Here is a 57,205-nt window from a genome sequence, read left to right as displayed (position 1 = left end):
CATGGTCGAACTCGCCCTGGAGCGGCTGGCCGAGCAGAACGTCGTCGAACTCGACGAGGAGCGCAAGGCGGCGATGGTCAGCAACCTGCTGGTCGTCCTCTGCGGCGACCGCGGCACCCAGCCCGTGGTCAACACCGGTTCCCTCTACCAGTAGGAGAGACTGCCCGGTGGCCACCGAGCGAAAGAAGATCCTGCTCCGCCTGGACCCCGCCGTCCACGACGCCCTCGCCCGCTGGGCCGCGGACGAGCTGCGCAGCACCAACGCGCAGATCGAGTTCCTGCTGCGCCGGGCGCTCACCGACGGAGGCCGGATGCCGGGCGGGGCCGGCGGCCTCCCCCGGCGGGGCCGGCCCCCGAAGGACGACCCACCCTCCCCCTCCGACACGTGAGGAGCTAGCCGTGGACCTCCCCGACACCCTGCCGGGCAAGCTGTACCTGCTCGCGTACAACCCCGAGACCGGGCGCCCGGTCGCCCGCGCCGACCTCGACCTGCTGCTCCGCGCGGCGGCCCTGGCCGACCTGCTGCGGCGCGGCCTGGTGCAGGACGTGGACGGCAGGCCGAGCGCCACCGGCCGGGCGCCGCACGGACTGAACCCCCTCCTCGCCGACCTGCTGCGCCGGATCGCCGAGACCAGGCCGCACCCCTGGGCCTGGTGGATCCGGCTCCGCGGCCGTCCGGGCCACCCGGTGCGTTCCGTTCGCGACGACCTGGCGGCGGCGGGCTGGATCCGCGTCGAGGAGTACCGCATCCTGGGCCTCTTCCGCAGCGCGCGGATCACCGAACGGAACCCGCGGGTGCGCAAGGCACTGGCCGCAACCGTCTCGTCGGCCCTGCGCGGCCCGGTCTCCCGGATCGACCCGGCGGACGCCGCCCTGGTCGCGCTGGCCGACGCCGCCCAGCTGCGCACCGTCCTGACCCGCCAGCAGCGCCGCGAACACCGCGAGCGCCTGGCCCTCCTCACCGAGCAGACCGGCCCGGTCCCGCACGCCCTGCGCAGCGCCATCCGCTCACGCCGGGCGGCCGCAGCCAGCTGACCGGCCGTCGCGGATAACCTGATCACATGTCAGCATCAGTAGTCCCCGCCACCGGGCGCAACGCCGACGTCGTCCGCCGCTACCTCCGGGTGTTCGAGACGCGTGAGGTGGCCGAGTTCCAGGAGCTCGTAGCCGAGGATGTCCTGATCCACGGCGCCGGTCAGCACCTCCGGGGCCGGCAGTACCCCGAGGGGTCCGTCCTGACGCCGGGGCTGTCCCACTGCCGCCTCCGGGTGGACGACCTCTTCGAGGCCGGCGACCGCGTCACCGTGGCTTTCACCCTCACCTACACCCACGACCGCACCGGCCGCGACCTCACCATGACGGGCGTCAAGTCCTACCGTCTCCAGGACGGCCGGATCGTCGAGTTCTGGGGCGAGACGGACCTCTACGGCCTGCTGCGCCAGGCGGGACTCGTCCCGGAGGAGATCCCCGCCTTCTGACCGAGGAGACATCGGCGCAGGAGAAGTCGAGCCGGCCGACTTCTCGCGGATCTGACCTGCGTGCTCCTCAGCTCGCCGCGGCCCGGCTGCGCAGGGCCTTCTTCTTGGCGCGGTTGCCGCACTCGTCCATCGAGCACCAGCGGCGGTTGCCCGGGCGGGAGGTGTCGCTGAACAGGGCCGAGCACTCCGGGCAGGCGCAGTCGCGGACGCGGCCGATGGCGGCGGAGGAGACCAGGTCGAGGCTGTCGCGGGCCAGCAGGGCGAGGGTGGCGGCGACAGGGTCGTCCGCGTGCCAGTGCAGGCGGCCGGCGGGGTCGAGGCCGGGGGTCGGCACCGGCAGCGCGGCCCAGCGGTTGACCAGCTCGCGGTCCGGGGCCGGGCAGGAGCCGGGGCCCTGCGGGCTGCGGCCGGCCAGGACCAGCGTGTGCACCGCCTCGCGCAGCCGCCGGGCCTCGGCGAGCTGCCCGGCATCGGCGGCGCCGGCGGCCGAACCGCACGGACCGCACTGCCGCACCCAGGCGGCCAGCGCCGCCGGGTCGGTCAACTCCTCGGTGGCGTCGGGCATCCCGCGACGGCGCAGGGTACGGAGGTAGTCGAGGCACAACCGCCCCGCGCCCTGCCGGAAGCGGGGATTCTCAGTGGTTGCGGTCATGCCGGACAGCGTAACGCCGGAACCGGTTTAGCTGGTACGGTCCGGGAACCAGTTAAACCGGTTCCTTCCCTTCCGTGAGGTTCCCATGCCCGCACCCCGCGACCTCGACGCGCCACCGCATCAGACAGCCGCACGCGCGCAACCCGATCCCGCCGGACCCCCGTCGTGGCTGGTTCTGCTGCTCGCCGTCGCCTGCGGGCTCACCGTCGCCAACCTCTACTACGCGCAGCCGCTGCTCAGCACACTCCAGCGCGCCTTCCAGGTGGACGCCGTCACCGCCGGCGGGCTGATCACCGCCACCCAGATCGGCTACGCCACCGGTCTGCTGCTGCTCGTCCCGCTCGGCGACCGGATCGAGAACCGCCGGCTGATCACGATCCTGCTGACGCTGGCCACCTCCGCGCTGGTCGTGGCCGGCCTGGCCCCCAGCTTCGGCGTGCTGCTCGGCGCCCTGCTGACCGGCGGGGCGACGCTGGTGGTGGCGCAGATCCTCGTGCCGTTCGCCGCCGACCTGGCGCCCGACCACACCCGCGGACGCGTCGTCGGCCGGGTGATGACCGGCCTGCTCACCGGCATCCTGCTCTCCCGCACCCTGGGCAGCCTGCTCGCCGAGGCGGCCGGCTGGCGCTCGGTCTACCTGACCTCCGCCGCCCTGATGGCGATGCTGACCCTGGTGCTCCGCTCGGCACTGCCGCGCCGTCCGCCCACCGCCCGGCTGGGCTACCCGCAACTGCTGCGCTCGACGGCGCGCCTGGTGCGGATCCACCCCGCACTGCGCCGCCGGGCGCTGTACCAGGCCGCCATGTTCGGGGCGTTCAGCGCCTTCTGGACCACGATCTCGTACGTCCTGACCAGTGCGCCGTTCCACTTCAGCCAGCTGGGCGTCGGGCTGTTCGCGCTGGCCGGCGCCGGGGGTGCGGCGGTGGCGCCGCTCGCGGGGCGCTGGGCCGACCGGGGTCTGGCCCGGCCGATGACGGCGGCCGCGTTCGTCCTCGCGGCGCTGGCGTTCGCGCTGGCGGGGTTCGGCCGCACCAGCCTGGTGGCCCTCGGCCTGGCCGCGATCCTGCTGGACGTGGCCGCGCAGACCACCCTGATCCTCGGTCAGCAGGTGATCTACCAGCTGGATCCGCAGGCCCGCGCGCGACTCAACAGCGCCTTCATGGCGATCTTCTTCGTCGGTGGCGCGATCGGATCGCAGGCCGGCTCGTTCGCCTACCACTACGGCGGCTGGGTCGCCGTGGCGGCCTTCGGCGCCGCGCTGCCCGTCCTCGGCCTGCTGCTGTGGCTGACCGAACCCAGGAATAACTGACAGCCGATCCCGGGCTATGTCATCATCTGAAGACATCAAGCGATGACATAGCGGGCCGCCCCGAGACGGCCGGAGAGGCGGCACCCGTGGACATCGGAGCGCAGCAACCGACGTGGCGGGGCCGAGCCCTGGTCCCGGTCCTGGTCTTCCTCGGCACGGTGGTCGCCGTGATCAGCAGCCTGGGCGCACCGCTGGTCCCGACCATCGCCGCCGTCGACCACGTCTCGCTCTCCGACGCCCAGTGGTCGCTGACCATCACCCTGCTGGTCGGCGCCGTCGCCACCCCCACCATGGGACGCCTGGGCGACGGCCCGCACCGGCGGCAGGTGATCATCGGCGCCGCCGCCGCCGTACTGGCCGGCAGCGTGCTGGCCGCGCTGCCGCTCGGCTTCGGCTTCCTGGTGATCGGCCGCGGACTCCAGGGCGTCGGGCTCGGACTGACACCGCTGGCCATCGCCACCGCCCGCGACGCGCTCAGCGAGGAGCGCGCCCGCCCCGCCGTCGCACTGCTGTCGATCACCACGGTGGCCGGCGTCGGCCTCGGCTACCCGCTCACCGGGCTGATCGCGCAGTCCTTCGGCGTGCACGCCGGCTTCTGGTTCGGCTCCGCCATCAGCGCGCTCGCCCTGCTGGCCGCCGTCCTGGTGCTGCCCAGCACGGCGGGCCGCGCCCGGCACCCGCTGGACGTGCTCGGCGCAGTACTGCTCGGCGCGGCGATAGCCGGACTACTGCTCGTCCTCAGCGAGGGCGACGTGTGGGGCTGGAGCTCGCAGCGGCTGCTCGGGCTGGCCGCCGGCGCGATCGCCCTCGCGATCTGGTGGGTGCTGCACGAGCTGCGAACCTCGCATCCCCTGGTGGACCTGCGGCTGGCCCGCCACCGGGTGGTGCTGACGGCCGACGTGACCGGCCTGATCGCGGGCATCGCGATGTACCTGCTGATGTCGCTGGTGACCCGCTTCGTGCAGACCCCGGCCGTGGCCGGCTACGGCTTCGGCGCGTCCATCGTCGTCACCGGGCTGGTACTGCTGCCGTTCTCGGTGGCCAGCGTGCTGGCCAGCAAGCTGGTGCCGGTGCTGGCCCGGCGGACCTCCTCCGCCCTGGTGCTGCCGGTGGGCTGCGCCATCTCACTGCTCTCCATGCTGGCCTTCGCGTTCGCCCGGGACAGCCTGTGGGAGCTGTTCGCCACCATGGCGATCGCCGGACTCGGCGTCGGCTGCACGTTCGCCGTGATGCCCGGGCTGATCGTCAGCTCCGTGCCGGCGCACGAGACCGGCAGCGCGATCAGCTTCAACCAGGTGCTGCGCTACGTCGGTTACTCCACCGGCAGCGCGCTCAGCGCGGCGGTGCTGCAGGCGCACACCCCGGCCGGGCGCCTGCTGCCGACCGGCTCCGGCTACCAGAGCGCCGCCCTGCTGGGCTGCGCGGTGTGGGTGGTCACCGGCGCGGTTACGATCGTCCTGCTGCGCCGTGCGGCCGGCGCGGCGGGCACGACGCGTGTCCTGGCCGGCGGCCCGGACCTGGAGGAGGAGCTGCTGATGGAGGAGAGCATCGCCGACGCCGCGACGGGCGAGGACGGCGCACGCGCGGCCGACCTGGGCACCCGTTGAGCACCGAGGGCAAGGGCCCGGTCCGCCGGCGCGACGCCGGCCGCAGCCGCGAGCTGCTGCTGGACGCGGCCGCCGAGCTCTTCGGCGAGCGCGGCTACGACCGCACCACCACCCGCGAGATCGGCGAGCGCGCCGGGGTGGACCCTGCCCTGATCGCCCGCTACTACGGCGGCAAGACGCAGCTCTACATCGCCGTGATGCGCGCCGAGCAGGGCGACGCCGCCCCCGCCGACCTGCTCGCCCCCGGACGCCTGCGCGAGCTGCTGGACCGGCTCGCCCGACGCGGCCCCGGCCCGGTCTTCCGCGCCGCCGCCCTCCCCCACGACGACCCCGTGGTCCAGGACGCCGCCCGGGCCCAGCTGCACGACCGACTGGTCACCCCGCTGCGCGAGCACTTCACCCGCGAGGGTCTTGACCGCCCGCAGCTGCGCGCCGAGGTGGCGGTCGCCGCCTTCGTCGGCGTGGTGCTGGCCCGCAACGGCGGCGCCTTCGAGGAACTCGCGGCCGCCGAACCGGAGGAGCTGGTCGCCCTCGTCCACGAGCTGCTCCAGGGCACGCCGGGACGCTAGGGTCGGCCCATCGCGTTAGATAGCCATGGATCGCACAACGAAGAGTCCAGGGCTCTCGCAGCCCCTGGACTTCCGGGAGTTCGCTGCGACGCGGGGGCGTCACCTGGTCAGGACGGCGTACCTGCTGACAGGTGGCGACGCGTATCTCGCCGAGGACCTCGCCCAGGAGGCCCTCAGCCGGATCTTCGGGAAGTGGCGGCGGATATCCCGCCTGGAGAACCCGTCCGGATACGCACAGACCGTCCTGGTCAACACCTTCCTGACGCACCGGCGCCGGCGCAGCAGCTCCGAGCACGTCACCGACACCTTCGCCGAGGTGGCCGTCCGCGACCCCGACCCCGCGCTGCGGCTGACCCTGCTGCGCGCGCTCGGCGAACTGCCCCCGCAGGACCGGGCGGTGCTCGTGCTGCGGTTCTGGGAGGACCGCAGCGCCGAGGAGGTGGCCACCGCGCTGCACCTGAGCCCGAGCGGGGTCCGCTCGCGCAGTGCCCGGGCCCTGGAACGCCTACGGGCCGCGCTCGGCACCGAACTCGACGAACTCGACCACCACTGACGTGCGACGGGAGCCCTATCATGCCCTTTGACGACAACTTCTCTCAAGCACTGCGCGAAGCAGCCGAGTTGGCGCCCGAAATACCCATGGACACGCTGGTCGACGGCGCGCAGTCGCGCAGTCGCCGCCGCACCGTCCGACGGCGCACCGCGGTGGCCGCGAGCGCCGCCGGAGTGCTGCTCGCCGGTCTGGCTGTCACCCAACTACAGCCCAGTGGAAGCTCGTTGGCGACCAGCGACGGCCGCTCCAGCCAGATCACCGGGGCGTTCATGGACCGCACGTTCAAGTCCCTGCTGCCACCCGGCCGGGTCACCGAGGACCAGGGAGCCGGCATCGGCCAGGTGGACCCGCCCGGCGCCGGACCGCGGGCCACGCTCAAGTTCGACGACGGCCACGGCGCCGGCATGATCAACCTCTCCACCAACCGGGTCCCCGCACCGGTCGCCCGGGGCGCCCAGGACACCGAGTGCCCGGACCCGTTCACCAGCCCCGACGCCAACTGCGTGCGGACCGTCCGACCGGACGGCTCGATCCTGCTCGTCAACAAGCTCGCGCTTCGTCCCGGTGGCCCACTGACCTGGAACGTGACCTGGACCGGCACCGACGGCCGGCAGATACGGATCGACGAGTACAACTCGGTCACCGCCGCTCCCCCGACCACCCGGCCGGAGCCGCCGCTGAGCATCGAGCAGGTGACCGCCATCGAGACCAGCAGCGCCTGGGACCCCGTCTTCGAGCAGTTCGCCGCCCCGGCCAGCGGGGCACCCTCCCCCGGCACGCACGTCGCGCCACCCGCCGAGGTCATCGCCACCGCCGCCGCCCTGCTCCCGACCGGCGCCCAGCACAGCACCAGCACCGACGGGCAGACGTCGCCCGACACGGCCCACTTCACGGTCACCCTGGGCGGACACACCAGCGTGCTGCAGGTCACCGTCTACCCGAACTGGGACCAGGGCGGCAACGTCGCCCCCCACACCGTCTTCGAGGACAGCGCCAACGGTGGACCGCTGACCCGCACCCCGAACGGCACCGAGGTGCTCGCCCGCACGAGCGGAGCCGGCAGCACCCTCCACCTGATGGTCGACACCCTCCACCCGGACGGCACGCGAGTGACCGTCACCGAATGGAACGACCCCAAGGGCCACCAACCAGCAGGCGACCCACTGGCGTTGACACTCGACCAGCTGACCACCCTTGCCACCGGCAGCACTTGGCAGCAGTGAGGGCCGCTCGCTCAGGCGCCGAGCGCGTGCCCGATCGTCGCGTCCACGTGCCCCGGGATCTCCTCGTGACGATCACCGACGGTCGGCGTCCCGGTGGGCTCGAACATCAGGATGGCGGCGCCGGACGGCGCGTACGGCCGGTGCTCGGTCCCGCGGGGGACGGTGAACACCGCCCCCCGCGGCAGCCGGACCGTGCGCTCGCCGGCGGGCTCCCGCAGGGAGATGTGCAACTCCCCCTCCAGGACCAGGAAGAACTCGTCGGTGTCATCGTGGGCGTGCCAGAGGTGTTCGCCCTCGACCTTGGCGATCCGGACGTCGTAGTCGTTGACGCGCGTGACGATGCGGGGGCTCCACAGGGCGTCGAAGGAGGCCAGTGCGCTGCTCAGGAGGATCGGTTCGCTGCTCATGCGCCCATCCTCCGCCGTCTCGTCCGGCCGGCGTGAGTGCTAGGAATTGCACATGCCGAAAGAATCATCGCACGTCGCCTCGCAGGTAGCCTCGCAGGTGCACCGGGTCGTCGTGATCGTGGACGAGAACTCCAACCCCTTCGAACTCGGCTGCGCCACCGAGGTCTTCGGCCTGCGCCGACCCGAGATCGGCCGCGACCTCTACGACTTCCGGCTCTGCTCCCCCGAGCCCCGCACCCTGATGCGCGACGGCTTCTTCACCCTCACCGGAGTCGCCGAGCTGGAGGCGGCCGACACCGCCGACACCCTGATCGTCCCCAACCGCCCGGACGTCGACGTACCCCGCCGCCCGGCCGTCCTCGACGCCGTCCGGCGGGCGCACGCACGCGGCGCGCGCCTGGTCGGCTTCTGCAGCGGCGCCTTCACACTGGCCGAGGCGGGCGTCCTCGACGGGCGCCGGGCCACCGCGCACTGGCAGTGGGCGGACGCCTTCCGGGCCCGCTTCCCCGCCGTCCGACTCGAATCCGACGTGCTGTTCGTGGACGACGGCGACATCCTCACCGCAGCGGGCAGCGCGGCCGCCCTCGATCTCGGCCTCCACCTGGTCCGCCGCGACCACGGCGCGGAGATCGCCAACACGGTCAGCCGGCGCCTGGTCTTCGCCGCCCACCGGGACGGCGGACAACGCCAGTTCGTGGAACGCCCGATGCCCGACCTCCCCGACGAGTCCCTCGCCCCCGTCCTGGCCTGGGCCCAGGAACACCTCGACCAACCCCTCACCGTGGCCGACCTCGCCTCCCGCGCAGCCGTCAGCCCGGCCACCCTCCACCGCCGCTTCCGCGCCCAGCTCGACACCACCCCCCTGACCTGGCTCACCGCCCAACGTCTCACCCTGGCCCGCCGCCTGATCGAACGCGGCGAACCCAGCCTCACCCTGGTAGCCCGCCAAAGCGGCCTCGGCACCCCCACCAACCTCCGCACCCTCCTCCGCCGCGAAACCGGCATCACCCCCACCGCCTACCGCCACCGCTTCGGCCCGGCGGCGAACTAGCCGAGCCGACAATCACCCAGGTTGCACCCGGTGGTCCGGCACCACGCGCCCTTGGTGCAGCAACGGAGCACGCCGGAGTCGAGCCGCAGATGCGAGGGTGAAGGCAGAGAATCATCGCATCTGCCAGTGAAATTTGGATTTCACGCGGCACGTGCGAGTGTCGCGCGTGCCACTCGGGTACCACCTTCCCGGGCCACACAGCGCGGCCCGGGAAAGGAACGCCGATGCCCCGATCCGCCGCCACCCTGCTGCTGCACGGCCACCTGGACGAGCCGACCGAACTGACGGTGGACCAGCTCCGCGATCTCCCCGCGCATCGGGTGGAGGTGAGCTTCGACTGCCTGACGAGCGGTGAGCAGCGGCACGGCTTCGAGGGGCCGAAGCTCTGGGACGTGCTGCGGGCGGCCCGGCCGCAGATCGACTTCAGCGGGCGCAAGCAGCGCCTGCGCTACCTGCTCAGGATCACCGGGGCGGACGGCCACTGCGTGGTGCTGTCCTGGGCCGAGATCGACCCGGAGTTCGGCGGGCAGCAGGTGCTGCTCGCGACCAGCATCGACGGCGCGCCGCTGGACGAGAGCGGACCGCAGCTGGTGGTACCCGCCGACGCCTGCGGCGCGCGGTACGTCACCGGCATCACCCAGCTGTGGGTCGGGCCGGTGGAGGGCTGGTCCTAGCCGGCGGCAACTGCGGTCAGCCAGAACCCGTTGCCCGCTGTCGAGCCCCGTGAGAGCATCAGGGTTCAATTGGTCCGCCTCCTTTCGTTCACGCCTCGCAACGCGAATGAAAGGGTGCGGGCCGTTGCCATGTCCACAGCCTGAGAAATCCACCATGATCTGCGAACGGCAGGTACCGTTTGATGCACACACCAGAGCTGGCAGAATCCTTCATCGAGGATGCGGGCAACATCTTGGTTGCGCCTTCGATGGTGCAGGACAATGACCTGATCAGGGACTTCTTCGGCTCCACGATCACGCCGGAGGAGCTGGCTTCCGGTTCTCCCGACCTCGCGCAGAAGACCGTCTACCTGTGTGGCGATGTGTCCGGGATCAGCGGCAGCCACCTGCATGCGGCTGCCCGGGTCTTCGTTGTCCGGGAGCTGTCACACGGTTACCATGAGGGCGTCGACAAGCCTTGGACCCTCATCGACATCGGCCGAGTTCCCATCCGCGTACACGGCGCCGGCGTGTACTACCGCCGCTTTTTCGGTCTCGGCGCCGATCACTTCGGGCAGATCCGTGCGGAGCACGAGTTCCAGTCCCTGACGGAGTCCACCAAGCCTGGAACGGCTCATCGCAGCGGGATCTATCTGACGCCCGTCACACAAAACGGTGACGAACTGCACTTCCGCCTGCTTCGGTGCTCCACGAATCTCTCGGGGCCGACCGAGAGCTTTGGCCCGACCGACACGGGCATCGTCGACGCGTTGAACCGCGAGGCCGCCGGCGTCTTCCGGAACCAGGCACCGCTGAATCACGTCCTCGCGCAGATCTACCACAACACCCTTGCCACGGCCGAGCGCAAGCAGTCCAAGGCCAAGATCTCGGCCCATGCCGACAAGACCAAGGACATGCCCGCCAACGGCATCATGGCCTTCTGCACCTTCTATGACGGGCTCGACAAGCTGCAGCCCCTGGCCGAAGACGCCTTCGACTACGGTGTGAAGAGTGCCGGCGGGAAGGGTGCCAGCGGGCTGACCAAACTCCACTTCCGCCTCAAGGAGCGGACCGGGGAAACCGACGGACTCGCGCTCCCCCCGCAGTTCACCGTGACCCTCTACCCCGGCTCCGTGTTCTTCATGCCGCTGTCCACCAACCGCCTGTATTCGCACGAGATCCGACCCTCGACGTTGGACGCCGAGTTGCTCCCGACCCGCCTGGGATACGTGGTGCGCTGTTCGAGCACCGAAGCCGTTCACAAGGACGGTCACACATTCCTCAAAATGGCCGGAGATCTGGTGAAGCTGGGGCCACCCACACCGGACGGCATGGACGAGCTGCGCAGGCTGTACGCCGAGGAGAACAGGACCTCGTCCTTCATTGACTACGGCGACGAATTCCTCTTCAGCATGAACACGGGAGACTACGTTGCCCCTCGGCTCCAGGATCTCGGATGAGATCCTCTCGTTCACTCTGCCGACCGAGGAGAATCTCTTCGCGGAGCTGTCCGCGTCGGCTCGTCTGGAAGACGTGGGAAAAGGCCGGCGAGGCGCCGTGCTCACCAGGATCGACGAGGCGGGTGACGCTCCCCTCGTGCGTACCACCACCCGGTACAGCAGCCCGACGCAGCGTTTCGGGGCGGTGCACGAACGGCTGGCGCAACAGATCCAGGAACGTTTGGCACCTTCGGTCGACTTCAACAACGCTCTCATCGAGAGTTACACGAACGCTTACACGACCATGGGCAGCCATTCCGACCAAGCCCTCGATCTGGCCGACGAGTCGTTCATCGCCGTCTTCTCCTGCTACCAGCATCCCGAAGCGAGTCCGCCGAGGAAGCTGATCTTCGAGTCAAAGGGGACCGGTGGCGAGAGGTTCGAGATCCCCCTCGCCCACAACAGTATCGTGGCGTTTTCTGTCGACTCGAATCGGCGACTCAGGCACAAAATCGTCCTGGACCCGCCCGTCCGGACGACGGACAACCAGTGGTTGGGCGTGACCTTTCGAACGTCGAAAACCTTCGTTCGGTTTCGCGACGGACATGCCTACCTCCCGCAGGGTGCGCGCCTCACGTCGGCCGACGATGAGCAGAGGCGCGAGTTCTACCAACTGCGGCGCCGTGAGAACAACGAAACGGACTTCGCCTACCCCCTGCTGACGTGCACCATCAGCGAGAGCGATCTGATGCCGCCCGTCTGACCTCAGGACGAGCAGCGCAGACTGTCGGCCACGGTGTCGGCGAACTCCCGGGTCAGCGGGCTGAGGGCGTCCCACTGGCGGACGGCCCAGCCGGCGGCCAGCGGGGCCAGCATCGGGATCGGGATCAGGCGCAGCGGGCCGGGGACGGCAGTGGACCAGCCGGGCAGGGCCGGGACCACGGCGTGGCCGAGGCCCAGTTCGGCCAGCAGGATCGCGGTGTCCCAGTCGGCGACGCTCGTGGTGGAGGCCAACTCGATGGCATCACGGGCGAGTTGTTCGTCGAGGCGAGCACGGGAGATCGAGTTCGCGGGGAGCTGGATGAGCTGGATCTGCGCCAGGTCCGCCGCCTCGATGCTGGTCCTGGCCGCCAGCGGGTCGTCCGCGCGGACGGCGAGGACCCAGGGCAGTTCCATCACGGGCCGTTGCTCGATGCCGCGCGCGGGGGCTCCGATGGTGACCCAGGCGAGGTCGGCGGCGTTGGCGGCGAGCGCCTCGAAGCACCGGCGGCTGGAGTTCTCGGTGCGGAACTCCAGTGTGACGTTGGGGTGTTGACGCCGGAATCCGACGACGGCGTCCGCCATGAAATGGCGCACGGTGATCGCGCCGGTGGCGATCCGGACGGTGCCGGTGTCGCCCTGCTTCAGGTCGCGGAGTTGGCGCAGCGCGTGGTCGAGGTGGCCGATGCCCTGCGCGGCGGCCTGGTGCAGGATGCGGCCGGCCTGGGTGGGGGCGACGCCGCGCGGCTGCCGCTCCAGCAGAGTCAGCCCGAGTTCGGCTTCGAGTCGTTTGACGTGCTGGCTGACGGCCGACTGGGTGCGCGAGAGGTCGCGGGCCACGGCGCTCAGGTTGCCGCTCTCGCAGGCGGCGACGAAGACACGAAGATCGTCGAGAGTCATGGCACCAAACTAGAGCAGCACCCGAGGCAGCACCCAAGGTATGTCTTGGGTTGCTGGTAGGAAACCGGAGGATTGACTTGGATTTCCCTGCTGCACGACGATCGAGGGGTACCGAGGCGGCAACCCGTCCGGGGTCGCATCGGGGTTCCGGACACCGAGGCAGCCGCGGACGGGTGTCGACCCCAAAAAAACCTAAAGCGGATCAGCGGCCAGTTCGGCGCGGGCCTCGGTGAGCCAGTCGATCCAGGTGGCCTCCAGGCCGATCCCGGCGCGCAGCACCAGGTGGTGCAGGCGGTTCTCGCCGTCCGCCTTCCCGGCCGGGAAGTCACGCTCCTCGATCGCCGCGTAGTCGGCCAACTGTCGCCGGTGCAGCTCCAGATGGCGCTCCAGCTCGGCGTCGAGCCCGGCCGTGCCGACCACCGCGGCCGCCCGCAGGCGCAGCAGCAGCGCGTCGCGCACCGGCTTGGGGTCCTGGCGCTCGGCGACCCAGCCGGCCAGCTCCTCGCGGCCGGCCGGCAGCACCTCGTACTCCTTCTTCTGGCCCCGGGCGGGCGGTCCGGGAACCGCCCGGATCAGCCCGCCCTGCTCCAACTTCGCCAGCTCGCGGTAGATCTGCTGGTGGGTGGCGGACCAGAAGAAGCCGATCGACTTGTCGAACCGCCGCGTCAGTTCCAGCCCCGAGGAGGGTCGTTCGAGCAGGGCGGTGAGGATGGCGTGCGGGAGCGACATGAGAAGGATCCTAGGCCGCCCCCGGAACCTGAACAGCCGAAGCTCAGAGAGCAGCCGCCAGTTCGGTGCCCTGCCGGATGGCCCGCTTGGCGTCCAGTTCGGCGGCCACGTCGGCGCCGCCGATCAGGTGCGGCGTGCGTCCGGCGGCCAGCAGCGCCTCGTACAGGTCGCGCCGGGGCTCCTGGCCCGTGCACAGGACGACGGTGTCGACGGCCAGCACCTGCCGCTCGCCGTCCACGCTCAGGTGCAGGCCCTCGTCGTCGATGCGGTGGTAGGTGGCGCCCGCGACCATGGTGACGCCGCGGTGCTTGAGCTCGGTGCGGTGGATCCAGCCGGTGGTCTTGCCCAGGCCGGCGCCGACCTTGCTGGCCTTGCGCTGCAACAGGTGGACGGCACGCGGCGACGGGCTGCGCTCGGGCTTGCGCAGGCCGCCGGGGGTGCTGTGCTCGGGGTCGATGCCCCACTGCTGGTAGAAGACCGGCGGGTTGAGGCTGGCCGCGTCGCCCGGGTCGGTGAGGAACTCCGCGACGTCGAAGCCGATGCCGCCCGCGCCCAGGATGGCGACCCGCGGGCCGACCTCGGCCTTGTCGCGCAGCACGTCGAGGTAGCTGACCACGCTGGGGTGGTCCTCGCCCTCGATGCCGGGAGCCCGCGGGGTGACACCGGTGGCGAGCACGATCTCCTCGAATTCCGAGCTGGTCAGCAGCGAGGCGGTGACGGCGGTGCCGAGCCGGACGTCCACGCCGTACTGCTCCAGCTGGTAGCGGTAGTAGCGCAGCGTCTCGTCGAACTCCTCCTTGCCGGGGACCCTGCGGGCGACGTTCAGCTGCCCGCCGATCTCCTCGGCGGCGTCGAAGAGCGTGACGCTGTGGCCGCGTTCGGCGGCCGTGACCGCGAAGGCGAGTCCGGCGGGGCCCGCACCGACCACCGCGACGCGCTTGCGGCGCCGGGTCGGCGTCAGGAGGAGTTCGGTCTCGTGGCAGGCCCGCGGGTTGACCAGGCAGGAGGTGATCTGGCCGCTGAAGGTGTGGTCCAGGCAGGCCTGGTTGCAGCCGATGCAGGTGTTGATGCCGGCGGACCGACCGTCCGCGGACTTGGCGACGAAGTCGGGGTCGGCCAGCAGCGGACGGGCCAGCGAGACCAGGTCCGCGCAGCCGTCGGCGAGCAACTGCTCGGCCAGTTCGGGGGTGTTGATCCGGTTGCTGGTCACCAGCGGGATGCCGACCGCGCCCATCACCTTCTTGGTGACCCAGGCCCAGGCGCCGCGCGGGACCGAGGTCGCGATGGTCGGGATCCGCGCCTCGTGCCAGCCGATGCCGGTGTTGATGATGGTGGCGCCGGCGGCCTCGATCTCCCGGGCCAGCGTGACCACCTCCTCCAGGGTGGAGCCGCCGGGGATCAGGTCGAGCATGGAGAGGCGGTAGATCAGGATGAAGTCCGCGCCGACCCGCTCGCGCACCCGGCGGACGATCTCGACGGGGAAGCGGATCCGGTTGCGGTACTCGCCGCCCCAGCGGTCCTCGCGCCGGTTGGTGGGGGCGGCGATGAACTCGTTGATCAGGTAGCCCTCGGAGCCCATGATCTCCACGCCGTCGTAGCCGGCCTGCCGGGCGAGCTGCGCGGTCCGCGCGAAGTCCTCGATGGTCTGCTCGATCTCCTCCTCGGTCAGCTCGTGCGGGACGAACGGGCTGATCGGGGCCTGGATCGCGCTGGGCGCCACCAGCTCGGGGTGGTAGGCGTAGCGGCCGAAGTGCAGGATCTGCATCGCGATCCGGCCGCCCTCGCGGTGCACGGCGGCGGTGACGGTCGCGTGCTGCGCGACCTCCTCCTCGGTGGTCAGCTTGGCGCCGCCGGACCACGGCTTGCCCTGCTCGTTGGGGGCGATCCCGCCGGTGACGATGAGGCCCACCCCGCCGCGCGCCCGGGCGGCGTAGAACTCCGCCATCCGCTCGAAGCCCTGCGGGGCCTCCTCCAGGCCGACGTGCATCGAGCCCATCAGCACCCGGTTGGGAAGCGTGGTGAAGCCCAGGTCGAGCGGGCTCAACAGGTGGGGGTACTCGCTCATCAGGGGCTCCTCGGACGCGGACGCAGACGGTTACCCCACGGTAGGCCGCCGGGATGATCCTCTGCAACTAGTTGCATAAGAAATGCCGCTACCCAGCTGCCGCTCCCGGTCCACAGGGAATCCACAAGAACAGCCGCTATCGTCCCCCCCGGCCGGACATGAGGAGTGGTGACAGGTGCACGGACGGGCGCTGAACGGGCGTTACGAGCTGGTCGAGATACTCGGCGTCGGCGGGATGGCCACCGTGTGGCGGGGCCTGGACCACGTGCTCGGGCGCCAGGTCGCGGTGAAGGTACTGAACGGCGGACTGGCCGACGACCCGCGCTTCGCCGAACGGTTCCAGCGCGAGGCGCAGCACGCCGCGATGCTCACCCACCCGGGCATCGCGATGGTCTTCGACTCGGGCGTCGACCAGGGCTCGCCGTACATCGTCATGGAGCTGATCAACGGGCAGCCGCTCAGCCGGCTGACCACCGGGACCGCCGGCCTGCCGGTCGAACAGGCGGTGGCGATCGCCGCCGCGGTCTGCGAGGCGCTGGGCGTCGCGCACGAGGCCGGGCTGGTGCACCGGGACGTCAAACCCGCCAACATCATGATCACCGACGACGACGCCGTGAAGGTCGTCGACTTCGGCATCGCCCGGGCCGGCTCCTCCGGCAGCCAACTCACCCAGACCGCCACGGTGCTCGGCACCGCCGCCTACCTCTCCCCCGAGCAGGCCACCGCCAAGCCGCTGGACGGCCGGTCCGACCTCTACGCGCTGGGCTGCGTCCTGGTGGAGATGCTGACCGGGGAGCCGCCGTTCAGCGCGGAGACGGCGGTCGCCGTCGCCTTCAAGCACGTCTCCGAACCGCCCGCCCCGGTCACCGACCGGCGCCCGGAGGTCCCGCCCGCGCTGGACGCGGTGGTGCGGCGGCTGCTCGCCAAGGACCCGGACGATCGGCCCGCCGACGCGGCCGCCGCCAGAGTGGAGCTGCTCGCCGCACTGGCGGCCCCCACCCGGCAGCTCGATCTCACCCCCACCCCCACCCCCACCCCCGCCGCCGCATCCGCCCCCGCGCGCAGGCGCCGTTCGCGCCCGCTCGCGTACGGAGCCGTCGGGCTGGGCGCGGTCGTCGCGATCACCGCGATCACCGCGTTCGTGCTGGACCGGCCCGCCCCGCAGCCGAGCGCAGCACGTAGCGGCACGTCGGCGACCACCGTGTCCGCCGTGGACAGCACCGACAAGCAGAGCCCGGCCGTCGGCCTCCAGCAGCTGCGCGCCGAGGTCGGCCCGGCGCAGCTGCCCGCCGACCGCCGTCAGACGCTGCTCAAGTCCCTCGACAACGCCTCCGCCGCGCTGGCCCAGGGCCACCCGCTGCTCGCCGAGCCGCCGCTGCAGAATGCACAGGACGTGGTACGCGAACTCGTGAAGAAGCGGATCGGCGACGCGACCACCGAGCAGACCTGGCTGCGGCGGCTCGGCGTGCTGACCACCGCCGTGCACCGGGACGGCAGCCTGCCCGTCCAGCCCGCCGCTACCCCGAACGGGTGAGGGTGACCACCGCCGACCTGGGCGGATCCGCCGAAGCGTTCGGCCGGGGGCCGCACGTCACTACGCTCGAATCCGTGACGGCAGGCAGTACGGAAGCGACGGCGGGCGACAGCATGAAGGACCGCGGCGCGGTGAGGACCGACGACCGCCCCGACCCGGGACGACCGGCGCCGGAGCGCGGACCCGTGCACCGGCTGGTGCGGCTGCTGCGAGTGCTGCCCCGCCGCCTCCCACTCACCACGGGGTACGTCCTGGTGCTGACGCTGGTGGCCTGGTGGCTGGCCGGTCAGAGCCGGCGGGGCCGGGCCAGCTTCATCCGGCACAACAGCAGCAACGTGCACCACATGGAGGTCGGCAAGTGGTGGACGCTGTTCACCAGCGGCCTGGTGGTGGACGGGGTGCCCGCCTGGGTCGGCATCGCGGCGGTGGCCGCGGTGGTCGGGCTCGCCGAGTGGCGCTGGGGCGCGGCCCGGGCGGGCGCGGTCTTCGTCTTCGGGCACCTGGGCGCCACCCTGCTCACCGAGGGCTCGATGTGGGTGATGCTCGCCACCGGCATCCCGGGCGCGCTGTCGCACGCGCGTGACGTCGGCATCAGCTACGGCCTGGTGGCCACCGCCGGCTGCCTACTAGCGCTCGGCCCCCGCCCGGCGCGGCGCTACGGATTGCCCGCGCTCGCGCTGGCGCTGGCCGTCACCTGGGGGTTGGACCAGGGGCTGGCGGACGCCGGGCATCTCATCGCCCTGGGCCTGGGCGTGCTCGCCTCCCGCTCCACCCTGTTCCGTCCCGCGCCCGCACGGCGCTAGTGCCGCGTCAGGCAACCTTCGCCCCGTCGCGACGCCCGGCACGCACTCTCGCCGCACCGGACGAAAGCCCAAGTACGTCCAGTACGAGGACTTCCGCCCGGCACGCCGAGAGCACGCACCGGACGCCGCTCCTCGCCGGGCAAAGGTTGCCTGACGCGGCACTAGAGACCGGTGACCCGCAGCGTGAGGTTGAGGCGGCCGGAGGTCAGGCCGCAGTCGGGGTCGCCGGTTCCCGGGAGGACCCGCGGGACGCCGTGGTAGGCGAAGCGGGACGGGCCGCCGAAGACGAACAGGTCGCCCGAGGCGAGTTCGAGGTCGGTGTACGGCTTGTTGCGGTTCGTGGTGTTGCCGAAGCGGAACACGCAGCTGTCGCCGATGCTCAGTGAGACGACCGGCGCGCCGGACTTCTCGTCCTTGTCCTGGTGCATGCCCATCCGGGCCTGGTCGTCGTAGAAGTTGATCAGCGCGGTGTCGGGGGTGTAGCCGTCGCCGGCCGCCGGGTCCAGGTACGCGTCCACCAGGGCGCGTCGGCCCAGCTCGGCCAGCCAGTCGGGGAAGTCGGCCACTCGGGCGCCGTTCACGTCGCCGGCGGTCCGGGTGTAGCGGTAGGGCTGCCAGTGCCAGCCGAGGCACACCGTTCGCACCGACATCACCCCGCCGCCCGGCAGGGCGGTGTGCCGGATCGGCACCGGCCCGGTGGCCCAGGCACGGCAGGCCGCGACCAGCTCCCGCTGCCGTTCCGGGGACAGCCACCCGGGAACGTGCACCGCGCCGGGCGCGAGCACCAGCCGCGGGCGCGGGATGAGCGCGGACATCAGGACACCTCCGTCACGACGGTCACACCCGCAAGGGTAGGTCGGACCGTGCCCCGCACCCCTATATTGACCACACATCGTCAGGCATCGGCCGCCGGCCGTCCGTCGAAGCGCTGCCCAGCAGCAGGGCGTCGACGGCGGTCGCGGACGGGGACGGTACAAATGGCGGTGCACCCACCCCGTGAGCAAGACAGGAGGCTCAATGGCCCGCAGACCACGGCCGATCGATCCGACCGACGGTCCGTTGCCGGCGTTCGCGTACGACCTCCGGACCGTGCGCGAGGAGGCCGGGAACCCGACCTACCGCGCACTCGCCGGACTGGCCGGGTTCAGCGCCACGACGCTGAGCGACGCCGCCGGCGGTGTGCGGCAGCCGAGCCTTGAGGTGACGCTCGCTTACGTCGGCGCGTGCGGCGGCGACGTGACGCTCTGGGAGAGCCGCTGGCGCGAGCTCGACCGCCTGCTGGCGAGCGAGCGCGAGCAGCCCGCGGACGCACCCGAGGCCGAGGCCGAGCCCATACCCGAGGCCGAGCCGGCCGCGGCGATACCCGTAGCCGCACCGGTCACCGAGCCCGACCCCCAGCCGAAAGCCCAGGAGTCCGCGAACGGCGTCTTCCGGATCGAGTCGCCCGTCGGCAACGACGACGAGAAGCCCGCGGCCCGGACCGGACGCCGCCGCTGGGCGCCGTGGGCCGCGGTCGCCGCCGTGGTCCTCCTGGTGGCCTCCGCCCTGGTGATCGGACGGCTGCCCGGCAAGGCGCACCCGGCCCCGGCCCGGGCCACCAAGGCCGCCACCCCCGCCGTACCCTGCCCGGTGTCCACCCCGGCCCCCGGCGCCTTCAGCGGCTCCACCTACACGATCAAGACCAACGTCCGGGCCGGAGCCAACCTGAACGCGGCCGTGGTCCAGGAGGTACCGATCGGCTGCACGCTGTACTTCAGCGGCTACTGCCTCGGCGATGTCGCGGTGGACGCGTTCCAGGGCGACGCGGACATGCGCTGGCTGGAGCTGACCGGCGGCGGGGTGGTCGCCTCGGCGGTCATCCACGGCAACCCGCCCAGCAGCATGGCGCCGACCCCGTGCACCGACAGCGTCCCGACACCCACGACGCTCTCGCTCGCCGTGAACCCCGGGCAGGACGGCGATCCCGACACGGTCGACCTGCTCGCCACCGGGCCGCACCTGTGGATCGCGGGCTTCGCCGCCTACTACGCGTCCACGGGCGGCGGGTCGGACACCGCACCGCAGTGGCACCAGCTCGGCTTCACCGACAAGACCGTCCTGTCGGCGGAGTGGCGCTTCGGCCCGCTGCGCGGCGACCCGGCCAACCCGGGTCCGATCCCAGTGGTGGCGGTCTCCTGCATGGCCGGGCAGGCGCCGAACGACGTCATCGACGCCCGGCTGTTCCAGCCCACCGCGCCGACCGCCTCGCAGCCGACGACGCTGAGCCCGGCCGACCGGGTCAAGGCCGAGCAGACCGCCTGCGGCTACTTCCGCCCCTAGGAGGCCTAGGAGGCCGTCACTCTGCGCGGTCGAGCGACCACGCAACTCCCCGCTTTGTCCGAAGTTGATTGACCGATCCGCTCGAACCGTCCCGGACAACGTTCCCCGGGATACAACAGAAGCGCAGATCGGAGGCCCTGTCACGGGTTGTCCGGTCGTGGAGTCCGGTCGATCGACGGAGAGAGGGAAGCGCGGATGGAGTTCGGCATCCTCGGCCCACTGCTGGTCCGGGACGACGCCGGGAGGACCTGCGTCGTCCCGGCGGCCAAGCAGCGCGTCCTGCTGGCCGCTCTGCTGGTGCGGCCAGGGCAGCTGACGCCGGTGGAGCTGCTGGCCGAGGTGGTCTGGGACGGCCGACCGCCGCGCAGTGCGGCGGCGGCCCTGCGCAACTACGTGATGCGGCTGCGCCAGGCGCTGGGCGCGGCCGGGGAGCGGATCGAGACCCGGGCCGGCGGCTACCTGATCCGGGTCGAGCCCGGCGAGCTGGACGTCCAGCGCTTCGCGGCGCTGCGCGACCAGGGCGCCGCGGCGCTGCGCCGGGGCGCGTTCGAGCAGGCCGGCGCCCGGCTGGACGAGGCCCTCGGCCTCTGGCGCGGCGCCGCCCTGGTGGACGTGCCCTCGGACCTGCTGCAACGCGAGGAGGCCGAGCGGCTCGCCGAGCAGCGGCTGCACACCGTCGAGTCGAAGCTGGAGGCCGAGCTGCGGCTGGGCCGCCGGTCGGTGGTGCCGGAGCTGCGCGCGCTGACGGCCGCGCACCCGGGGCGCGAGCGCTTCTGGGCGCAGCTGATGACCGCGCTGTACCGCGACGGCCGCCAGTCGGAGGCGCTGACCGCCTACCAGCAGGTGCGCCGGATCCTGGCCGAGGAGATCGGCGTCGAGCCCGGCTCCGAACTGCGCGACGTCCACCAGCGGATCCTGTGCGCCGATCCCGTCCTTGACGAGCCGGTGGTCGAGGAGCCGCCGGCCGCCGCCGCCGAGCCTGATCGCTTCGCGGCGCCGCTGGTGACGCCGTTCCAGCTCCCACCGGACCTGGCCGACTTCACCGGCCGCGCCGCCGAGCTGGCCGAGCTGACGGCCCGGCTGACGGCGAGCGGCCGGACGGCCCCGTTCGTCGCGGTGCTCTCCGGACAGCCCGGGGTGGGCAAGAGCGCGCTCGCCGGGCACGTCGCGCACGCCGTCCGCGCCGGGTTCCCCGACGGCGTCCTCTTCGCCGACCTGCACGGCGCCGACGGCGTCCCGGCGCTGCCGTGCAGCGTGCTCGGCAGCTTCCTGCTCGCGCTCGGCGTCCCGCTCCAGGCGCTGCCGGCCGGCCTCGACGCGCGTACCGCGCTCTACCGGTCCGTGCTGGCCGAGCGGCGGGTGCTGGTGGTGCTGGACAACGCGTGGGACAGCGTCCAGGTCCGTCCGCTGCTGCCCGCCGACCCGGCCGGCGCCGCGCTGGTCACCAGCCGCACCCGGCTGGTCGACCTGGTCGGCGCGCAGCCCGTCGAGCTGGCGCTGCCGTGTGCCGACGAGGCGGTCGAGCTGTTCGGCCGGGCCCTCGGCGCATCTCGGGTCGCGGCCGAGCCCGCGGCGGCGGCCGAGCTGGCGGCCGCCTGCGGACGGCTGCCGCTGGCGCTGCGGATCTGCGCCGCCCGGCTGGTCGCCCGGCCGTCCTGGGAGATCCGCCATCTCGCCGACCGGCTGGCCGACGCGTACCGGCTCTTCGACGAGCTGCGGGTCGGCAGCCTCGACGTCCGGGCCGGCTTCGCGCTCAGCCACGACGCCCTCGCCCCGGCGGCCGCCCGCGCCTTCCGGCTGCTCTCCCTGCCGGACGGGCCGACGCTGGACGTGGAGGGCGCGGCCCGGGTGCTGGAGACCGGACCGGGATACTGCGAACAGCTGCTCGAAGAGCTGGTCGACGCCCACCTGCTGACCTCCACGGCGCCCGGACGGTACGGGTACGACAGCCTGCTGCGCGCGTTCGCGCGCGAGCAGAGCCTGCTCCTGGACGGCGAGCAGGACCGGGCCCGGGCCCTGGGCCGGGCGCTGCCGGTCCGGCTCGCCCTGGTGCCCAGTCAGCGGACCGGCGGTTGGTCACCGCTTCTGGCTGCTCGTTGACCCGCCCGTCGGAACCGTCCAGCTGCTGTCCCGGGCCCGCAGTGCTGCGCGCATCATTTCCCAACCTCGGCATTCCGCAGGTCATGGGCTTGTTCCGCGGCCGAATACCGACCCCTGTACGGCATTCGGGTCCGCGGTCAAGATCCCGTCGGTGACAGCGCGGGACGGTGGTCCCGTTGCGCTGTCTCCGCCATCGTGCCGGGTGCCGGTATCGCGGCCGTCTCAGCTCCGTATCGCGGGGTATCGGGCGCGTCACGGCACTTCACCGTCGGGGTCACTTCACCGTCAGGGTGCCCTTCATGAACGGGTGGATGGTGCAGTTGTACGGGTAGCTGCCCGCGGCGGCGGGGGCGGTGACGGTCGCGGACTTGCCGGGGTCGATGGGTCCAGTGTCGAAGGCCTTGGCGCCGGTGGCGGTGAAGGTGTGCGCGGTGGAGTCGTCGTTGGTGACGGTGATCGTGGTGCCGGGCGCGACGGTGAGGTTGGCGGGACTGAAGGCGAAGTTCTTGATGGTGACGGTCGAGCCGCCCGCAGCAGGGGAGGACGCGGGCTCGGAGGACGCGGACGCGGAGGGTGACGCCGGGGCCGGGGTGCTGCTGGAACTGGAGCAGCCCGCGAGACTCAGCAGCGCGAACGCGGCGCCGGCCGCCAGGATGCTGCGCCGAGGACGGATGAGGGTCAGGGACATCGGCTGCGGCCTTTCGGAGATCGCCCTGGCGGGGCCGGGACCGGGAGGGGGTATCCGGTACCGACCCCGCCAGGGAGTACGGAGGGTGCGTCGGACAGGGTGCGTCAGACGGTGAGCAGGCTCGGGCTGGCGGCCTTGTCGACGGGCAGGAAGTCGTCCGGGACGGGGTACTGGCCGAGCACGTAGTTGAGGATCGCGGCGTGCATCGCCTCGACCGGGGCGATGCTCGCCGCGGTCTGGATGCCGGCCGGGCTGGTGACGTTGTAGGTCGCGAAGAGGTACGTCTGCGCGGCCTGGTCCTCCAGCGACAGCGCCAGCTTGGCGACCGTGGTCACGTCGGTGGCGGCGCTCAGCGCCTGGAGCGTCTGGGCCTGGTTGGAGAGCGGCACGTCGGTGATCGCGGGCTTGCCCGCACCCGTGAGGACCGCGTTCCAGGCCTTGGCGTGGTCGGCGTGCTGGGCCATCGCGGTGGTGACGAAGTTCGCCACCGCCGGCGGCACCGTGCCGAGCTTGCCGGCCGTCGCCGCGTCCAGCGTCGCCTTGTAGGCGACAACCGCCTGGTTCTCCAGGGCGGTGGCCAGCGCGACGACCTGGAGGTCGCCGGTGTACTGGCCGCCCGAGGCCGAGGGCGAGCCCGACGGGGGCACCGACGAGTCGGACTTGGCGCCGCTGGAGCAGGCGGCCAGCACGAGGGCCGCGGTGGCACCGCCGGCGCCGAGCAGGAAGCGCCGGCGGCCGGCGTCGGCGGCCCGGCCGCTGCCGCGGCCGGCCCGGATCTCCTCGGCGAGGTCGCGTGCGCCGGCCCGCATCGCAGGCAGCGTCTCCTGGTGGGCCTGCTCCATCTCCCTGGTGAGTGAGGAGAGTTCGCGTTCGCTGATCGGCAGCTCCCAGCTGCCCCGGCGAGTGGTCACTGAACGGCCCCTTCGCTGATCGGCGACGCCGACGTGGTCTTGTAGAACGCGTCCGGGAATCCGACGCTGCCCGCGGCCGCGGGCAGCTTGGCCGGGTCGACCGGAATCGTGACCAGATCCGCCGCGTTGCCGGCCAGCAGCGCCTGGACGGCCAGCAGGACGGCCCGGTGCTGGGCCTCCACCGGGGCAACCGAGGCGAACAGCTTGCGCAGGTCGCCGTTGCTGACCTGGCCGACGTTGGCGGTGTAGGTCTGGGCGGCCACGTCCTCCAGCGAGATGGCCAGCTTGACCACGTCCGCCGGGGTCTTGATGGTCGGCAGCGCCTGGTCGACGATCGCCTTGTACTTCGGGTCGGGGTTGTTCTGCGCCTTGCCGCCGGCCTGGACCGCGGCGGCGTTGAACGCCTGCGCGTGCGCCTGGTGCTGCTGGGTGGTCTTGGTGATGAAGGCCACCACCGTCTTGTTGCCGTCCACGATGAACGGCAGCCCGGCGGCGGTCTGGTAGACGCTCACCGCCAGGTTCTCCAGCGACGCCGCGGTCTGCAGCGCCATGATGTCGTTCGCCACCGAGAAGACCGCCGAGCCGGAGGCCGAGGCCGAGCCCGAGGCCGAACTCGACGGCGAGGTCAGTGCGGAGGCCGAGGCCGACTCCGACGCGGACGGCGAGACCAGCCCGGAGGCCGACTCCGACGCGGACGCAGAGGGCGAGGCCGCCAGGGCGCGCGAGGTGCCCAGCAGCGCCGCCATCCCGGCCATGCCCGCCAAGGTGCCGCCGCGCTGCCACCAGCGGGCGGGGCGCGGCTGCGCGGACTGGGCGAAGTCCGCCAGCGCGCGGTGCGTGATCCGCACCGCGTCGCTGTTCAAATCCTCTGACTGCTCGGTCAGTTCTTCGAGCAATCGGGTGTCGATGCGCTCTCGGCCCATCGCTCCCCATCTCTTCCGGTGCCCGTCCTCTGTACGGGCATGTCTGCGCAGCATTCGGCGCCGGACACCCACCGGATGGCCCCGCTCACCCGTTTGTCCGTCAGGTTCATCCTCACGAGTGAAAGGCGGGGTTCTTGGCCGACGGCCATTCAGGGGGATAAGGTTAGCCTTACCTAACTTACTGGAGGGCCGGTATGCATCCCACGAACACCCGAGCGTTCGGGCCGACCGACGCCGAACAGGTGCGCAGCATCCTGCACGCCGCCACCTCGCTGACGGTGACCACGGATGCGGGTCGGCACGAGCTCTACGGCTCACGGCTGCTCACTTTCGGGCCCGGCCCCCGGCGCGGACTCGACCACGGCATGCGACTCGCGGTGCCGGCCGGCAGCCGGCTCGCCGACGAGGCGTCGGCCGCCGCCGCCGGCGTACCCGCCCTCCTCGAATGGACCGACGTCGCCCCGACCGCCGTGCGCGCCCGGATCCGCGGTCGACTGCGCCTGGCCGCCCGGCTCGGACGACCCGAGCCGGCCGCCTCGGACGACCTGACCAGCGTGCTGCTGGAGCCGAGCCACGCCCTGCTCGGCACCTCCTGCGGCGACTCCCCCGTCGACCTGCACGCCATCGCCCGGGCCGAGGCGGACCCGCTGGCCGCCCACGAGGCCGCGCTGCTGACCCACCTGACGGACGACCACGAGGACTACGTGGCCGCGCTCAGCCGCCTGGTGGACGCCCACCTGCTGGTCGGCGTCACCCGGGTGCTGCCGCTCGCGGTCGACCGCCACGGCCTCGTGCTGCGCCTCGAGTACCTGCACGCGCACCGCGACGTCCGGCTGCTCTTCGACGAGCCGCTGCTGGACGTCGAGCACGTGGGGCACCGGATCCACGCCCTGCTCACCGCAGCCAACCCGCGCACCCACCGGCCGCGGCTGCACACTCATCCCCGCTGACCGGGTCCGGGAGGCGGCTGGCCTCCCGGACCCGGCGCGGCGTCACTCCGCGGTACCGCCCGAGCCGTTGCCGGCCGCGGGGCGGCGGCGCAGACCGAGCCACGCCCCCGTCGCCACGCCGAGGACGCCGACCACGATGCCGGCCACGCCCAGTGCCCGGGCCGTCGAGTCGTCGGCGGCGCTCTTGGTCGTGGTCGTGGCAGCCGGAGTGGCGTCGCCGTCCGGTACGGCGGCGGTCAGCTTGAGGGTCGGCGCCGGGTGCTCGGGCTCCGGCTGGCCGGGCTGGGTGGTGTCGATCCAGCGGACCACGTTCCCGTTGGAGTAGGTCTGCAGCGCCTTGAAGACCAACTGGTCGGTGCCGGTCGGCAGCTGACCGAAGTCCACGGTGAAGTCCTGGTAGTGGCCGGGCGCGATCGTCCCGCCGGTCCAGGTCACCTGGGAGACGACGTCGGTGATGGTGCCGTCGTCGGTCTTGATCGGGGTGGCGAGCTTGGTGGTCACGATCTGGTCGGTCCAACCCGGCACCGGCGCGATCAGCGCCGAGGCGATCGGGTGGTCGGTCGGGAAGTAGAGCTCGACCTTGTTCGTGCTGGCGGTGTCGTCCTCGTTCGGCACCCGGAACGCGAAGGACTGGTCCGAGGCGCCCTGGGGGGCGGCGGACGGCTGCACGGTGACGTGCGCCGAGGCCGGGCCGGCCACCAGCAGGACGGTGGCGCAGGCCAGCGCGGAGAGCGCGGCGGCACGGCGCGGCAGGCGGGTCTTCTGGGACATCGGTGTGTTCTCCATCGGAGCGGGGCACGCGTCGGCGACTGCCGAACGGTGCCCGGTGGCAGGGGGTTAGTGGTACGCCCCTGCCGGCGGCCCGCGCCGGATCACCGAGTGCCGCAGCAGCAGCGGGGTCGGCAGTCGGTGCGCGCCGTCGTCGTCCCAGCCCGCCGGAAGCCTCCGGGCCGCGGGCGCGGCCAACGCACCCGGACGGGCGGCGGCCAGCAGCAGCGCACTGCCGACCGCGGCGGTGCAGGCCCGGGCGGCGGCGTCCGCCGCCTTGGCGGTCATCCGCACCAGCCGCCAGATCGCGGCCTCGCCGCGCCGCAGCCACCAGCCCGCTGCCAGGGCGGCCAGCAGGTGGGCGGCCAGCATCTGCGCACTCATCCCCAGCAGCGCCGCATGCGCGTGCGAGGGCTCGGGCGGCGCCATGCCCGGCATCGCCGCCATGCCTGCCATGCCGGGCATGGCCGGGGTGCCGGGCGCGGCGGGCTGCGCGAGCTGGAAGAGCAGGTGCAGCGCCGCCTGTGCGCCGAGGAGTCCGACGCAGAGCGCCCGGAGCGAGCGCTCCCGCCCGGCCGCTGCGGTCGCCATCGCGCAGATCGCCAGCCAGCCGAGCAGCAGCGCGGGCAGCGGCAGCGCACCACCCGAGGCGAAGACGTGTCCGGCCGCCGACAGCACCACGCACACCGTCGCGAACGGCACGGCCCGCAACACGCGCAGGCCGAGACCGGCCCGCGCCGGCAGCGGCGCAGCCGTGGCGGAAGCAGCAGGGGCGGGGGCGAGAGCGGCGGCAGGCATGGCGGAGACATGATGCCATCCGAGCTCTCACGGCCCACCCGGGGATGCCAACTTGTGACGCCGAGTAGACGGAACCGGCCAATCGACTTTCCGTGCCGACTCACCGTGCGATGTGAACGAGCGGTGAAGGACGCCCGGCGCAGCCAGCGCACTCACCCGGCGCACGGACGGCGCACGGACCGCGGCCCGACCGTCCGTACGCGGCCGAGGTGATCGGCGGAACATCCGGATCCACCAGGGACGGCTGTGCCGCGCGCCGCCCGCCATGGAGGTCATCAGGCGGTGACGGAGTGAGGCCGTCCGGATGCGGCGCGCAGTGAACCGAGGTCAACGCCGCCGTCCATGGTCGAGTTGGCAGGCCCCTGACAGATTCAGCCAAAGCCCCGAAAGGCCCTGGCAGGGCCTGATGGGCACGGGCATGCTGCTCAGGGCCGGAGCGCCTGGCCAACTCCCCTGCGCCGGCAACCCACTTCACCCTGGAGGGGCACCCAGTGGACACCCGTTACGAGGCCTACTCGTTCGCCGACCCGCTCTTCTACGACTCCCCGGTCCGCTGGGGAGCCCCGGAGGAGTTCGCGGTCGTCGGGGAGCCGCTGCCGGACGGGTGGGTACAGCAGGACCGCGGAATCTGGGTCGGCATGCACCCCCGGGGCGCGCGACTGCCCGAGCAGGGCTGGAAGATCCATGTGTCGGCCTGCCTGGACAACGCCGTGTCGGTGCTGACCACGGTCCGGACGTACTGCCTGGGCGACCGGCTACCGTTCAAGTTCCTGCGCGGCCTGCCCCTGGTCCAGTTGCAGAACGCCAAGTACGCGGCGCGCGGCTCCAGCGGCAAGTTCTGCACCCTCTACCCCCTGGACGACCGGCAGTTGGAGCGATGTCTGGACGTTCTGGGCGCGCAGCTCGCCGGGCAGCCGGGGCCCTACATCCTCAGCGACCTGCGCTGGGGCGCCGGCCCGCTGCACCTGCGCTACGGCGCCTTCGTGGAGCGCTGGCGCCGCTCGGAGACCGGCGAGGCCGAGCTCGCCTTCGCCGATCCGGACGGCAACCTGGTGCCCGACGTGCGGGCCGCGGTCTTCGAACTGCCCGACTGGGCGCCGGTTCCGGACGTGCTGCGACCGGCCCTCGACGAGCGGCGCGCCGCCCGCTCCGGCAAGCTGCCCTACCAGGTCGAGCGGGCCCTGCACTTCTCCAATGCCGGGGGCATCTACCTTGCCCGCGACCCCGGGACCGACCGGCAGGTGGTGCTGAAGGAAGCCCGGCCGTACGCCGGCCTCGACCAGCGCGGCACCGACTCGGTGGCCCGGCTGCACCACGAGGGCGAGATCCTCCAGGCCCTGGCGGGCGTGCCCGCCGTCCCCGCCCTGATCGACCGACTGACCGCCTGGGAACACCACTTCCTGGTGCAGGAGTACATCGAGGGCGACACGCTGAACAGCTGGCTGGTGGCCAACTACCCCCTGGTGCACCCGGGTCGGGACCCCGAGGAGCTGGCCCGCTACACCGCCCAGGCGCTGGCCCTGCTGGACGAGGTGGCGGCCGGACTGGCGCAGATCCACGCCCGCGGTGTGGTCTTCGGCGACCTGCACCCGCGCAACCTGATCCGCCGCCCGGACGGCCGGATCGCCTTCATCGACTTCGAACTCTCCAGCCTGTCAGCAGAGTTCGTCCGCCCCGCACTGGGTGCGGCCGGCTTCGCGGACCCCGGCCTGAGCGGCACCGACCTGGACGAGTACGCGCTGGCGGCACTGAAGCTCTGGATGTTCCTGCCGATGCAGCAGCTGCTGGCGCTGGACCCGGACAAGGTCGGCGAGTTGATCGACACCGCCGCCGAACTGTTCCCGCTGCCCGCCGAGTTCCTCGACGACATCCGCCGCCGACTGGAACAGCCCGCTGCGTCCGTCTCGGGCACCCGGGTGCGCCTCCCCCGCGCCGAGCGCGCGCGGCTGACCTCCCTGCTGACCGCGCCCGATCCCGACTGGCCGGCCCTGCGCGCCTCGCTCGCCGCCGGCATCCTGGCCACCGCCACCCCCGAGCGCAGCGACCGGCTCTTCCCCGGGGACGTGGCCCAGTTCGGCGTGGACGCCCTCGGGTTGGCGTACGGCGCGGCCGGTGTGCTGTACGCGCTGCACGCCAGCGGGCACGGGGTGGACGAGGAGCACGTCCGCTGGCTCCTGCGCGCCGAGCAGCGGCGCGCCCCGCGGCCCGGCCTCTACACCGGCAGCCACGGCGTCGCCTACACCCTGGACCTGCTCGGCCACCCCGCCCCCGCCCTGGACCTGCTCACCAGGCTGCTCGAACTCCCGCTGGAGGAACAGGGCCTGGACCTCGCCGGCGGGCTGCCCGGCACGATCCTCACCCTGCTGCACTTCGCCGGCCGGACCGGTGACACCGAGCTGCTGGACCACGCGCTGTCCGCCGCCCGGCTGCTCGGCGAGCGGCAGGACAAGCGGGACCCGGCACCCGGCGATCCGGCGGGCCTGCTGCGCGGCGCCGCGGGCCAGGCACTGGCCTACCTCCGGCTCTACGAACAGAGCGGCCAGGAATGGTTGTTGGAGCGCGCCGGGGAGTCGCTCGGCCGGGATCTGGCGCGCTGCGTGACGACCGCGGACGGCAGCCTTCAGGTGCAGGACGGCGTGCGGGTGCTGCCCTACCTGGAGTCGGGCAGCACGGGCATCGGCACCGTCCTGAACAACTACCTGGCGCACCGGCCCGACTCGCCGTTGGCGTCCAGCGAGCAGGCCATCCGCCGCGCGGCCGAACCGGAGTTCGTCGTGCTGCCCAACCTGTTCAGCGGGCGGGCCGGACTGATCGCCTACCTGGCCGGGCTGCGTCAGGGGCCGGACAGCGAGCGGATCGCCGCGATGATCGACCGCCACCGCCGGCAGCTGTCCTGGCACATGGTCCCCTATCAGGGCCATCTCGCCTTCCCCGGTGAGCAGTTGCTGCGCCTCTCGACCGACCTGGCGACCGGCTCCGCGGGCGTGCTGCTCGCGCTGGGCACGGCTCTGGCCGGCACGCCGGGTCTGCCGCTGACCGCCCTGCCCGGACGCCGCTGACCCGCGGCACCCCACAGACCCCCGGCGACCCGCCGGGTTGCACCGTCCCACCCGAACAGAAGGAGAACGACCATGGAGATCCTCGACCTGCAGGGCCTGGAGCTTCCCCAGGAGGAGAACCACGACAACGCCAGCACGCTGAGTGTCCTCAACTGCGGCAACAGCACGGTCAGCACGCTGCTCTGCCTGTAGCCCGTGGGCGCCGGCCCGGGAGACCCAGCGGCCTCCCGGGCCGGACCCGTTCCTCGCACCTCTACCGGAGGACCAGAGCTGATGGACACCTCGGACCGGCTGCTCCTGGACGGCCTGCGGGCGGCCGCGCCGCGCGCCGCCGTTCTGCTGGCCGCCCTGCTGGTCGACGCGGTCGCGGTGCTGCTGCTGCCCGCGGCACTCGCCCACGCGGTGGACGCGGTGCTCGCCGGCCGGTCGAGCGGCGCGGCCGTCCCCTTCCTGGCGCTGCTGGCCGTGGCGGTACTGGCGGAGACGCTCGCGCAGTTCGCCGACCCGTGGTGCACGGCCGGGGCGACCGCCGCGCTCAGTCGCCGGCTGGCCCGCCACACACTGGCGCTCGGCGTCCCCGGCACCCGGCGGTTCAACGCCGGCGACCTGACCGGGCGGCTGATCAGCAGCGCCCCGGAGTCCGGTTCCGCGCCCGCCGCCATCGTTCAGGCGAGCACCGAACTCCTGGTGTCCCTGGGCGGATTGGTGGCACTGGCGCTGATCAACCGGTGGCTCGCGGTGGTCCTGCTGCTGGGCGCGCCGGCCGGCACCGCGGCCGTCCGGCACTTCGTCCGGCGGGTCTCGCGCAGCGCCGGGGACTACCAACTCGCCCAGGCCGCCCTGCTGGCCAAGCTGCTCGACGCGATGGGCGGCATCCGCACCATCCACGCCGCCGGCACCCACGCGCTCGAAGTCGAGCGGGTGCTGACCCCGCTGGCCGAACTCGACCGGGCCGGGCGGGTGATCTGGCAGAGCCAGCGCCAGGTGCAGTGGCGCACCTCGCTGCTGCTGCCCGCGCTGCAGATCGCCGTCATCACGGTGGCCGGCTACGGCGTGAGCGCGGGCCGGACCACCCCCGGTCAACTCCTTGCGGCCGTCGGCTACACCACGCTCGCGCTCGGCTTCCTCGGCAGCGCGGGCAGCCTGCTGGGCCTGGGCCGCGCCCGGGCGGGGGCCGCGCGGATCGCCGAGGTGCTGGCGGCGCCCGCGCTGCTCCCCGGCAGCCGCCCGCTGCCGGCCGGGCCCGGCGAGCTGGTGCTGCACGAGGTGACGGTCCGCCACGGCGGCCGGACTGTCCTCGACCACGTCTCGCTGACCGTGCCCGCCGGACGCACGCTCGCCCTGGTCGGCCACTCCGGATCCGGCAAGTCCACCCTCGCCGCGCTCGCCGGCCGGCTCGCCGACCCGGACAGCGGTCAACTGCTCCTGGACGGCGTGCCGTTGCACGAGCTGCGCCCCGAGGAGCTGCGGCCCGCGGTCGCGTACGCCTTCGCCCGCCCGGCCCTGCTGGGCGCCACCGTCGAGGAGGCGCTGCGCTGGACCGACGAGCCGCAACCGAGCGCCGAGCAGGCGCGCGAGGCCGCCCGCAGTGCGGAGGCCGACGGCTTCATCCGGCGGCTGCCCGGCGGCTACGGCTGCGCGCTCAGTGCCGCGCCGATGTCCGGCGGCGAGGCGCAGCGCTTGGGCATCGCCCGCGCGATCGCGCACGGCGGACACCTGGTCGTGCTGGACGACGCCACCTCCAGCCTGGACACCGCCACCGAGAGCCGGGTGGACGAGGCGCTGGACCGCGCGCTGGCCGGCTGCACCCGGCTGGTGGTGGCGCACCGCCCGGGCACCGCCGCCCGGGCCGACCTGGTCGCCTGGCTGGACGGCGGGACCCTCCGGGCGCTGGCCCCGCACCGCGCGCTCTGGCAGGACCCGGACTACCGCGCACTGTTCGCCCCGCCGCTGGACACCGGGGGCACGCTCTGAACGCCCCCGGCTGGCGGCTGCTGGCGGATGAACTGCGCCGCCACCGCAGGCCGCTGGCCGTGATGACCGCCTGGACCGCGGCCGAGGCGCTGCCCGCCGCACTCTCCGGCCGGCTGATCGCCCAGGCGCTGGACGCCGGCTTCCTCGCCGGCCGTCCGCTGACCGGGCTGGCCTGGCTGCTGGCCTTCGGTGCGGTCACCGTCCTCGGAGCGCTCGGCTCGCGCCAGGTCTATCCCCAACTGGCGGATGTGGTCGAGCCGTTGCGCGACGCGCTGACCCGCCGGGTGGTGGACGCCACACTGCGCAGCTCCGCCGCGGACCCGGCGCCGCCCGACACCGCCGCGCTCTCCCGGCTCACCCGGCAAATCGAGACGGTGCGCGACAGCGTGGCCGGGCAGTTGCTGATCGTCCGTCAGTTCGCTGTCACCGCCGTCTTTGTGCTGATCGGCGCCGCCTCGCTGGGCACCGCGCTGCTGCCGCTGATCGGGATCCCGCTCGCCCTGGCGCTGCTGGTCTTCAGCGGCACACTGCCCCCGCTGGCCCGGCGCCAACGCGCCCTGCTGCGCGCCGAGGAGGACTTCGCCCGGCTGGCCGCGGACACCTTCGGCGCGCTGCGGGACGTGGTCGCCTGCGGCGCGGTGCGGCGCAGCGGCACAGCGCTGGAGGCCGCGATCGAGGTGCAGCACCGCGCCCGGACCCGGCTGGCCGCGCTGGGCACCGTACGCCGACTGGCCGTCGCGCTCGGCGTCCACCTGCCGGTGGCGCTGATCCTGCTCGACGCCCCGCGCCTGGTCCGCGGCGGGCTCAGCGCGGGCGACGTGGTGGGCGCGCTCGGCTACCTGACAGTCAGCCTGGAGCCGGCGCTGCGCACGCTCGTGCAGGGACTTGGCGCCTCCGGCCTGCGGCTGACCGTCGCACTGGACCGGCTGGCCGAGGCTTCGGCGCCGCCACCACCACCGTCGCCGCCGGCACCGCTGGCCGAGGCCGTGCCGGTCGGCTCGGGCCTGGAACTGGACCGGGTCGGCTTCGCGTACCACCCGCAGGCCGAACCGGTGCTCGACGGCCTCAGCCTGACCGTCGCGGACGGCGAGCACCTGGCCGTGGTCGGGCCGAGCGGCATCGGCAAGTCCACCCTGGCGAGCCTGCTGGCCGGGCTCACCGCCCCCGGGACCGGGACGATCCGGCTCGGCGGTGCGCCGCTGGCCGCGCTGAGCGCCGAGCGGCTGCACGCCGCCCGCGTGCTGATCCCGCAGGAGGCCTACGTCTTCGGCGGCACCCTGCGGGAGAACCTTGGCTACCTGTGCCCCGGCGCGGGATCCGCCGCGCTCGACCGCACCGCTCAGCTGCTCGGTCTGGACGGCCTGCTGCATCGGCTCGGCGGCCTGGACGCGGCTGTCGACAGCACCCGGCTGTCGGCGGGCGAGCGCCAACTCGTCGCGCTCGTCCGCGCCTACCTCTCCCCCGCCCGCCTGGTCGTCCTCGACGAGGCCACCTGCCACCTGGATCCGGCCGCCGAGGCCCGCGTCGAGGACGCCTTCCACCGGCGGCCCGGCACGCTGATCGTGATCGCCCACCGGATCAGCTCGGCCCAGCGCGCCGACCGGGTCCTGCTGATGGACACCCCCGCACCCGCGCTCGGCACCCACCGCGAGCTGCTGGCCGGCTCCGCCGGCTACCGCCGCCTGGTGGGCAACTGGTCGGGGCCGCAGGCTGCGGCAGCCGGTCGGCGGGGGCCGGTCGGCTAGGGTGCAGGGGACCCCGTTCTTGCCTCGCCCAGGAGACCGCACCCGTTGTCCGAGAACCGCGACCACGCCCAGCCCGCCACTTCCGGGGACCGCGCGCACCTGCGGGCCGACTGCGAGAGCTGCTTCGCGCTGTGCTGCGTCGCTCCGGCCTTCTCCGCCTCGGTGGACTTCGCGATCAACAAGAGCGCCGGCCAGGCCTGCCCCAACCTGCAGACCGACTTCCGCTGCGGCATCCACACCGAGCTCCGGCCCAAGGGCTTCCGCGGCTGCACCGTCTACGACTGCTTCGGCGCCGGCCAGCGGGTCTCCCAGGTCACCTTCGGCGGGCAGGACTGGCGACAGGCCCCCGGCACCGCGCGGCAGATGTTCTCGGTGTTCCCGATCGTGCGGGACCTGCACGAGCTGCTCTGGTACCTGACCGAGGCCCGGTCGCTGCCCGCCGCCCGCTCGCTGCACGGCGAGCTCGGCCGCGCGCTGGAGCAGACCGAGCTGCTGGCCCAGGGCAGCCCCGAGGAGCTGGCCGAGCTGGACGTGGCGGCCCACCGGCGCGAGGTCAACACCCTGCTGCTGCGCGCCGGCGAGCTCGCGCGGGCCGGGGTGAAGGGGAAGAAGAAGGACCACCGCGGGGCCGACCTGGTGGGCGCCCGACTCAAGGGCGCCGACCTGCGCGGCGCCAGCCTGCGCGGGGCCTACCTGATCGAGGCGGACCTGCGCGGCGCCGACCTGCGGCTGGCCGACCTGATCGGTGCCGACCTGCGCGGCGCCGACCTCTCCGGCGCGGACCTGACGGACGCCGTCTTCCTCATCCAGTCCCAGCTGGACGCGGCCAAGGGCGACGCCGCCACCAAGCTGCCGCCCGCGCTGACCCACCCTGCGCACTGGGCTCGCTAAACGCCTGTGGGCATGAGCCAAAGTGAACGCAATTCCGGACAGTCTCGTAACAGCTTTCACGTCAGCTGATGACATCCGGGGCTCGGGCTGCCTCAATGGACCAGCCCTGCTTCACCGTTCCTTCCGAAGGGACCATCATGCCCGTGATCAACCGCCTGTTAGGGACAGCACTCGCGGCCGGAGCGCTCCTGCTCGCAGCCGTCACCCCCGCCGCCGCCCAGCCGGCCACCGTCACGCCGCCGCCCGTGGCGACCTACTACGCCTACGGGCTGAGCGCCTTCGAGGCTGTCGCGATCGAAGGGGCGACGGCGGGCGCCGACCAGCAGGCCAACGCCGCAGGCTTCGCGACGAGCCAGTGCCAGCAGATCGGGGAGTGGGCAGCCCCGTCCATGATCCCCGGACAGCCGATCCACTGGAACGCCAGGGTCGAACTCCTCTGCAAGACCCCGCCGCCCCCCGGCACCGTCGACCTCGTCCGGTTCCTCGGCACGGACCACATGAGCACCACCGGGAACCCGCCGGCCGGCTACAGCTCGGAAGGCAGCCTCGGCTACCTCGACACCAGCCAGGCCCCCGGCACCATGCCGCTCTTCATGTGCACCGAGCAGGGCCACACCTTCACGTCCTCGGACACGCACTGCGAGGGCCAGGGGTTCGTCCAACAGCTCGGCTACGTCTACTGGGCGCCGCCGGCCGGCATCTCGGTCAAGGTGCTGATGCGCTGCTGGTACAGCGGCGGCCTCTTCGACTCCAACGACCCGAACTGCGAGGGTCAGAACATCTCAGGGCGACTGGGCTACATCCTCGCCTAGGCCCTGGCTAGTCGGACGAGTCGTCCGTTCCGCCGAGCTGCCCGCTGATGTCGGGGACGGTCGCGTTGACCGCGTCGGAGACCGGGCTCAGCGGGTCGCCGTAGTTCGGGTAGGCGCCGGCCGGCACGCTCACCTCCACGTAGGCGAGGCGCAGTGTCGCGGTGAAGCGGTAGCCGCCGTGGCCGTCCTTCTCCAGGTACCACTGGACGTTGTTGACATTGGGGCCGGTCGACTCCTGATTGGCCTGCTTGTTCAGCGACTTGGGCCGCGGCACCCCGCAGCGCAGCACGGTCCGCGGCGAGCTGTTCCAGACGGCGACGTACGGCGACGGGTCGGGGGCGGTCCGCTGGTGGCCCTCGATCGCGCCCGGCAGGGCCTTCGCCAGTGCCTGGCAGTAGCCGGCCACCGCGCCCGTCGGGGTGGGCGCGGTCAGCGGCGGCTGCCAGCTGCCCCAGCTCTGGAACAGCAGGGCTGAGCACGCCAGCAGTCCGAGCGGCAGCGACAGCCACCGGACCGGAGCGGGCAGTGCCGCGAGGGCGCGGATCGGACGCTGGAATCGGGCCACCGGGACATCGTATGTGCACCCCGTTTGCGCCCGGTCGCGCCCTCCCCCGGGGTCTCTTCGCCCACCCCCTGGCGTACACGCGACGGCAGCCAGACGATAGGCCCATGGGCAATCGGCGGGTGACCGCGCAGGGCCCGCCGCCGGCTCCGGCACCGGGCCCCGGTTCGCTGCGCCGCGACCTGGCCGGCCCGCTGCGCCCGCTGCTGGCCGGCCAGTGCCTGGGCCAGGGGGCGGACGGACTGGCCCAGATCGCCTTCGCCCAGTTCGCCCTGTTCGACGTGGGGCACGGCGCCACACCCGGACGGATCGCCGCGGTGCTCGCGGTGACCCTGCTGCCGTTCAGCGTCGTCGGCCCGGTCGCGGGCGTGCTGATCGACCGCTTCGACCGGCGCCGGACCCTGATCGCGATGTCGCTGGTGCGCGCGCTGCTGGTGGTGGCCGGCGCCGCCGTCGTGCAGGCCCGCTCCACCCCGGCCGCCTACGTGACCGTGGTGCTGCTGCTCTCCTCCTCCCGGTTGGTGCTCACCGCCAAGGGCGCCGTGCTGCCGCGGACCGTGCCGCGCGCACGGCTGGTCCCGGCGAACGCCGCGTCCGCGATCGCCGGGATGAGCGCGGCGTTCGTCGGGGCGGTCGGCGGCTCCCAGCTGGTCGGCCACTCGGCGGTGGCCGGCTTCCTGGTCGCCGGCCTGCTCTACGCCGCGTCGGCCGGCGTCTTCAGCACCGTGCCGCCGCTCGGCGGGCAGCGCTCCTGGCAGCCCGGCGAGGCGCTACTGCCACGACTGCGCCGCGCCCTCACCGACCTGGCCGACGGCGCCCGCACGGTGGGCCGCACGCCCGAGATCCGGCGGCCGATGTTCAGCGTCGCCGCGCACCGGCTGCTGCTGGGCGCCGGGTTCGTGGTGCTGATCCTGGTCGCGGACGGCGAGTACCGGCTGCGCGCCTCCGGGTACGGCATCGCGCTGGCGGTCACCGGCGTCGCGTCCTTCGCCGGCAGCATGGCGGCCACCCCGCTCGCCGCGCGCTACGGCGCCCGCGCGCTCGTCCCGGCGGCGTTCCCCCCGGCGGCGGCCGCCGCGTACGTCGGCGGGCTGGCGCCCTCGCTCGGCGTGCTGATCGCCTGCGTCGGCGCGGTCAGCTTCGCCTTCGCGGTGCTCAAGGTCGCCTCCGACGCGCTGATCGGCGGGGCCACGCCCGACGCCGTGCGCGGACGGGTGTTCTCGATCTACGACATGCTCTACAACACGGCCTTCGCGCTCGCCGGACTGGCCATGGTGCCGTGGTGGCACCAGGGGCGCGAGCGCGCCCTGCTGTGGTGGGTGGCCGCCGCGTTCGCGATCGGCTGGCTGGTGGCCACCGCCTCGGCGCGCGGCGTGCGGCTGCACCGGCCCGGCCTTCGTCACCGACCGCTGTGGCCGCGGTGGCGCGGACGGGTCTGCGCGCTGCCGGCCGGGGCGCTGCCGGTGCTGGTCTTCCCCGCGCCGTCCTGGTGGTGGCTGGCCTGGGTGGTGCTGGTGCCGCTGCTGCTCGTGGTGCGGGCCGCGCCGAGTCGGCGCGAGGCGATGGTGCGGGCCTGGTGGGGCGCGGCGGCATTCGTGATGGCCACCCAGTACTGGCTGCTGCCCGACGTCGGCCCCGCGATCGTCCTGCTGGGCGCGCTGCTCGGCGCCCTCTGGCTGCCCTGGGGCTGGGCGGTGCACCGGCTGCTCGGCGCACCCGTCACCGCACGGCGGGCCGGCGCCGCACTGCTGGTGGTGCCCAGTGCGTGGAGCTGCGCGGAGGCGGCCCGCTCCTGGCAGAGCCTCGGCGGGCCGTGGGCGCTGCTCGGCGCCAGCCAGTGGCGGCAACCGGAGATGCTCGCCTCGGCCTCGCTCGGCGGGATCTGGCTGACCGGGTTCCTGCTGGTGGCCGCGAACACCGCGCTGGTCGCGGCCCTCGTCGCGAAACCCGTTCTGCCCTCGCGGCGGTGGCGGCTGCGCGGGACGGCGCTGCTGGTGGCCGCCGCCTGCGCCGCGACCGGGCCGGTCTGGGCCGCGCTGCGCACCGATCCGCCGGTGCAGCGCACCGTCGAGATCGCCGTGGTCCAGCCCGGGGTGCTCGACTCCCCCACCGCCCGGGAGGCCGCCGAGGAGGCCGCCACCGCCCAACTGGCCCCCGGCGCGGACCTGGTGGTGTGGGGCGAGAGCAGCGTCGGCGCCGACCTGAGCGGCGACCCGGACCTGCTTGGCAGGCTCCGAGCGCTCTCCGCCACGGTCGGCGCGGACCTGCTGGTCAACGTGGACGCCCCCGCCGCCTCGGGCGGGGGCTGGTACAAGCAGTCCGTACTCATCGCCCCGACGGGCGTGGCCGGCAGCTACGAGAAGACCCGACTCGTCCCGTTCGGCGAGTACATCCCGCTGCGCCCGCTGCTGGGTTGGACCGCCCACCTCAGCAAGGCCGCCCAGACCAACCGCCGGCGCGGCAGCGGCATCGTGGTGCTGCACACCCGTTCGCTCACCTTCGCCCCGCTGATCTGCTTCGAGTCCGCCTTCCCCGACATGGCCAGGAACGAGGTCGCCAAAGGCGCCCAGTTGATCGTCTACCAGACCAGCACCTCCAGTTTCCAAGGCAGTTGGGCGCAGCCCCAGCACGCATCACTGGCCGCGGTCCGCGCCGCGGAGACCGGCCGTCCGGTGATCCAGTCCGGACTCACCGGCGTCAGCGCCGCCTTCGACGCCCAGGGCCGCCAACTCGCCTGGTACCCACCCTCGTTCCGCGGCTCCTTCACCGTCCAGGTCCCGCTGACCTCCGGCACCACCCCCTACGACCGCACCGGCGACTGGGTCCTGGCCCTCGCCTTCACCACCCTGGCAGGCGCCGTGACCGTCGCCACCCTGCGGCCAGACCGACCTTTCGGGCGAACTGACGGCCACGACAGCCCGACTTGGAATCTCTAAGTTCTGGCACCGGCAGCGGCGACTTGAAAGACGAATCGAAGGGTCGCCGCATGCGTCGACCCTCGACGATCAGATTCGACCTGATCCGATCAGATCCCTGCATCAGATGACCCGAATATGTCATTCAATGCGATAAAGCGAACGCTGATGCCGCACACCTTCCCATCGTCCGCCGCCTTCTCCATGATGCTCTCCAGGGGATGGCCGAGTCGACGGCTGCTGAGGATTCCAACGCGGCCGCACTGGTTCCCCATTCATTGGAGATGAAAGTCATCACGTATGACAGGACGATATGCGAGGCGAGGCAGTGATCACAGCTAGCCCTGAGGGCCCCTTTCGCTCTCCGGACCCACTCGATCAGCAGCGAGAGTGGATCGACGCGGCCCTGGCCACGCCAGAAGTCAATCTCCCCCGAGGGGCTCTGGAGAACATCGCGCCATTCCTTGTGGATTCGGCAGAGACGCTCAGCGGCCCGGACGGGAACAACGTCCGCAGGCTCCGCAGGGATATTCTGCGCCGCATTTCCACGGATGCCGGAGAGATGGTTGTCGCTGTCGTCCGCATGCACGGCGTCGGGGGCATTGTCTGGGAGCACAACGAACGGATCAGTTCTTCCTGGCACTCCGCAGCCGACCCTTCCGCCCTGCGGATGGAACAGCGTTCTCTGGCGCGAATCCGACCGTACAGCCGCATCGGAAAAGCTGGCCAGGAGAAGGATTTCGCCGCACTGGAGAGCTCCGTCGAGAGCCGGGAATGGCTTGTCGCCAACACCGTGAAAGCGGCCGAGGAGCTCTCCACCAGGGACGGCATGCGACCTTACGATCTTCGTGAGGACCTCGTCCTGAACGGCCAGCAGGAACCGGGTCTCTATCTGGCGCAACATATCCTGCTCGATGATGCTCCGCTGGAGGACGCCCAGGGCCGCCCGCTTCATCCTGCCGAGCACTGGGCCTGGATGGCGGTCCGCGGAAACAATCGCACCAAGCAGCGGCAGGAAATCTACGGCGTGACATCCGCGCAGGTCCTGACCGGGATGCCGGTCGCCAAGCTGGGAGGGGACGGCGAGGAGGTCGTATTCGACCCGAACAACTGGCTCCCACGACTTTCGGGTCTTCTGAACAAGCAGTACGAGGAACACGTCTCACAGCCGGACCCGTGGGATTCCAGGCTGACCACGCCCGGTTTCCGGGCCGCCAAGGTCGCGGTGGTGGAGGCCCATCTGGTGGTCGGCAGTCCGACGCCGCGCCGCCTCTACCGGATCGCGCAGATGAGCAACCGGCGAGACCATGTCCATCCACCCCTCGAATTCACACCGAACGACCGCGGCCGGGCACTCGGACGAAGCGTCCTGGGAACATATGCCGCGGAATCGGCCCTGAACGAAAGGGTTGCTGAGGTACTGTCAGGAGCAGCCCCGATCACGGAGCTTCCTGGGGTGCCCGAGGATGCCTCCGTCTCGGAGCTGCGCGACCTGCGCTCGATGCTCCTGCTCGGGGAGTTCTTCCCGACCGACCCGCGAAAGCGCCATCTCATCAGAAGGTCACTGAGCGAGTCCCCGCCCTCCCAGTTGAGCGCGCCGGAGGTCAATCGACGTGCGCGCGCCTGGTCGGCCCTGACGTCGGAGAGCTATCCCCACCCATGGAACCCGAGGATCGCCGAGGTCTTCCAGCTCAGTGAGATCCGGGACGGCATCACCCTCTCCAGGCGCCGCCTCCCGGACCTGCTCGCGGCAGCGGACATCGATGGCGAGGCTTTCGAGGAGCTGATCGCCTATCGCGCGGCCCACTGGCTCGCCGCCTTCGACATCATCGATGCCGACCGGGGCTCACTGACCGGCCAGAAGACGGACGACGACGGAACCAGGGCCGACCGAGTCCGACGTACCGTCAAGAACAACCTGAACGCCATGCGGAACAACCGGCGCATGGCCGTCGGGGTGATGCGGGAGTTGGCGGCCGCCATGGACGAGGGCGACCGCAGGCCGCGCAAGGTGAGCCCCGCGGGAGTCCCGCTGCTGGAACCGATGAACCGCGCCTGGTTCAATCGCGAGTTCCCGAAGGAATCCGGCACCCGGCCTCGCAAGCCCCCGGCTCCCGCCACACGTGCCACCTCAGCGGACTCCCCCGGCCCCGCTGAGACCCATCCGACGCTCTGGACACCGGCGGACCGGGCACCCGTGCCCACCGAGGCTGCCCGGGAAGCCCCGGCCACCGGTGAGTCCGAGCCTCCGCTCAGCGCAGCGCGGCGACCGACCGCAGAACGTCCGGTCGCCGAACGATGGGCCGACGCACTGCAGGACCACATCACCCGACTGGCCGCAGAGACGGCGGCGATTCGGGCGCTGCTGACCCAGGTGGGAGAGCGGGCACACCAGCAGTCCGTCCGCTTCGCTCTCAGCCGGCATCAGACGGACGAGGCGGCCTACGGAATGTTGGGGAGCGAGGTCGAACTGCGCAAGTTGCGCGTCCTGATGGAAGGCATGACCGAGCCTGCATGAGAACTCACCGCCGTGCGGTGTCGCCGAGTGAGGCCTGCACGGCGCCCGCGAGGATCGCGCTGCCGGTCATGTCGAGCGCGGGCTCGCTGCTCTGCCAGGAGCGGACGTCGTCGACGTACTCGGCGCCGTGACCGGTGAAGGCCGTGAACGCGTCCCTCTCGCACTTCTTCATGCCGCCCTGCAGACTGCCCAGGCCGCCGCTGAAGTTGCCTGTGCCGTTGGGGCCGTTGACCACTGCTCCGGTGTCCACGGGTGCGGCGCCGTTGAGCGAGCCGGAGAGGTTGGGGAGTTGGGAGCCCATGCAGTCGGGGAAGGTCGTCCCGGCGCCCACCATGAAGCTCGTCCCCCAGGCATTGCCTCCCATCAGCCAGTTGCGCTGCTGGGAGGCGAAGGCGGCGAACTGGGTGTCGCCGCTGGCCTTCTGGTAGAGCGCCTCGGTGGAGATGAAGCCGAAGGTGTGCGAATCCACGTCGAAGGAGGCGTAGTTGCCGCCCTCGCGGAAGACGTCCGAGGCCGCTACCTTGGCGGCCGAGGCGACCTGGGCCTTGAGGTCGGCGACCAACTCGGCGCTGGTGACCGCGAGTCCGGACGTGTTGGCGGCCTTGGCGAGCGCGGTGACCAGGTCGGCGTGTGCGAGGGCGCTGACGTCGTAGAGGTTGAGGGTGTCCTTGCCTGCGTCGCTCTTGAGGTAGTCGGCGGCCCAGGTGGCGGCCTGGGTGAGGTAGGGGGTGTAGGTGGCGGCGGGCTCGCCGAGGGCCTGCTGGGCGAGGGCGATCTCGGTGGCGCCCAGTTCCATCGCGTCGTGCCAGATGCTCTCCGGGTAGTACGCGGCGGGCGCCGCGGACTCCAGGGTGGCCGACGGACTGGTGTTCGCCATCGCGTAGAGCGAGGTGGCGTCGGCCAGTTCGGCGGCGGCGCCGGCCGGGTCGGTCGCGGCCTCGGCCTGCGCGGCGAGCGCGAAGGAGGCGGCGACCCGGCCCACCAGGTCGGGGGCGATCTTGGTGCCGGGCGCCGCGGCCTCGAAGACCGGGCGGTGCGCGGCGGCGTACCGGTCGGCGCTCGCGGTGTCGGAGTCGTCGGCCTGCGGCAGCCGCCACAGGTCGTGGTCGCCGAGGAAGCTGCCACTGGCGTTGCCGCTGCCGATCCCGACCTGGAGGTAGAGCGTCTTGGTGGACGGGTTCCACATCTTGTTCAGCCAGCTGCTGCCGTACCGGGCCTCGGCGGAGAGGGCGGCGGGGGCCGCGCCGCCGAGCGCCCGGGCGGAGGCGTAGAGCAGGTCGTCGGCGTAGGAGGTGGTGAAGGTGAACTTGAGGTAGTCGCCGGCGTCGAACCAGCCGCCGCTGACGTCCACCGGTCCGCCGATCTTCGTCAGCGAGGAGCCGTTGATGATGTCGCCGTTGCCGCCGGACTGGAAGCTCGGCGTCTGGTAGACGCTCGCGGCGGCGTCGTTCAGGTGCGAGGGCCGGCGGTTCAGTGCCCCGGCGATGACGTTCGAACCGTCGCGCTGGTTCTGGTAGAAGTTGACGCCGTCGGAGACCAGCGTGCCGTAGAGCGCGGCCGCGCTCTCGATCCGGAAGGTGTCCGAGCTCGCCGTGACCGGCCCGCCGACGACCAGGTGGTAGCTCCCCGTGGCCGTGACGCCCGAGAAGTCGATGGGATAGACGTCCGGGTACGCCGAGTTCCAGGATCCGCGACTGGCGCTGCCCACCGTTCCGCTCGCGACCGTGGCGCCCGCCGCGTTCACCACCTTGTAGGTCTCCCCCGAGAGCGCCCCGGAGGCCATCAGGTAGCCGATCTTGCTCTCGCCCGTCGCGTATCCCACCTGGTCGGTGCGGAGTTGAGCGGTGGTCGCGGCGTGGGCCGGCACCGCCGCGTACGGGAGGACCGCGAGCACGAGGCCGCCGCCGACGGCGAGCGCCGTCAGCGCGGTGGGGCGATGGAGGTGTCGTCGGTCCATGCCGGGCTCCTCAACTGTTAGTTAACTTTCCTTACTTGACCCGGGACCGTACTGACGACACCCTCGACCGTCAAGAGCCGCCGCACGGCGGACAACTGGGAGAGTGAGTGGTGTCCGACCGTTCCCGCAAGTACGACGCGGTGCTCTGCGACCTCGACGGGGTGCTGCGGCACTGGCCGGCCATGGACGAGGTCGAGCGCGACCACGGGTTCGCGGCGGGGGCGGTCCTGGGGGCGGCCTTCGCGCCCCACCGGCTGCAACCGGCGATCACCGGCGCGGTCACCGACGATCAGTGGCGGGCCGCCGTGGTCGCGGACCTCACCGCGAGCTGCGGGTCCGCCGATCGCGCCGGCGCAGCCGTCGCGGCCTGGTCCGCGATGCAGCCGCGGGTCGACCAGGAGGTGGTGGACCTGCTCACCCGCGCCCGCCGCACCACCACCCTTGCGCTGCTCTCCAACGCGACCACCCGACTGGAGCAGGATCTCGACCGGCAGGGCCTGGCCGCCCTGGCGGACGTCGTGGTGAACACCGCCCGCGCCGGCGTCGCGAAGCCCGATCCGCGGATCTATCGGATCGCCGCCGAACGGGTCGGCGTCGCGGTGGAGCGCTGCCTGTTCGTCGACGACAGCCTCGACAACGTCCTCGCGGCGCGCGAGGTGGGCATGGGCGCGGTGCACTTCCGCGGCGTCGAGGATCTGCGGGGAGCTCTGTCGGCGGTTTTCGAGTCGCGGGCGGCGCGGGGCTGACGCAAGCTGACGGCGGCGGCTCGCGTTCCGGCATGATTTCTTTCTTGCAGAACTAATCTGCCAGCGATTACATCGCCGTACGAATATGTCGAAGTGCGATGTAATCTCAGCATGTGAACCGACGCAGCACCTCCGGTGCCTTTGGCACCCCCACCGGCGCCGTCGCGGCCGCGCCCCGCATGCGTACCCTGCTGACCACCGAGCGGCCGCGCCCCGACCTGATCCGGGAGCACCCACTGGCCTGGCGGCTGGCGGTGGCCACCGTCTGCTTCGGCGCCTTCATGGGCCAACTGGACGCCAGCATCGTCACGCTGACCTACCGGCCGCTGCGCACCGAGTTCCACTCCACACCGGCCGGCGTCGAGTGGGTCTCGCTGGCCTACCTGCTGACCCTGGTCGCCCTGCTGGTGCCGGTCGGGCGGCTCTCCGACGTGCACGGCCGCAAGCTGATGTACCTCTACGGCTTCGCCGTGTTCACCGCGGCCTCCGCCGCCTGCGGGCTGGCGCCCAGCCTGACGCTGCTGGTCGTCTTCCGGGTCGTCCAGGCCCTCGGCGCGGCGATGATGCAGGCCAACAGCGTCGCGCTGGTCACCACCAGCGCCCCGCCGGGCAGGATGCGCGCGGCGCTCGGGATCCAGGCCGCCGGCCAGGCCGTCGGGCTGGCGCTCGGTCCGACCGTCGGCGGAGCGCTGGTGGCCACCCTCGGCTGGCGCTGGGTCTTCGGAGTGAACGTGCCGATCGGCATCGTCGCCCTGGTCGCCGGCCACTATCTGCTGCCCCGCACCCGCGACTGCGTGCGCTCGACCCGGATCGACACGATCGGCGTAGCGCTGCTCGCCGCGGCCACCACCTGCGCGCTGCTCGCGCTCTCCGTCGCCTCCGGGCTCGGCCTGCCCGGCTGGACCGCGGCGGCGCTGGCCGTCCTCTCCGTCGGCGCCGGCTGGGCGTTCGCCCGCCGCCAGACCCGCAGCGCGCACCCGCTGGTCGACCTGCGACTGCTGCGCACCGGCCGGATCGGCCCCGGCCTGGTGGCCGGGCTCTGCGGCTACCTGGTGCTGTTCGGCCCGCTCGTGCTGGTCCCGGCCGCGCTCACCCGGCACGGGAGTTCGGCGCTGGCCGTCGGCCTGGTGCTGACGGCGCTCCCGGTCGGCTTCGCCGTCGCCGCGACCTGTGCCGAGCGCGTGCTGCCGCGCGGCTGGGGCGACACCCTGCGCTGCCGGGCCGGCGCAGCGGGCTGCGTGGCGGCGCTGGCGCTGCTCGCGCTGGTGCCGCAGCAGGCCGCCGTGCTGCCCTACCCGCTCGCGCTGCTCGGGCTGGCGCTGGGCACCTTCGTCCCGGCCAACAACGCCCTGGTGATGAAGGCCATCCCGACCACCTCGGCCGGGACCGGCGGCGGCATGGTCAACATGACCCGCGGCCTGGGCACCGCGATCGGTGTCGCGGCGGTCACGCTCGCCCTGCACCTGGTCCCGGGGGACGCGGGCGCCCGTACGGCGGTCCTGACGCTGCTGGCCTTCGCCGTCCTGGCGCTGGGGACGACCCTGCCGACCCGCGCCCGCACCAGCACAAGCACCCGACGAGCTGCCTGAGCGACGCGGCGCAGGCCCGTGGCGGGCCCCCCGCACCCGGTTTCACGCAGAGTTCCCGATGCGCTACGCTCCGCGATGTCATGCGCGGCGGTGCGCGCACGGAGCGACGGGAGCGGGTGGCCGAGGGGATGGCGCAGGAGCACGGCATCCGGCCCGGTCCGCGCCGGGCGAGGCGCCCCGCAGAGGCCACGAGCGGAGGGGCCCCGGGCGGAGTCGCCCCGAGCGGGTGGGCCCGATGACCCGTCCGGCGCTGCTGCCCGTGCCCGGCGCCCGGCGCGGGCTGCCCGCCGACGCCGGGGTGCTGTGCTGCCGCGACCTGCTGGCCCAGCGGATCGCCGCCCGGATGGGCGCCGACGGGCTGCTCGCGGCGCCCTGCGAGAGCCGGCTGCTGGAGTCCGCGCTGGCGCTGCACCTGCTGACCCTGGAACAGGCCGAGCCCGCGGCGGCCGAGCGCCTGCGGCACTTCGTGCGGACCGCGCACCCGTCGGACCTCGCGCAACGCGCGATCGCCCGGGCCGTGCTGGGCGGGAGCGCGCCGGGCGGCGGCGCCCCGCCCGGGTTCGGGCCGGTGCTCGGGGCCGGACCGGAGTCCCTGATGCTCCGGACCGTGCTGGCCGAACTCGGCGTCGGCGACCTGCCGCGGATCGGAGCGGCCGAGTTCGGCGGGCTGGACCCGCGCGTAGCGCCGCTGCCGGGGCGGACGGCGGAGCTGACGGCGGTCCGGGTGCTGGCCGCCCACAGCTCCGGCACCCCGCGCGCGGTCACCGGGCAGGACTGGGCCGCCCTCGCACCGGCCTGCCGACCGGGCCCGGCCGCGGAGGGCAACCAGCTGGCCCGGCTGCTCGGCCTGCTCGCGCTGCGCCGCAACCCCGCCTACCGCCCGGCCGTACGACGCGCCCTGCCCGACCTCGCCGCCGCCCAACGACCCGACGGCGGACTGCCGTTCATCACCGGCACGGACGTCCTCGCCGCCGCCGCAGGCGGCCTCGCGCTGCTCGCTGCCCGCTGGCCAGGTCCGCAACCGGGTGTACTGGCCGACGCGTTGGCCGCCCAGCAGAACCCGGACGGCGGCTTCGGCCACCACCCGGGCATGGCCCAGAGCGACGTGGAGACCACCGCACGCTGCATCGAGTTCCTGCGCAGCGTCGCGCCCGGCCGCCACCGCGGGACGATCACCGCCGCCGAGGAGCACCTGATCGCCCGGCGCAACCCGGACGGCGGCTTCCCCGCCACCACCCGCGGCACACCGTCCGAACTCGCCACCACCGCGGCCGCCGTCACCGCGCTCGCCCCCGACCCCGCCCACCAGCGGACCATCGCGCAGGCGCGGCGCTTCGTCCTCGCCCGCCAGCAGGCGGACGGCTCCTTCGGGCGCAGCCGCAACGGCAGCGCCACCGAGGCCGTCCTGCACGCCGTACTCGCCCTCGCCCCCGAGTCCGCCGCGACGGCCAATGCCACGGCCGATGCCGCGGCCGACGCAACGGCCACGCTCGCCGCTGCCGCCAGGCTGCGGGCCGTCGACTGGCTCGCCGAAACGCAAGCCCAGGACGGCGGTTGGGGCCGCCGACCCGAGGATCCCAGTGATCCGGTCAGCACCGCCGGCGGGGCGATCGCGCTCGGCCTCTCCCCCGCCGTACACGCCGACCGCGCCACCCACCCCGCCCTGCGGCGCGCACTGGACCACCTGGTCGGCCACCGGGCGCCGGACGGCGGCTACCCGAGCCGGCCCGACCAGGTCGACCCCTGGCAACTGCCGTACGACGTCCCGCTGCTGACCGAGATCAGGGTCCTGCTGGGCCTGTCCCGGGCCGGCTCCGCCGGACCGGCCGGCGAGCCCACCGCCCTCTCGACGCTCACCCCGAGCCCGACCCCGTCACCCGATGAGGCGCCCGATGCGACGCTTCAGCCGCTGATCGACCTGAGCCGCCGCCCACTCCGGCCGGCCCCGGGCGCGGCAGTTGGCCGACGGGCTCTTGGCTGATTCACCGTCAGGCGATCAACCGCTCGTGCAGGTCCAGCTGTTCGGCCAGCGCCAGAGCGAGCAGGCCTGCGGCGAGCGGCCGGTAGGACTCGGTGTCGGCCGCGGCCCAGTCGATCCCGCCGGACCGGTCGGCGAGCCCACCGCTCTCTCGACGCTCACCCCGAGCCAGACCCCGGCGCCCGATGAGTCGATCGAGGCACGCAGGTGGGGGACGGCGGCCCGATCGGCTGCCGTCCCCCACCGGTTGCGGGCGCTAGCGGCGGGCGGCCGCCAGGCGCGCGGTGTCGTCCGGTCCGTACGGCACCGGGGTGGCGATCCCGGCGGGCTCAAGCGGCCGGGCGGCCACCGTCACGCCACCGGCGGCTGCGGGCGACCGGGTGCGACCGCTCGCGAGGGCCGCCGGGGCCGGGGCCGGGGCGGCGACGGTCTGCACGCTCACCGCGGTCTGCCCCGCGTCGGCGGTCAGCCAGCCGGAGAGCTCACCGGCGTAGGCCGAACCGGCCGGCGTGGCGGCCGGAGCCGGGGTGGTGGTACCGGCCTGGTGCACCTGGACGGCGCCGTTCGGCGCGGTCACCGGGACCTGGAGCCCACTGGGCGCCGAGACGGTCACGGTCGAGCCGATCTGGTAGGCCGTCACGGTCCCGGCCGCCAGCGCCGCGTTCCACGCCGCCTGGTTCTGCAGCTGGGTGGTGATGTCCTTCATCGACAGGTTGACCAGCGGGGTGTCGGCGTTGAGCAGGCCCTGGTGGGTGGCCAGGATCTGGTTGAGCACCGGGTAGGCGATCCGGTCCTCGGCGAAGTTGGACTGGTGCAGCACCTCCGGCGTCGGGTCGTTGCCGAGCACCCGCTGCATCGCGATCCGCGCCTCGGTCGGCACGATGGTGCTCTGGTAGCCGGTGGTCTCGTCCAGCGGCGCGGCCAGGCAGGTGGAGCCGGCCGAGCTGCAGATCCCGCTGCCGCCCTGCGCGGTGGCGGTGTAGAGCCAGTTGTACTCGTCGGTCTCCGCGGCCGCGGTGGCGGCGTTGTAGTAGACGTCGATCTGGTGGCGCGGCACGGTCAGTGCCGACCCGACCTGGCGAGCGGCGGACTCCGCGGAGCCGTTGGAGGCCAGCGAGGTGATCCCGAGCGCGGTGAGCGCGGGGGCCAGATTCGGGTTGTCCTGGGTCTGCTGGGGCAGGACGGCCAGGCCGGAGCTCTGGTTGGTGACCAGCGTGCTCGGGTCGACCGGGATGCCCTTGCCCTGCGCCCAGGTGAGGTTGGTCTGCGCCGCCGCCGTGACGGTCGCCTGGCTGGTCCACTGGGTCGCGCCGGTGGTGTCGGTGCTGCACACCCACGGCACCACGGTCACGTTCTGCACGCAGCCGAGGAAGCCACGGCCGTACGTCCCGTTGAGCCAGCGGAACGCGCCGGCGTTGGCCGCGAACTCCTGCTCGACCGGGTCGGTCCCGACCGCGTTGACGACGGCGTCGCTGCCGCTGCCGTCGACCGCCAGGTCCAGCGTGAGGTTGTTGGCGGCCTCCCACTGCTTGGCGTAGTCCACGTCGGCGGCCGTCATCCGGATCGGAACGCCGTCCGGGCTGCCGGCGTCGGGCGTGCAACCCGCCTCGCCCTGGGTGCACTTGTGGGTGATGCTCCACCGGCTGTCGCTGAGCAGCGTGTCGTCGACGTGGACCGACAGGTAGTCGCGGTCGTAGCCGAGGTGGACACCCTGGGTCATCCAGTCGACCACTCCGCGGGCCAGCAGCCGCCACTGCTGCTGGTACTGGTTGAAGGCGAAGGTGGTGACCAACTCGTCGTGGCCGTCGTGGTGGTAGACACCCAGCAGGCTGCCGGCGGCGGTCGTCCCGGGAATCGTCATGGTGACCAGGGGCGTGAAGCCGGCGCCGGTCGCCTGGGTGGCCAGCGGGGTGGAGAGGAAGCCGTAACTCTCGATCACGTTCGGGTTGTTGTCCTCGAACGGGACGGCGCCCTTGAGGTAGCCGAAGGCACCTGCCGTGCCGGCCGCGGTGACCTGGCCGGTCATCCCGTCCAACTGGCCCAGATAGCCCGGGTTCTGCGGCCAGTTGAGGCCGACGGCCGGCTGCGGATAGGTGTTGGCGTCGACCTGGCGGACGCCGTAGGCCTGCTCGTAGCTGTTCAGCGCGTTCGTCTCGGCGCTGCCGGTGCCCAGCGCGTTGGCGCTGGAGAGCACCACCGCCTGGTACTTGGCCTCGACCGTCCCGTCCGGCGCGGTGCCGGTCAGGAAGGCGGCGTTGACGACCGGCCGGTTCGCGTTCGAGACCAGCACCGTGGTGTACGGGATGCCCTCGCCGATCAGCTCGGCGGTGATGGCCGCCACCGTGGGCCCGCCGTCGTCCACGACCAGCACCCGAAGGTCGGTACGGAACGGTGCGGCGGTGTCCGCGTGCGCCAGCGCGGTCGGTGCCCCCAGTGCCAGGAGTCCGGCCGCGGTCAGCGCAGCGGCCCATCGATTTCTCAAGCCCATGTGGTTTCCTCCACGGAGAGAGGCACGCGCGCTCGCTCGTGCCTCGGAAAGACAAGCCGCAGTCGCGGGGCTGCCCGCTTGCGGATGTTCCTGTGGATCCCCCATCGGCGCCCCCGGCCTCCGCCGGGTGGGCGCCGCCCGGGTTCGCAGCAGAACCCGGTGTTCCGATCTGACCGCCGCACCAGGCCGGGGCGCCCGAGAGACGTCCGGGGCGCGATCCTGTGGTGAGGCCTGGTGCTGCGGCGACGGGACGAACCTAACGCAGGGTCAGCCGGGTCGACCAGAGGGTGATTTCCGGGAGCGACGGCGCGATGTCCGAGTTCCGCTCGCCCGCCGGCCCGCCGCGGACCGTGCGCCGCGGGCGGACGGCGTGCGCGGACCGCCGGTATGCCTAGGCCACGGGCATGTCCATGACCGCTAGTCGCGTACCGCCGACCGGTCCGCGCGGACCCGGCCGCTCGACCCGTCGCGACGGGCTTATGGCGCAAAACCCACTCTTCCGGGACGGCGTGTCGCAAGCCGCCGGGCACGGTTCGCACCACCCTCCGCGCGCGAGAGACGGGGCCGCTGTGCGATCCGACGAGCACACTTGCTAGGTTGCGCAACTACGCACGCTGGTGGCGACCGGTCGAGGAACGAGGACACCCGGGCATGACCGATATACAGCTGGACACGTCCGGAGAAGGCCGACGCGGACGCCGCCTCGCGGCGTCCACCCCGCCCCCACCCGCCGCCGGTGGCCGAGCAGCGGGCGGCGGGGCGGCAGGCGGTGGCCGGGCGGCAGCCCGCAAGGCCGCGAGCGGCAAGGGCCGCAAGAAGCCCCGCCGGGCGCTGCGGGTCCTCGCCTTCACCAGCGCGGGTGTGGTGCTGGTGACCGCGGGCGTCGGCGCGTTCGTGTACGAGAAGCTGAGCGGGAACATCAAGAGCTCCGCGCTGTTCGCCGGCACCACGGGCGACGCCGGCCACGAGAAGCCGGACGCCTTCGGCCGCACCCCGCTCAACATCCTGGTGATCGGCTCGGACAGCCGCGACAACGCCGCCGACTGCGCGATCGGCGGCGACTGCGGCCCCGGCGCCAACGCCGACGTCGAGATGGTCCTGCACGTCTCCGCCGACCGCAGCAACGCCACCGTCATGAGCGTCCCCCGCGACACCATGACCCAGCTGCCGGCCTGCACCGACACCCAGCACCACACCAACATGAAGGCCCAGTACGGCCAGATCAACAGCACCCTGGACTACGGCCCCGGCTGCACCGTGGCCGCCGTCCACCAGCTCACCGGGATCCCGATCGACCACTTCATCACCGTCGACTTCACCGGCGTCGTGCAGATGTCCGACGCGGTCGGCGGCGTGCCGATCTGCGTCAGCGACAACGTCTACGACCCCGACTCCCACCTCAAGCTCAAGGCCGGCACCCACACCCTCAAGGGCATGGCCGCCCTGATGTTCGTCCGCTCCCGCCACGGCTTCGGCGACGGCAGCGACCTGGGCCGCACCGTCTCCCAGCACATGTTCATCGGCGCCATGGTCCGCCAGCTCAAGAGCGCCGGCACCCTGGCCGACCCCACCGCCGTCTACTCACTGGCCAACGCCGCCACCAAGGCACTGACCGTCGACACCGGCCTCAGCGGCATCCCCCAGCTGGTCGGCCTCGCCGACGACCTCAACAAGGTCCCCGCCGACCGGATCACCTTCACCACCATGCAGAACCTCCCCGACCCCAAGGACGCCGCCCGCGTCGTCGTCGCCCCCGCCGCCAAGAACCTCTTCGACGCCATCAGCAACGACCAGTCACTCACCACCGGCAGCGGCGACAAGTCCAGCGCCGCCGCCCAGGCCACCGCCGCCGCCGCACCGGCACCCGCCGCCCCCGCCGCCCCCACACCCGCCGCACCGGCCGGAGCCCCGATCGGCGAGGTCGCCGTCCACGTCAAGAACGGCAGCAAGGTCACCGGCCGCGCCGCCGCCGTCGCCGCGGCGCTGATCGCCAAGGGCTACAGCTCGAAGACCACCCAGGCCAGCGGACCCGACGCGGCGACGTCCACCGTCGGCTACGCCGCCGGCCACCAGGCCGACGCCCAGGGGGTGGCCGCCGCGGTCGGCCTGCCGGCCTCCGCCGTCGTCCCCGGCGAGGGCCCCGGCGTCACGCTGACCATCGGCGCCGACTGGACCAGCGGGACCACGTTCAGCGGCGCCGCGGCCTCGTCCGGCGGAGCCGCGGCGGCACCCGCCCCCGTCGACACCCAGGCCGCCCTGAGCAACGCCAGCGCGGCGACCGCCGACGACAGCAGCAAGTGCGCCCAGGTCAGCCACGACTACACGGTCAAGCTGAACGGCGTCGGGATGACGCCGATCCAGGCCTACGCCAAGAGCACCGACGTGCCGGACTCGGCACCCTGACCGTCCTGCCCCACCGACCGCCCGGGAGCGCCAGCCGGGCGGTCGGGCCGCGAGGCGGTGACCGGATCGTTCCGGTGCCGGCCTGGATCGTGCCTGCCGCGGCGGTATCGCCGCTGGTCATACTCGGAGACATGAACCGAGCGCTGATCGTCATCGATGTCCAGGAATCCTTCCGTGCGATGCCCCAGTGGGAGCAGACCGCCAATCCGAAGATCGCCGAGCCGGTCAACCGGCTGGTCCGCCTCGCCCGTGCCAACGGCGACAAGGTCATCTGGGTGCTGCACACCGAACCGGGCACCGGTGGCGTGTTCGACCCGGCCCTCGGGCACGTCCGACCGCTGGACGAGCTGGAGCAGCCCGAGCCCGGAGAGCCGGTGGTCCGCAAGACCTCCCACAACGCCTTCACCACCACCAACCTGCAGCAGCTGCTGACCGAGGCGGGCGTGCGCGAGCTGGTGCTCTGCGGTATCCGCACGGAGCAGTGCGTGGAGACCACCACCCGGGTCGGCAGCGACCTCGGCTACCAGGTCGTCCTCGTCACCGAGGCCACCACGACCAACCCGATCGGCGAGCTCGGCACGGACGCGATCATCGAGCGGACCGAGGCCGTCCTGCGCGGCCGGTTCGCCCGGATCGCCACGGTGGCCGAACTGGAGGCGGAAGCGGCCGAGGTGTCGCAGGGGTGAGCCGCGTCCTGTTCGTCCTGGTGCCCGGAGTCCACCTGCTCGACCTGGCCGGTCCGGCCCAGGTGTTCAGCACGGCGGCGGACTTCGGGCCGTCCTACCGGCTCGGCTACGTCGCCGAGCGCGAGCAGGTTCCCAGCGCCCAGGGCCTGGCGCTGACCGCCGACACCCACTGGCCGGAGCTGGGCCCCGACGACCTGGTGGTGGTGCCCGGTTGGCGGGCCGCCATCCGGCCCGACGGACCGGAGTTGGGCCCGGCCACGACCGAGCGGCTGCGCGCGCACCACGCCGCCGGCGGTACGGTCGCCAGCGTCTGCTCCGGCGCGCGGGCGCTGGGCCAGGCCGGACTGCTGGACGGACGCCGGTGCACCACGCACCACGAGCTCCAGGACGCGCTGGCGTCCCGCTTCCCCCGCGCGACCGTGGTGCGGGACGTGCTGTTCACCTCCGACGACCGGGTGGTGACCTCGGCCGGCATCGCCAGCGGCATCGACCTGGCCCTGCACCTGCTGGCCGTCCGGCACGGCCCGACGATGGCGGCGAGAGTGGCCCGCAGCATGGTCGTCTACGCCCGCCGCAACGGCGACGAACCGCAGGCCAGCGCGATGCTGCGGCACCGCTCGCACCTGAGCGACACCGTCCACCGGGTGCAGGACCTGATCGACACGCGGTTCGCCGAGCCGCTGTCGCTGGCGGAGCTGTCGGCCTGCGCCGGCGTCAGCGAACGCACCCTCACCCGGCTCTTCGGCCGGGCCACCGACGGGCTCACCCCGCTGCGCTACCAGCAGACGCTGCGGCTGGAACGGGCCGAGCACCTGATCAGCCACGGCACGACGGTGGAGGCGGCGGCGCGCGAGGTGGGCTTCGACGACGCCCGGATGCTGCGCCGCCTGCGGGCGCGGGCCGCCTGCGCGTGATCGGGCCTCCTGGGCCTGATCGGGACGGGGGTCCGATCAGGCCAGGGCTCCGCACGTCCCGTCGGCCCGACCACCGTCCCGGCCTCGGCCTCGGCCTCGGCCTCGGCCACGATGGTGAGCCCGACCGCGTCGCCGCTCCGCTCATCCGACGCCCGCCCCCGGCCCGACCTGCGGCTCCTCCCCGGCCGATCCGTGCCACCCCATCGCGGTCCCGCGCCCGACCGCTCCCGTGACCCTTCCGTCAGCCGGGGGCTGAGCCTCAGCGGAGGTAGTAGGGGTAGTTGTGGGCGGCGACCGGCGGGGACTGGTAGGACCAGACGCCGGCAGCCGGCCGGTCGGCGATCAGGTCGGTCAGGTGCCGGCCGATCTCGGAGCCGCCGTCCTCGACCTGAAGCCGGACGCGGTCGGCGGTGGCGGCGTCCAGGGTGTGGTGGCGGTAGGGCTGGTAGACGTTGAGCGGGCCGGCCAGGGCCCGGCCGTCCGCGTCGGTGCCGTAGCCGGTGATCGGGGTGTTGTTGACCGGGGTCGGGGTCAGGCCGGTGAGGTCGGCGGTGAAGGAGAACAGCGCCTCGTCGTGCCGGTCCAGGGCCGTACCGTCCGGGGTGAAGGCGGCCTTGCGGCAGGTGATGTCCCAGCGTTCGCCGGCCGGTCCGTTGAGGGAGGGCATCACCGCCTCGAACCAGGCGGGGTACTTGGGCTCGCCGAAGAGCTTGGTGCCGGCGTCGATCGCCAGCGGGTTGTCGCACAGCACGTGCAGGCGGGCGATACCGAGCAGCTTCGTCTGGTCGTGGCCGTGGGCGAACTCCCGGTAGGAGAGCCCCGCGACCCGGTCCGTCTCGGCGGCGGGGTGGGCGATGACGCTGTACTCGATCTCCTGGGTGATGCCGCCGCCGTTCGGGTACTGGGCGAAGTACAGCTGGTAGTTGAGGGTGACGCAGGCCCGTCCGCCGAACTCGGCCACGGTCAGGGCCGGATGACGCTCGGCGAGCAACTCCCGTGCCGGGCCGGGCTCGACCAGGAAGTCCAGGCCGACGTTGTGCAGGGCGCCGTAGTGGAAGGGCAGTTGGTAGGGCGCCGGGACGGGTGGGCGGCTCAGCGGGTCGGCCATGGCAGTGATGACTCCTCAGCGGGGTTGGGTCCGGGCGGGCAGGGTGCCCAGTACTGCCGGGTGGTGACGTTCCGTCAGATCTCGGTGGATCTGCTCGCAACTGTGCAGCGCGAGGGCCGCCATCGTGAGCGAGGGGTTGGAGGTGCCGACCGACGGCATGCTGCCGCAGCCCACCGCGTACAGGCCCGGGTGGTCCCAGCAGCGCTGCCAGCGGTCGACCACCGAGTCGGACGGCGAGTCGCCCATGATGTGCGTCCCCGCACCGTGGCCCGCGCCGCGGAACGCGAACGGCGCGCCCTGGTACTCGAAGTAGCCCGGCATGCCGGGGCCTGGCCGGAAGGACGTGTGGTCCTCGGCGCCGAGCAGGGCGAAGATCTGGTCGGAGACGGCCCTGGCCGTCGCCATCCCGCGCTTGACGTAGTCGGAGAGCCCGTAGGTCAGCACCGGGCGCGGGTTGCCGAGCGGGTCGCGGCGGGAGTGGTCCAGGGTGACCCGGTTCGCGGGGTCGGCCTCCTGCTCCATCTCGAACTGGAGGGCGACCTGGCGGCCGATCCGGTCCCGCACGGACTGCCGCAGCTCCTTGCCGAACAGCCCCACGTCACCGCTGTTCAGCAGCTCCGCGACGTCGGCGTCCACCGGCCCGACGGCCCACCCCCAGCCCCAGTTGCCGATCTCGATCCGGAACGGCGCCCGGTGCGCGCGGGCCGGGCCGAACCGGAAGCCCTCGATGCCGGAGGTGGAGCCCGGGCCGCGGTACGGCCCGACCTGCTCGGGCATCAGGCCCCAGGTGACCAGCACCGGGTGGTCCATCAGGTTCCGGCCCAGCTGGTCACTGCTGTTGGCGAGGCCGCCGGCGAGCAGCAGCCGGGCGTTCTCGACGGCGTGCGCGGCCAGCACGACGACGTCCGCATGCACGGTGTGCCGGGTGTGCCGAGGCGAGGCCGGATCCCGGTACGCCTGGTACTCGACGCCGGTGGCCCGGCCGTTGGCGTCCACCAGCACCCGGTTCACCACCGCCCGGGTGCGCAGCGTCACGCCGGAGGGCCAGCGGGCCTGCGTGGTCAGCGGCGTGTACTTGGCACCGGTCGGGCAGACCGGGATGCAGCTCGCGCTGCCCATGCACGCGGAGCGCCCGGCGGCGACAGCCGCCGCGTCCGCGCCGGTCGGCGACGTGACGCGCGCGGAGGGGGTGCCGACCACGCGCAACTCGACGGGCTGCTCCGGGCCCGGGCCGCCGTTCGGGTCGACCGCGGACCGGCCGTCCAGCGCCGCCGCCACCAGCTGGTCCAGGTGGCTGGGCGGCACCGGGCGCATCGGGAAGACGTACCCGTCCGGGAGCGGCAGCCCGACCCGCTCGCGCTGCTCGTCCACGTCGGCGGCCACCCCGAGTTCGCGCTCGGCGGCCCGGTAGTACGGCTCCAGCTCGTGGTAGCCGATCGGCCAGCTGCGGCCGCGGCCGAACTCGCCGGTGCGGAAGTCCTCGGGATGCATCCGCGGGGTGAGGCCCGTCCAGGCCAGTCCGCTGCCGCCGTTGGCGCGCAGATAGCCGCTGGCGTACGGGAGTTCACCGTTCTGCAGGAAATGCCCGGTGGCCCGGTAGCCGCCCTCGACCTGGCCCGCGAGGTCCAGGACGTCCGGCGAGGCCACCACCGCGTTGGGCGCGAGCGCCGAG

Annotated in this window: 49 protein-coding genes (2 of these 49 only partly in view); 32 read left to right on the top strand and 17 right to left on the bottom strand. The window is 72.9% G+C overall.

What is annotated here, in order from left to right; all coding sequences use genetic code 11:
- The 4 genes in view from P3T37_RS25010 to P3T37_RS24995 are tightly spaced (at most 26 nt apart) and all read left to right on the top strand, a layout consistent with a single transcriptional unit that may run on beyond the window.
- Nucleotides 1-154, top strand: partial view of an SPFH domain-containing protein gene (locus P3T37_RS25010; protein WP_280726088.1) — the 3' end only. It extends 737 nt beyond the left edge of the window; the window shows 154 of its 891 coding nt (coding positions 738-891); its start codon lies beyond the left edge, outside the window; its stop codon occupies nt 152-154.
- Nucleotides 155-167: 13 nt separating this feature from the next.
- Entirely contained in the window at nt 168-389 is a 222-nt protein-coding gene (locus P3T37_RS25005; RefSeq protein WP_280726081.1) for a hypothetical protein, read from the top strand.
- A gap of 10 nt (nt 390-399) precedes the next feature.
- Nucleotides 400-1,035 carry a GPP34 family phosphoprotein gene (locus P3T37_RS25000; protein WP_280726080.1) on the top strand — a complete coding sequence of 212 codons (636 nt, stop codon included), beginning with the start codon at nt 400-402 and terminating at the stop codon, nt 1,033-1,035.
- 26 nt (nt 1,036-1,061) lie between these two features.
- Nucleotides 1,062-1,478, top strand: a complete 417-nt coding sequence (locus P3T37_RS24995; protein WP_280726079.1) for a nuclear transport factor 2 family protein — start codon at nt 1,062-1,064, stop codon at nt 1,476-1,478.
- A 67-nt stretch (nt 1,479-1,545) separates the two neighbouring features.
- Here P3T37_RS24995 and P3T37_RS24990 read toward each other — a convergent pair whose 3' ends face one another.
- The gene (locus tag P3T37_RS24990) at nt 1,546-2,130 is read right to left on the bottom strand and encodes an ABATE domain-containing protein (protein WP_280726078.1); all 585 of its coding nucleotides are present in this window, start codon (nt 2,128-2,130) and stop codon (nt 1,546-1,548) included.
- An 85-nt stretch (nt 2,131-2,215) separates the two neighbouring features.
- Between P3T37_RS24990 and P3T37_RS24985 the strand changes: the two genes are divergently transcribed.
- From P3T37_RS24985 to P3T37_RS24965, 5 genes are all read left to right on the top strand, one after another.
- A complete protein-coding gene (locus tag P3T37_RS24985; protein ID WP_280726077.1) occupies nt 2,216-3,439 on the top strand; it encodes an MFS transporter in 1,224 nt (407 codons plus the stop codon).
- An 86-nt stretch (nt 3,440-3,525) separates the two neighbouring features.
- Complete coding sequence (locus tag P3T37_RS24980) at nt 3,526-5,046, top strand: MFS transporter (RefSeq protein WP_280726076.1); 1,521 nt, start codon at nt 3,526-3,528, stop codon at nt 5,044-5,046.
- Nucleotides 5,043-5,615: a helix-turn-helix domain-containing protein gene (locus P3T37_RS24975; protein ID WP_280726074.1), complete on the top strand. Its 573-nt coding sequence runs from the start codon at nt 5,043-5,045 to the stop codon at nt 5,613-5,615. The genes P3T37_RS24980 and P3T37_RS24975 overlap by 4 nt, the downstream gene beginning before the upstream one ends.
- Before the next feature lie 25 nt (nt 5,616-5,640).
- A complete protein-coding gene (locus P3T37_RS24970; protein WP_280726073.1) occupies nt 5,641-6,168 on the top strand; it encodes a SigE family RNA polymerase sigma factor in 528 nt (175 codons plus the stop codon).
- A 20-nt stretch (nt 6,169-6,188) separates the two neighbouring features.
- The gene (locus P3T37_RS24965) at nt 6,189-7,391 is read left to right on the top strand and encodes a hypothetical protein (RefSeq protein ID WP_280726072.1); all 1,203 of its coding nucleotides are present in this window, start codon (nt 6,189-6,191) and stop codon (nt 7,389-7,391) included.
- 11 nt (nt 7,392-7,402) lie between these two features.
- On the opposite strand, the gene P3T37_RS24960 is transcribed toward P3T37_RS24965, so the two are convergent.
- A complete protein-coding gene (locus tag P3T37_RS24960; protein WP_280726071.1) occupies nt 7,403-7,798 on the bottom strand; it encodes a cupin domain-containing protein in 396 nt (131 codons plus the stop codon).
- A 52-nt stretch (nt 7,799-7,850) separates the two neighbouring features.
- Between P3T37_RS24960 and P3T37_RS24955 the strand changes: the two genes are divergently transcribed.
- The 4 genes from P3T37_RS24955 (at nt 7,851) to P3T37_RS24940 (ending at nt 11,704) form a co-directional block, all read left to right on the top strand.
- Nucleotides 7,851-8,849 carry a helix-turn-helix domain-containing protein gene (locus P3T37_RS24955; protein WP_280726070.1) on the top strand — a complete coding sequence of 333 codons (999 nt, stop codon included), beginning with the start codon at nt 7,851-7,853 and terminating at the stop codon, nt 8,847-8,849.
- A gap of 224 nt (nt 8,850-9,073) precedes the next feature.
- On the top strand, nt 9,074-9,523 hold the full coding sequence (locus P3T37_RS24950; RefSeq protein ID WP_280726069.1) for a molybdopterin-dependent oxidoreductase: 450 nt from the start codon (nt 9,074-9,076) through the stop codon (nt 9,521-9,523).
- A 182-nt stretch (nt 9,524-9,705) separates the two neighbouring features.
- Nucleotides 9,706-10,962, top strand: coding sequence for a hypothetical protein (locus P3T37_RS24945; RefSeq protein WP_280726068.1), 1,257 nt, complete (start codon nt 9,706-9,708; stop codon nt 10,960-10,962).
- On the top strand, nt 10,934-11,704 hold the full coding sequence (locus tag P3T37_RS24940; RefSeq protein ID WP_280726067.1) for a hypothetical protein: 771 nt from the start codon (nt 10,934-10,936) through the stop codon (nt 11,702-11,704). Before P3T37_RS24945 ends, P3T37_RS24940 begins: the two co-directional genes overlap by 29 nt.
- A 2-nt stretch (nt 11,705-11,706) precedes the next feature.
- Here P3T37_RS24940 and P3T37_RS24935 read toward each other — a convergent pair whose 3' ends face one another.
- The 3 genes from P3T37_RS24935 to P3T37_RS24925 form a co-directional block, all read right to left on the bottom strand.
- Nucleotides 11,707-12,600, bottom strand: a complete 894-nt coding sequence (locus P3T37_RS24935; RefSeq protein ID WP_280726066.1) for a LysR family transcriptional regulator — start codon at nt 12,598-12,600, stop codon at nt 11,707-11,709.
- A 192-nt stretch (nt 12,601-12,792) separates the two neighbouring features.
- Nucleotides 12,793-13,329: a PadR family transcriptional regulator gene (locus P3T37_RS24930; RefSeq protein WP_280726065.1), complete on the bottom strand. Its 537-nt coding sequence runs from the start codon at nt 13,327-13,329 to the stop codon at nt 12,793-12,795.
- A 43-nt stretch (nt 13,330-13,372) separates the two neighbouring features.
- Complete coding sequence (locus tag P3T37_RS24925) at nt 13,373-15,394, bottom strand: NADPH-dependent 2,4-dienoyl-CoA reductase (RefSeq protein ID WP_280726064.1); 2,022 nt, start codon at nt 15,392-15,394, stop codon at nt 13,373-13,375.
- Nucleotides 15,395-15,569: 175 nt separating this feature from the next.
- Between P3T37_RS24925 and P3T37_RS24920 the strand changes: the two genes are divergently transcribed.
- Nucleotides 15,570-16,928, top strand: coding sequence for a protein kinase (locus P3T37_RS24920; protein WP_280726063.1), 1,359 nt, complete (start codon nt 15,570-15,572; stop codon nt 16,926-16,928).
- 74 nt (nt 16,929-17,002) lie between these two features.
- On the top strand, nt 17,003-17,731 hold the full coding sequence (locus tag P3T37_RS24915; RefSeq protein ID WP_280726062.1) for a rhomboid-like protein: 729 nt from the start codon (nt 17,003-17,005) through the stop codon (nt 17,729-17,731).
- A gap of 161 nt (nt 17,732-17,892) precedes the next feature.
- On the opposite strand, the gene P3T37_RS24910 is transcribed toward P3T37_RS24915, so the two are convergent.
- Nucleotides 17,893-18,546 carry an alpha-ketoglutarate-dependent dioxygenase AlkB gene (locus tag P3T37_RS24910; protein ID WP_280726061.1) on the bottom strand — a complete coding sequence of 218 codons (654 nt, stop codon included), beginning with the start codon at nt 18,544-18,546 and terminating at the stop codon, nt 17,893-17,895.
- A 202-nt stretch (nt 18,547-18,748) separates the two neighbouring features.
- Between P3T37_RS24910 and P3T37_RS24905 the strand changes: the two genes are divergently transcribed.
- Both P3T37_RS24905 and P3T37_RS24900 read left to right on the top strand, forming a co-directional pair.
- On the top strand, nt 18,749-20,050 hold the full coding sequence (locus tag P3T37_RS24905) for a helix-turn-helix transcriptional regulator (protein WP_280726060.1): 1,302 nt from the start codon (nt 18,749-18,751) through the stop codon (nt 20,048-20,050).
- A 195-nt stretch (nt 20,051-20,245) separates the two neighbouring features.
- Nucleotides 20,246-22,150, top strand: coding sequence for an AfsR/SARP family transcriptional regulator (locus P3T37_RS24900; RefSeq protein WP_280726059.1), 1,905 nt, complete (start codon nt 20,246-20,248; stop codon nt 22,148-22,150).
- Nucleotides 22,151-22,424: 274 nt separating this feature from the next.
- On the opposite strand, the gene P3T37_RS24895 is transcribed toward P3T37_RS24900, so the two are convergent.
- From P3T37_RS24895 to P3T37_RS24885, 3 genes are all read right to left on the bottom strand, one after another.
- Nucleotides 22,425-22,838, bottom strand: coding sequence for a cupredoxin domain-containing protein (locus P3T37_RS24895; RefSeq protein WP_280726058.1), 414 nt, complete (start codon nt 22,836-22,838; stop codon nt 22,425-22,427).
- A gap of 104 nt (nt 22,839-22,942) precedes the next feature.
- Nucleotides 22,943-23,749: a ferritin-like domain-containing protein gene (locus tag P3T37_RS24890; RefSeq protein WP_280726057.1), complete on the bottom strand. Its 807-nt coding sequence runs from the start codon at nt 23,747-23,749 to the stop codon at nt 22,943-22,945.
- On the bottom strand, nt 23,746-24,672 hold the full coding sequence (locus tag P3T37_RS24885; protein ID WP_280726056.1) for a ferritin-like domain-containing protein: 927 nt from the start codon (nt 24,670-24,672) through the stop codon (nt 23,746-23,748). The genes P3T37_RS24890 and P3T37_RS24885 overlap by 4 nt, the downstream gene beginning before the upstream one ends.
- Nucleotides 24,673-24,866: 194 nt before the next feature.
- Between P3T37_RS24885 and P3T37_RS24880 the strand changes: the two genes are divergently transcribed.
- Nucleotides 24,867-25,622, top strand: coding sequence for a DUF2470 domain-containing protein (locus P3T37_RS24880; protein WP_280726055.1), 756 nt, complete (start codon nt 24,867-24,869; stop codon nt 25,620-25,622).
- A gap of 42 nt (nt 25,623-25,664) precedes the next feature.
- On the opposite strand, the gene P3T37_RS24875 is transcribed toward P3T37_RS24880, so the two are convergent.
- Both P3T37_RS24875 and P3T37_RS24870 read right to left on the bottom strand, forming a co-directional pair.
- Nucleotides 25,665-26,393: a YcnI family protein gene (locus P3T37_RS24875; protein ID WP_280726054.1), complete on the bottom strand. Its 729-nt coding sequence runs from the start codon at nt 26,391-26,393 to the stop codon at nt 25,665-25,667.
- A 66-nt stretch (nt 26,394-26,459) separates the two neighbouring features.
- On the bottom strand, nt 26,460-27,188 hold the full coding sequence (locus tag P3T37_RS24870) for a hypothetical protein (RefSeq protein WP_280726053.1): 729 nt from the start codon (nt 27,186-27,188) through the stop codon (nt 26,460-26,462).
- Nucleotides 27,189-27,679: 491 nt separating this feature from the next.
- On the opposite strand from P3T37_RS24870, the gene lanKC reads away from it, so the two are divergent.
- The 6 genes from lanKC (at nt 27,680) to P3T37_RS24840 (ending at nt 35,669) form a co-directional block, all read left to right on the top strand.
- The gene (gene lanKC, locus P3T37_RS24865) at nt 27,680-30,247 is read left to right on the top strand and encodes a class III lanthionine synthetase LanKC (protein WP_280726052.1); all 2,568 of its coding nucleotides are present in this window, start codon (nt 27,680-27,682) and stop codon (nt 30,245-30,247) included.
- Nucleotides 30,248-30,319: 72 nt separating this feature from the next.
- Nucleotides 30,320-30,439: a SapB/AmfS family lanthipeptide gene (locus tag P3T37_RS24860; protein ID WP_280726051.1), complete on the top strand. Its 120-nt coding sequence runs from the start codon at nt 30,320-30,322 to the stop codon at nt 30,437-30,439.
- 81 nt (nt 30,440-30,520) lie between these two features.
- Nucleotides 30,521-32,221 carry an ABC transporter ATP-binding protein gene (locus P3T37_RS24855; RefSeq protein ID WP_280726050.1) on the top strand — a complete coding sequence of 567 codons (1,701 nt, stop codon included), beginning with the start codon at nt 30,521-30,523 and terminating at the stop codon, nt 32,219-32,221.
- Between the two features lie 62 nt (nt 32,222-32,283).
- On the top strand, nt 32,284-33,966 hold the full coding sequence (locus tag P3T37_RS24850; protein ID WP_280726049.1) for an ABC transporter ATP-binding protein: 1,683 nt from the start codon (nt 32,284-32,286) through the stop codon (nt 33,964-33,966).
- Between the two features lie 45 nt (nt 33,967-34,011).
- Nucleotides 34,012-34,857, top strand: a complete 846-nt coding sequence (locus P3T37_RS24845; protein ID WP_280726048.1) for a pentapeptide repeat-containing protein — start codon at nt 34,012-34,014, stop codon at nt 34,855-34,857.
- A 137-nt stretch (nt 34,858-34,994) separates the two neighbouring features.
- On the top strand, nt 34,995-35,669 hold the full coding sequence (locus P3T37_RS24840) for a hypothetical protein (RefSeq protein ID WP_280726047.1): 675 nt from the start codon (nt 34,995-34,997) through the stop codon (nt 35,667-35,669).
- Nucleotides 35,670-35,676: 7 nt separating this feature from the next.
- Here P3T37_RS24840 and P3T37_RS24835 read toward each other — a convergent pair whose 3' ends face one another.
- Nucleotides 35,677-36,234 carry a DUF3515 domain-containing protein gene (locus tag P3T37_RS24835; protein WP_280726046.1) on the bottom strand — a complete coding sequence of 186 codons (558 nt, stop codon included), beginning with the start codon at nt 36,232-36,234 and terminating at the stop codon, nt 35,677-35,679.
- A gap of 104 nt (nt 36,235-36,338) precedes the next feature.
- Between P3T37_RS24835 and lnt the strand changes: the two genes are divergently transcribed.
- The gene (lnt, locus tag P3T37_RS24830) at nt 36,339-39,167 is read left to right on the top strand and encodes an apolipoprotein N-acyltransferase (protein ID WP_280726045.1); all 2,829 of its coding nucleotides are present in this window, start codon (nt 36,339-36,341) and stop codon (nt 39,165-39,167) included.
- Nucleotides 39,168-39,474: 307 nt separating this feature from the next.
- Entirely contained in the window at nt 39,475-41,664 is a 2,190-nt protein-coding gene (locus tag P3T37_RS24825) for a hypothetical protein (protein ID WP_280726044.1), read from the top strand.
- A gap of 4 nt (nt 41,665-41,668) precedes the next feature.
- Here P3T37_RS24825 and P3T37_RS24820 read toward each other — a convergent pair whose 3' ends face one another.
- Nucleotides 41,669-43,621, bottom strand: a complete 1,953-nt coding sequence (locus P3T37_RS24820) for a glycoside hydrolase family 9 protein (protein ID WP_280726043.1) — start codon at nt 43,619-43,621, stop codon at nt 41,669-41,671.
- 110 nt (nt 43,622-43,731) lie between these two features.
- Between P3T37_RS24820 and P3T37_RS24815 the strand changes: the two genes are divergently transcribed.
- The 3 genes from P3T37_RS24815 to P3T37_RS24805 all read left to right on the top strand — a co-directional run bounded on the left by P3T37_RS24815 (nt 43,732) and on the right by P3T37_RS24805 (nt 47,937).
- Entirely contained in the window at nt 43,732-44,367 is a 636-nt protein-coding gene (locus P3T37_RS24815; protein ID WP_280726042.1) for an HAD-IA family hydrolase, read from the top strand.
- Nucleotides 44,368-44,546: 179 nt separating this feature from the next.
- Nucleotides 44,547-45,956: an MFS transporter gene (locus P3T37_RS24810; RefSeq protein ID WP_280726087.1), complete on the top strand. Its 1,410-nt coding sequence runs from the start codon at nt 44,547-44,549 to the stop codon at nt 45,954-45,956.
- A 235-nt stretch (nt 45,957-46,191) separates the two neighbouring features.
- Nucleotides 46,192-47,937 carry a terpene cyclase/mutase family protein gene (locus tag P3T37_RS24805; protein ID WP_280726041.1) on the top strand — a complete coding sequence of 582 codons (1,746 nt, stop codon included), beginning with the start codon at nt 46,192-46,194 and terminating at the stop codon, nt 47,935-47,937.
- 7 nt (nt 47,938-47,944) lie between these two features.
- Here P3T37_RS24805 and P3T37_RS24800 read toward each other — a convergent pair whose 3' ends face one another.
- Both P3T37_RS24800 and P3T37_RS24795 read right to left on the bottom strand, forming a co-directional pair.
- Nucleotides 47,945-48,178, bottom strand: coding sequence for a hypothetical protein (locus tag P3T37_RS24800; RefSeq protein WP_280726040.1), 234 nt, complete (start codon nt 48,176-48,178; stop codon nt 47,945-47,947).
- A 12-nt stretch (nt 48,179-48,190) separates the two neighbouring features.
- Nucleotides 48,191-50,416: a hypothetical protein gene (locus tag P3T37_RS24795; protein WP_280726039.1), complete on the bottom strand. Its 2,226-nt coding sequence runs from the start codon at nt 50,414-50,416 to the stop codon at nt 48,191-48,193.
- A 657-nt stretch (nt 50,417-51,073) separates the two neighbouring features.
- Between P3T37_RS24795 and P3T37_RS24790 the strand changes: the two genes are divergently transcribed.
- The 3 genes from P3T37_RS24790 (at nt 51,074) to P3T37_RS24780 (ending at nt 54,425) form a co-directional block, all read left to right on the top strand.
- Nucleotides 51,074-52,825, top strand: coding sequence for an LCP family protein (locus tag P3T37_RS24790; RefSeq protein WP_280726038.1), 1,752 nt, complete (start codon nt 51,074-51,076; stop codon nt 52,823-52,825).
- A 131-nt stretch (nt 52,826-52,956) separates the two neighbouring features.
- Nucleotides 52,957-53,511, top strand: a complete 555-nt coding sequence (locus tag P3T37_RS24785) for an isochorismatase family protein (RefSeq protein ID WP_280726037.1) — start codon at nt 52,957-52,959, stop codon at nt 53,509-53,511.
- Nucleotides 53,508-54,425, top strand: a complete 918-nt coding sequence (locus P3T37_RS24780) for a DJ-1/PfpI family protein (protein WP_280726036.1) — start codon at nt 53,508-53,510, stop codon at nt 54,423-54,425. The genes P3T37_RS24785 and P3T37_RS24780 overlap by 4 nt, the downstream gene beginning before the upstream one ends.
- Nucleotides 54,426-54,684: 259 nt before the next feature.
- On the opposite strand, the gene P3T37_RS24775 is transcribed toward P3T37_RS24780, so the two are convergent.
- On the bottom strand, nt 54,685-55,533 hold the full coding sequence (locus tag P3T37_RS24775) for a hypothetical protein (RefSeq protein ID WP_280726035.1): 849 nt from the start codon (nt 55,531-55,533) through the stop codon (nt 54,685-54,687).
- Nucleotides 55,534-55,548: 15 nt separating this feature from the next.
- On the bottom strand, nt 55,549-57,205 hold the 3' portion of the coding sequence (locus P3T37_RS24770) for a GMC family oxidoreductase (protein WP_280726034.1). 182 nt of this gene lie beyond the right edge of the window; the window shows 1,657 of its 1,839 coding nt (coding positions 183-1,839); its start codon lies off the right edge, out of view; it ends in the stop codon at nt 55,549-55,551.

Source organism: Kitasatospora sp. MAA4, from assembly GCF_029893355.1.
Classification (GTDB): domain Bacteria; phylum Actinomycetota; class Actinomycetes; order Streptomycetales; family Streptomycetaceae; genus Kitasatospora.
The sequence above is the reverse complement of the archived record's forward strand: the minus strand, read 5'-3'. Positions and strand labels throughout refer to the sequence as shown.

Excerpts from the sequence above, each read along its gene's own strand:
- P3T37_RS24995 (WP_280726079.1), top strand. The coding sequence starts at position 1,062 with ATGTCAGCATCAGTAGTCCCCGCCACCGGGCGCAACGCCGACGTCGTC.
- P3T37_RS24990 (WP_280726078.1), bottom strand. The coding sequence starts at position 2,130 with ATGACCGCAACCACTGAGAATCCCCGCTTCCGGCAGGGCGCGGGGCGG.
- P3T37_RS24985 (WP_280726077.1), top strand. The coding sequence starts at position 2,216 with ATGCCCGCACCCCGCGACCTCGACGCGCCACCGCATCAGACAGCCGCA.
- P3T37_RS24970 (WP_280726073.1), top strand. The coding sequence starts at position 5,641 with ATGGATCGCACAACGAAGAGTCCAGGGCTCTCGCAGCCCCTGGACTTC.
- P3T37_RS24965 (WP_280726072.1), top strand. The coding sequence starts at position 6,189 with ATGCCCTTTGACGACAACTTCTCTCAAGCACTGCGCGAAGCAGCCGAG.
- P3T37_RS24960 (WP_280726071.1), bottom strand. The coding sequence starts at position 7,798 with ATGAGCAGCGAACCGATCCTCCTGAGCAGCGCACTGGCCTCCTTCGAC.
- P3T37_RS24955 (WP_280726070.1), top strand. The coding sequence starts at position 7,851 with ATGCCGAAAGAATCATCGCACGTCGCCTCGCAGGTAGCCTCGCAGGTG.
- P3T37_RS24950 (WP_280726069.1), top strand. The coding sequence starts at position 9,074 with ATGCCCCGATCCGCCGCCACCCTGCTGCTGCACGGCCACCTGGACGAG.
- P3T37_RS24945 (WP_280726068.1), top strand. The coding sequence starts at position 9,706 with ATGCACACACCAGAGCTGGCAGAATCCTTCATCGAGGATGCGGGCAAC.
- P3T37_RS24935 (WP_280726066.1), bottom strand. The coding sequence starts at position 12,600 with ATGACTCTCGACGATCTTCGTGTCTTCGTCGCCGCCTGCGAGAGCGGC.
- P3T37_RS24930 (WP_280726065.1), bottom strand. The coding sequence starts at position 13,329 with ATGTCGCTCCCGCACGCCATCCTCACCGCCCTGCTCGAACGACCCTCC.
- P3T37_RS24925 (WP_280726064.1), bottom strand. The coding sequence starts at position 15,394 with ATGAGCGAGTACCCCCACCTGTTGAGCCCGCTCGACCTGGGCTTCACC.
- P3T37_RS24910 (WP_280726061.1), bottom strand. The coding sequence starts at position 18,546 with ATGTCCGCGCTCATCCCGCGCCCGCGGCTGGTGCTCGCGCCCGGCGCG.
- P3T37_RS24905 (WP_280726060.1), top strand. The coding sequence starts at position 18,749 with ATGGCCCGCAGACCACGGCCGATCGATCCGACCGACGGTCCGTTGCCG.
- P3T37_RS24900 (WP_280726059.1), top strand. The coding sequence starts at position 20,246 with ATGGAGTTCGGCATCCTCGGCCCACTGCTGGTCCGGGACGACGCCGGG.
- P3T37_RS24895 (WP_280726058.1), bottom strand. The coding sequence starts at position 22,838 with ATGTCCCTGACCCTCATCCGTCCTCGGCGCAGCATCCTGGCGGCCGGC.
- P3T37_RS24885 (WP_280726056.1), bottom strand. The coding sequence starts at position 24,672 with ATGGGCCGAGAGCGCATCGACACCCGATTGCTCGAAGAACTGACCGAG.
- P3T37_RS24880 (WP_280726055.1), top strand. The coding sequence starts at position 24,867 with ATGCATCCCACGAACACCCGAGCGTTCGGGCCGACCGACGCCGAACAG.
- P3T37_RS24875 (WP_280726054.1), bottom strand. The coding sequence starts at position 26,393 with ATGTCCCAGAAGACCCGCCTGCCGCGCCGTGCCGCCGCGCTCTCCGCG.
- P3T37_RS24870 (WP_280726053.1), bottom strand. The coding sequence starts at position 27,188 with ATGCCTGCCGCCGCTCTCGCCCCCGCCCCTGCTGCTTCCGCCACGGCT.
- P3T37_RS24860 (WP_280726051.1), top strand. The coding sequence starts at position 30,320 with ATGGAGATCCTCGACCTGCAGGGCCTGGAGCTTCCCCAGGAGGAGAAC.
- P3T37_RS24855 (WP_280726050.1), top strand. The coding sequence starts at position 30,521 with ATGGACACCTCGGACCGGCTGCTCCTGGACGGCCTGCGGGCGGCCGCG.
- P3T37_RS24850 (WP_280726049.1), top strand. The coding sequence starts at position 32,284 with ATGACCGCCTGGACCGCGGCCGAGGCGCTGCCCGCCGCACTCTCCGGC.
- P3T37_RS24840 (WP_280726047.1), top strand. The coding sequence starts at position 34,995 with ATGCCCGTGATCAACCGCCTGTTAGGGACAGCACTCGCGGCCGGAGCG.
- lnt (WP_280726045.1), top strand. The coding sequence starts at position 36,339 with ATGGGCAATCGGCGGGTGACCGCGCAGGGCCCGCCGCCGGCTCCGGCA.
- P3T37_RS24820 (WP_280726043.1), bottom strand. The coding sequence starts at position 43,621 with ATGGACCGACGACACCTCCATCGCCCCACCGCGCTGACGGCGCTCGCC.
- P3T37_RS24810 (WP_280726087.1), top strand. The coding sequence starts at position 44,547 with ATGCGTACCCTGCTGACCACCGAGCGGCCGCGCCCCGACCTGATCCGG.
- P3T37_RS24805 (WP_280726041.1), top strand. The coding sequence starts at position 46,192 with ATGACCCGTCCGGCGCTGCTGCCCGTGCCCGGCGCCCGGCGCGGGCTG.
- P3T37_RS24790 (WP_280726038.1), top strand. The coding sequence starts at position 51,074 with ATGACCGATATACAGCTGGACACGTCCGGAGAAGGCCGACGCGGACGC.
- P3T37_RS24785 (WP_280726037.1), top strand. The coding sequence starts at position 52,957 with ATGAACCGAGCGCTGATCGTCATCGATGTCCAGGAATCCTTCCGTGCG.
- P3T37_RS24775 (WP_280726035.1), bottom strand. The coding sequence starts at position 55,533 with ATGGCCGACCCGCTGAGCCGCCCACCCGTCCCGGCGCCCTACCAACTG.